Raw genomic sequence first — 57,671 nt, 5'->3', positions numbered from 1 at the left:
GTGGCTGCTGACGACACGTGCAAGAATATAGGCAATGATCACCAGGGCTGCCGAGCCGTAGATCATCCAGGCAAAGGTGCCGAAATCCGTGATGCGCGCATTAAAGGCGACGAAGGGTTCCGGCAGCGCTTGAGCATATTGCGAAAGGTGCGGATCGAACGGCACAAGGGCAGCGACAAGAAGGACGGCGCTTAACAGCAGCCACACTGAGGAGGAAATCGGCCTGTTCATGGTGATCCTTTCGGTTTCGCTTCATGTGTTTTCGCTTCTGCTGAAGTCAACCTCAGGACATGAAAAAGCCCCGGTTCCTGACAGGTACCGAGGCTTTTGGCGTTTCTATTTAGGGGTATCAGGCGGCAAGCGCTTTGAATTCGGCAAGGATGGCATCACCCATGTCGGCGGTGCCGACCTGGCGAGCGCCCGGCGCCATGATGTCGCCGGTCCGGATTCCTTGATCAAGGACGTTGGCGATCGCCTTTTCCAGGCGGTCGGCTTCGGAAATCATGTTGAACGAGTAGCGCAGGCACATCGCGAAGGATGCGATCATGGCAATCGGATTGGCAATGCCACGACCGGCAATGTCGGGCGCCGAGCCGTGGACAGGCTCATACATGGCCTTGCGCTTCCCGGTCACGCCATCCGGAGCTCCCAGGGAAGCGGAGGGCAGCATGCCGAGCGAACCGGTGAGCATCGAGGCCACGTCCGACAGCATGTCGCCGAACAGGTTGTCGGTGACGATGACGTCGAACTGCTTGGGCTGACGCACGAGCTGCATGCCGCCGGCATCCGCCAGCATGTGGTCCAGCTGGACGTCCGCATATTTCTCCTTGTGTGTCGCGGTGACGACCTGGTTCCAGAGGACACCGGACTTCATCACGTTGCGCTTCTCCATGGAGCACACGCGGTTCGAGCGCGTCCGGGCGAGTTCGAAAGCGACGCCCGCGATGCGCTCGATCTCGTAGGTGTCATAGACCTGCGTATCGATGCCGCGCTTCTGGCCGTTGCCCAGATCGATGATCTCTTTCGGCTCGCCGAAGTACACGCCGCCCGTCAATTCGCGCACGATGAGGATGTCGAGACCTTCGACCAGTTCGGGCTTCAGCGAGGACGCGGCCGATAGCGCGGGATAGCAAATGGCGGGGCGCAGATTGGCGAACAGCTGCATGTCCTTGCGCAGGCGCAGGAGGCCCGCTTCCGGACGAGCCTCATAGGGCACATTGTCCCACTTCGGGCCGCCGACGGCGCCGAAGAGCACGGCATCCGCGGCCATGGCCTTCGCCATATCGGCGTCCGAGATGGCAGCACCATGGGCATCGTAGGCCGAGCCGCCGACAAGACCCGTATCGGTGACAAAGCCTGCACCCGCTTCCGTGTTCATATGCTCGATGATCTTGACGACCTCGGTCATGGCTTCCGGACCGATGCCGTCACCCGGCAGAAGGAAAAGTGTGCGCGTGGACAAGGAGGCCTCCCAATGACGTTGTCTGTGGCTTTGACGGAAACGAACCCGATTGCGGGATCGCGCGACAGGCCGGTTCCTTAACGCATGTCGCCTGGCAGGAAAATGGCACTTTGCCAAGAATAAGACCTGTCCTGTCAGGTTTTGGCAGGCGCCGCCGTAGCGAGACCTCCAAGCCAGTCCAGATAGCGCGCATAGGCGAAGTGCAGTCCGATGCCGACAAGAACGAACAGGGTGCCGAGAAGCGGATTCTTCCCGGTCACGAACAGGAGCACCTGGCCGATCATGGCAAGGATCGTCCCGAAGATGAAGATCGGAAGAGAGTGCCGGCCAATCAGGACCAGGGGGTGATCGAGGCGGAGGCGTGACAGACGATTGAAGATGGGCGAGATCGCAAGAAGATACCCTAGCGCGAGGACGTGGAGTAGCCGGGTCAGCGACAGGAAGGTCTTGTCGAACCCCGTGAGAACAGCGGGCAGGCCGAAGGAAAAGTCAATCGACCACCAGGACAACAGAACCCAGGCGCCGGATATCCCGACATAAAGGGCCGCAATCGAGACGAGTGCCGGATGGCGCGGCAGGGATCGGCCGGCGCGGCTGCGCATCATGGCGACGAGGCCGATGGCAAACAGAAGCTGCCAGGAAAGCGGGTTCAAAAACCAGTAGTTATGGTCGAGGAAGTTGATCGGAACGATGTGGAAGACGCCCGCAACGAGCCAGAGAAGCGAGGACAGCCCAAGAAGAAGAGCACGGCTCATGTTTTGCAGCAGCAGCATGCCCGGAAGCATGAGAAAGACAACGGCATACATGGACAGGATGTTGTTGTAGCCGAACTGGTGGCCGAGCAGCACCATGGCAACCACGCCCTGCTCCGTATTGTCGACCAACGGGCGAATGTTGATCTCGCCGATCAAATCCTGCCTTTGAAAGTAGAGTGCGCCGCCAGCGAAGATCGCGAGCGTGATGATGCTCGACATGATGTGGGCGATATAGAGCGTGAACGCGCGGCGCCAGATGCGCAGGCTGAGGGCCAGCCGGTTGCCAGGTCGAAACTTGCGTCCATAGGCAAGGCCGGCCGAAAGTCCCGAAATCAGGACAAAGGCCTCGGCCGAATCCGAAAAGCCGAAGTTCTTGCTCGTGATATATTCGAGATACTGACCCGGCACATGGTTGATGAAGATCATCAACAGACAGATAGCCCGATATGTATCCAGTCGCGTGTCGCGCTCGGCCGGCACGGGAATCCCGCTTGCCGTCCGATTGGTAAGCGGCGATGGCATCGGCTGCAGCAAGGGTTGCAACAGGGCAGAAGGTGCGGTGCGCAGCACCGGTGGCGTGTCTTGAAGCATATGAAGGTCTCATGCGGATTTTGGCGCCCCAGCCCCTCAACCTCGCCGATATCATTCAGGCTTCTCTGGAAGCCGGCCTTGGTTCCGCCAGGGCCGGCTTACCTTGAATGGCTAGAGCAAAACGCCATCATGCGCGTTTTTTGTGACAGTCGTATCAACCGTAACCTCAAACGCACCACTATCATTCTGGCTTCTTGCCACAGCAACCTCGTGGACCTTGCCGTCGATCGTCAACCGAGCCTTGAAGCCTGGCCAATCCGAGGGAAGGGCAGGGTCAACGATCAGGCGATCGCCTTCCTTGCGAAGGCCGAGGATGCCTTCCACCGCCACACGATAGAGCCACGCAGCCGAACCGGTATACCAGGTCCATCCGCCGCGACCGGTCAGGTCCCCGTGACCGTAAACGTCGGCTGCCACGACATAGGGCTCGACGCGGTAGACATCGGCGTCTTCCCGGGTCAGTGCGTGGGTCACCGGGTTCAGCATCTGGAAGGCTTTCCAGGCGTCGTCGCCTCTTTTAAGGCGCGCAAGCGCCAGCACCACCCACGTCGCGGCATGGGTGTACTGCCCACCGTTTTCGCGAACACCGGGCGGATAGGCCTTGATGTAGCCCGGATCCTGCTCCGTGCCGGACAGCGGCGGCGTGAACAGACGGATCAGGCGATGTTCGTCGTCCGCAAGTTCGGCAAGGACTGCATCCATAGCCTGGGTCGCGCGCTCCGGATTTCCTTCGCCCGAAAGCACGCTCCAGGACTGGGCAATCGAGTCGATCCGGCATTCGTCCGACGTGGCCGAGCCGAGCGGCGTACCGTCGTCATAGTAACCACGGCGGTAATGCGTGCCGTCCCATCCGGCCGTTTCCAGCGCCTGCTTCAAACGGTCGAGATGTGCGGTCCAAGCCGTGACGCGGGCGTTGTCGTTGCGTGTCTGCGCGATGGCCGTGAAGTCGCGCAGGGTGGCGGCGAGGAACCAGCCGAGCCAAACGCTGGTGCCGCGACCCTCGATGCCGACGCGGTTCATACCGTCGTTCCAATCCCCTCCGAGGATGAGCGGAAGACCGTTCTCGCCTGTGCGCTTGATGGCGAGGTCCAGGGCCCTGGCGCAGTGCTCGTAAAGGCTTGCGGTGGTTTCCGAGACCTTCGGCTGGAAGAAGCTGTCATGCTGACCTGGCTCGAGCGCTGCCCCTTCGATGAAAGGGATGGTTTCGTCGAGAATATCGCTTGTACCGGTCACCTCGCAGTAATGCTGTGTGGCATGGCCAAGCCAGACGACGTCGTCCGAGATCAGCGTGCGGACGCCGGCGCCTGAGCCGGGTAGCCACCAATGGAGGACATCACCCTCCGCAAACTGGCGGGCAGCTGCGTTCAAGATCTGCGTCCGGGCGAGATCCGGCCGGTGCACGATGAAGGCGAGGGTATCCTGCAACTGGTCGCGGAAGCCGAAGGCACCGCTTGCCTGATAGAAGGCCGAGCGAGCGAGGATCCGGCAGCCGAGACTCTGATAGGGAAGCCAGCGATTGACAAGGTTGTTAAATGCCTTGTCGGGCGTTTCGATCTCCACGACACCCGTGAAGTCTTCCCAGAACGCAGTCGATGCCTCGAGGACCGCTTCGAACGTGTCAGCCTTGGCGGCTTCCAGATGCTCGAGAGCCTGCGCCCGGTTGTCACTATCGCCCATGTAGAGGACGAGGTCGCGCGTTTCGCCAGGCTTCAGCGTGATGTCGAGGGAGAGCGCCGCGCAGGCATCGCCATCGATGTCGGAGCTGCCGGCCAGCATGGCGCCGTCGATCACGGCCTGCGGAGCAAGGATGCCTCCCGTGCGCCCGAGGAACTCGCGACGGCTTGCGGTGAAGCTGGTCGGCGTCTCGCTGAGCGCAAGGTAGGCCGTCCGCCCGGCGTAGTCGATGCTGTAGGGATTGGTCGCCGACATCATCTCCGCAACCTCGTCGTAATGGCTGACGACGAACGGTGCGGTCCGGGCCCGGTTGTTGCCGAGAACCCATTCGACATAGCCGTAGAGGCGCAGGCGACGGGCTTCGCCGGCGCCGTTGGTCAGGCGCAGGCGGGTGTACTTGACGGGCAGAGTGCGATGCACTGTCTGCGTGGCTTCCACCGTCAGACCATCCTGGACGCTCGAGAAGGTCGAGATACCGAGACCATGGCGGGTCTCGAAGGTCACGTCCTTGCGGCGCGAGAGCGCACCATAGGGTGTGACAACCGAGCCACTGGTCATGTCCTTGATGAAGATGGCTTCACCAGGACGGTTACCGATGGGATCGTTGGTCCAGGACGTCAGCTGGTAGTCGCGTGAATTGCGGCTCCAGGTAAAGGCCGAACCTTCGGCGGAGACATGGAAGCCAAAAATGTCGTTGGAGATGACATTGATCCACGGATGCGGCGTCGCTTCTCCGCCTCGCAGACGCGTGACGTATTCGCGACCATCGGGGGAGAACCCGCCATAGCCGTTCCAGAAGTCGAGGCCGTCGCCGGAAATCGCGGCGGGCGCCGCGTCCGTCGCGGGCGGTGCGGCCAGAAGCGGCACGCTACCCACGGCCGGCTTGTCCTTCTTGATGCTCGGCGTCGAATAGAGCGCTTCGGCACGGGCCATCTGATCGGAGATCTTGCCGTTACGGGCGTGGAAGACAGCGCGGGAGGCCGACAGCAAGGCTGCCCAAGTCTCGGCTTCCATGATGTCGCGGCGAACGGCGAAGACGTGCTGACGGGCGCCATCGGACTGGCTGCGCAGGCGCAAGTTCTCGCACATGCTGTCGATCGCGTGCTGCATGTCCTGAGCATAGGAGGCGGCACGTTCGTTGATGATCACCAGATCCGCAGTGACGCCGCGGGCACGCATGTATTCCTGCGCACGCAGGGCCTCACGCGCGATCCCCATGTCCACATCATCGTTGATGCGGACGGTGAAGATCGGAAAGTCGCCGGAAATCGAGAGGGGCCACAGGGCCGATTGCGGCCCGAGACCGGCACGGACGGCTGCCGTGTCCGCGCGCAGCTGCATGTCGGGATAGATGAGGTATCGGCCCAGGATCTGGAAGCTTGCGGCCTCCTGCGATGTCACGCCGACATGGCGCATCTGTACCTGGCTTCGCGTCCACGCATGGATCATCTCATGGCTGAAACTGTCGGGGTGGCGATACCGCTCGACGGCGCGGTCGATATCGGACCTGTTCGGTGCCGCGATCGTCCAGAAGATGACGCTGACCTTCTTGCCCGCGGGGACGCGGACGGTGCGGCGCAGCGACATCACGGGATCGAGGGTGAATCCCGATGTGCCAGAGAGGCCGCCGTCGCCGTCGAAAGCGCGAGCCTCCGCCAGCGTACGGCCTTCGCCGATGAAGCGACGGCGGTCGGTTTCCACCTCAGTCAATCGGTCAATGCCGGCATTGTCGACGATCAGGTGTGCGACCTGCATGTCGGGCTCGCTCGGCGTGCGCTTGTTGCGCGTCACGCGGATGAGATCGCCGCGCGCATCGATTTCCGTTTTCAGGAACATCTTGGCAAACAGCGGATGGGCGTTGTCGGTGTCGTCCGTCGTCAGGACCGGTTCGGCGTAGGAGGTCACTTCGATGAAGCGGTCCTCCGAGCCGGTGTTGACGAGCGTGACGCGTCGGCCTTCAGCGTCGTGCTCGGTCGCGACGATGACCTCGACTTCGCTGGTGAGATCGCCGACGATCTTGATGAACTCGGCCTTGTCGTCGCCGAACCGGGTCGTCGCCTTCTCGCCTTCCGCACGACGCGGCTCGGCGGTCGCCGACCACCATTCGCCTGTCGTGGTGTCGCGCAGGAAGATGAACGTTCCGGTCCGGTCCTCGACCGGGTCCGGCTTCCAGCGAACGACACTCTGGCCGTTCCAACGAGAATAGCCGGAGCCGACCGCGGTCAGCATGATCGCATAATGACCGTTCGACAGGAACACGGTCTCGCGGTCCTTGGCGATCGGATTGGTGACCACGCGGACCTCGGGACGGAGGAGGTCTTCCTGCCCCTTGCCCAATGCTTCAGGCTCGCGCTTGGCATTCATGATCGGAATGTCTCGCGGCGCCTTCTCCTGCAGCAGGAGTTCTGCGGCTTCGATGACGGGATCGGCGTGGAACCACTCGCGCAGGCGGCCATTGAAGACCACATTGGCGACGGCTGCGATCGACATGCCATGGTGGTGGGCATAGTAGTTGCGCACGACCGCGCAGGTCTTGCCCTCGGGAACCCGGGTCGGCGTAAAATCGACCGAGTCGTAGAAGCCGTACATCCCCAGGGCGCCGAAGCCGCGCAGACGGTCGAGGTTGGAGAGTGCGGCCTTGGGATCGTACATGCTTGCAAGGATCGAGGCGTAGGGTGCAATGACGGCGTTCTGACCGAGGCCGCGCTTCAAGCCGAGCGAGGGCACACCGAAGTTGGTGTACTGATAGGTCAGCTCATGGTCGCGGGCATTGAACGCCGCTTCCGAAATGCCCCAGGGTGTGCCGAGGCGACGACCGTGGTTCATCTGTTCGCGCACGATCAGATTGTTCGTCTGGTTGAGGATGCCGCCTTGACGCTCCTGCATCACGAGCGGCGGCATCAGATATTCGAACATCGAGCCGGACCAGGAAACGAGCGCGCCGCGCGCGCCGATCGGGACGACCGGCCGTCCGAGCTTGTACCAGTGCTCCGTCGGAAGATCGCCCTTGGCGATCGCGAACAGGCTGGTCAAGCGGCATTCCGAAGCCAGAAGGTCGTAGCAGGCTTCGTCGAGCTCGCCGCTGTTGACGCGATAGCCGATCGAGAGCAGGCGCCGTTCCTTGCGGAACAGGAACGTGAAGTCCATCGAGAAGGCGATATCGCGGCTGCGGTCGCGCAGCACGATGAGGCGCTGGCGCAAGGCGTCTATGGCGCCGAGGTCGAAGACGCTGTCGGCGATATGCGCTTCGCAGGTCTGAACGAGGAGGCTTGCCCATTTGACGACTTCGCCGCTTGCGCCGCTCTTGACCTCATGGTCGAGGTTCAGCGACAGCTTCTGGATATCGCGGGCGAGAACCGACAGATTGATGACGCGGATCGACGCAAACTCATGCTCGCGCTTGACCGCCTGCAACGCGCTCTGGAAGCCGATCAGGCGTTCCTCGATGCGGCGGCGCAGCGGACGGACTGTCTTTCGGTCGTCCGGCAGGGCGGCCAGCATTTCCGCCAGGATCGAAACCACATCGCCGATACCGTCGAGGCTACCCTGCACATGGGCCGAAGGGGCTTCCGCCCATTCGCGGCACATGGAAGAGACGGCAACAAGGTGGCCGGCAAGGTTGCCGCTATCGACCGCCGAGATGTATTTCGGCTCCATCGTTTCCAGTCGGTTGGTCGTGTACCAGTTGAACAGGTGGCCGCGATACTTCGGCAAGCCATCCACGGTTGCGATGGTTTCCTCGAGCCGGCGGATGGTCTCCTCGAAACCGATCCAGCCGAAGTCGCGCGCCGACATCACCGACAACAGGTAGACGCCGATATTGGTCGGCGACGTCCGCTCCGCCAGGATGGGATGGGGAATCTCCTGGAAATTGTCCGGCGGCAGGAAGTGCTGCTCGGCGGTTACGAAATCCTCGTAAAAGCGCCAGGTGCGACGCGCGATCTTGCGGAATTCGGCTTTCACGTCATCGGAAACGTCGAGCTGGTCCTCGGTTTCGGCCGATTGGCTGACGAGCCATGCAATGGCCGGGGACAGCGCCCAGAGAACAGCGAAGGGAATGCCGATAAAGGGCAGGCCAGTGGCGGAAACGGCAGCCAGACCCAGGGATACGACCGCGATCACAGGCGCGATCCACATGGCACGGTAATAGTCGAGCACGGAACCGGTCGCCGTGCTCTGGACCTGTGCCGCGGTGCGCCATTCCAGCATCAACTTGCCGCTGACGAAGGTCCGGTAGACGGCGCGCACGATCGCATCTGCCATCATGCCGGCGGAGTGCGCGATGAAAACGATGCGCAGGGCAACTTGGGCATTGGCGGCGCTGATTTCGGACAGCACCGCGTGGAAATGCGCGCGTGCGACGATATCATTCCGTCGCGGCATGAGGCCGGAGATCAGCGAAAGCGTGGGGGCGACGAAGAGCGAGAAGATCAACACGACCTGCCAGATCAGGGCTTCCGTCGGCTCCATGTAGTACCAGCCGAGCACGGACGCGATCAGCCAGGCAACGGGGATCAGCGAGCGGCGCAAATTGTCGTACATCTTCCAGCGGCCAAGCATGGACAGTCCGTTCGACGGGCTAACGATGTAGGGAAGGAGCTGCCAGTCACCACGGGCCCAGCGATGCTGACGTGACGTCTCGACTTCGTAGCGGGTCGGGAAATCCTCGACGAGTTCGACATCCGTCACCAGCGCACAGCGTGCAAACGATCCTTCGAGAAGGTCGTGGCTGAGAACCGCGTTCTCGTCGATACGCCCCTTGATCGCCGCCTCGAAGGCATCGACGTGGTAGAGGCCCTTGCCGGTGAACGTGCCTTCCGAAACGATGTCCTGATAGACGTCAGAGACCGTGAACACATAGGGGTCGATGCCGCGATTGGCCGAGAAGATGCGCTGGAAGGACGAGGCTTCGCTGCCGGTCGTCAGTGACGGGGTCACGCGCGGCTGCAGGATCGAGTAGCCCGACAGGATCTTCTGGTTCTTGGCGTCGATCACCGGCCGGTTGATGGGATGGTAGAGCTTGCCGACGAGCTTGGTGACGGCGTCGCGCATCAGGCGCGTATCGCTGTCGAGCGTCATGACATACTGGACGTTCTCGGGCACCTTGTCGGCACCGGCGATGAAGGTCGTATCGCGGTCGCCGCGCAGGAGAAGGTTGAGTTCGTGCAGCTTGCCGCGCTTGCGCTCCCAGCCCATCCAAGCGCCCTCGCCCTCGTTGTAGAGGCGGCGGCGGTGGAGCAGATAAAAGCGGGTGCGGCCGTCATGCGCGTAGCGCTTGGAAAGCGTCGCGATTTCGCCCTTGGCATATTCCAGGACGTCGAGGTCTGCGGCCGTCTCCTCCGTCTGACTGTCGGCCCAGTCGCTGACCAGCGCGAAATAGATTTCGCCCTTGGGATTGGCGAGGTAGTGGACCTCGATATTGCGTACCAGTTCGTCGACGTGATCACGCTTGGAGATCAGGCAGGGGACCACGACGAGCGTGCGCGCATCCTCGGGAACGCCGGAGAGGAACTCGTATCCGACAAGTCGCGACGGTGTCAGGAAGAACGTCACCACCGTGTTGAACAGTCCGGCGGCGCCCTCCGATGCGGGGAGGGCGAAAAGAAGCAGGATGATCAGCTTTGCGCCGGTCGGCATGTCCATCGGGCTGATGAAGTCATAGACGAGCACGATGGCAAGAATCGTCAGAAGGATGTTGGGCAGGGCGATGGCGAGCCAACCCATGCGGCGTGCGATGCGCACGATCGATTGGACGAGCGTCGGCCGGTAGCCGATCACCTCCTCGAAGGCATCCGTCCGGTTTCCGACCAGGAAATCGCCGACGTTGCTGGCATGGACCGGGAGATCGGCATCGCCCGCAACAGGCTCCGTGCCCGCCTCGCCTTCTATCGTGTTTCCCGGAGCCACAGCGTCTGACGCCGCGCGGATCGGCACGACATTCGTTTCGCCAACAGCTGTCGCAGCGTGCCCGCCGACTGGCCCACCAGCTACTCCGCCGGTTGCTCCGCCGACGGCGCCGTTGGCCGCCATTGCGATCGCGCGCTGGGTGACCTCCAGTTCGGTCAGCCCAGAGCGCTTGGCCAGTCGTTCGATTGTCGTGCGGTACTTGTTGCGAGAGCCGAAATCGAGCGACATGTAGTCGGAATGCGTGCGCAATTCGGCATCAAGCTTGCTGACGCTTTCGAACCAAACAGCCCAGTCATTGTCATCGATTTCGCGCAGCGACCGGATGATATTGCTCATCGTCGCATTGCCGGACGACAGGCGGTTCTGTTCGGCGACCAGTGCTGACTCGACATCGCTGCCGCGCTTTTCGAGCTGTTCCTCGAGCCAGGCGATGACGACGCGGCCGCTCTGCGATCCGTCGCGCAAGCGGTAGAGAAGCTGAGCGACAAAGGAGTTGTCGACGGCCAGATTTTCATAATCTTTCAGAAACGTCGCGGCTTTCTCCGGATCGCTCAGGCGAACGATCTGGTCGGCGACGTCATTTGCCTTGTTGCGCATGGCGCGCGAGCGCTCGACACGGATGGCGATGCGACGCAAGTTCTCGATCAGGATGAAGCGCAGGATGGAGGGGAGGGCCCAGAGCTCCCCGATCTTGAAGGTCGCATGCTCATGAAAGCCCTCGACCATGGCGGTCAGGCTTTCGCGCGATACCGTCGAATGCGTATGGGCCGTATAAAGCCAGGCCAAGGCCATGGTGCGGGGAAGAGAGGTGCCTGCAACGGGTATCGTCGGCAGTTGGCGATAGAATTTGCGAGGAAAGTCGCGCCGTACCTCCTGGATCGCTTCTTCCACCACATAATGGTTATCGAGCAGCCATTCCGCCGCCGGCGTAATGGTGGCCCCGGCTTCCACGTCGGCGGCCGTGATCTTGTAGACCCGGAAAATCTCACCTTCGTTTTCGCGATGACGCTGGTGAAATTCGAACGGGAAGAAGCTCGGCAGGCTCGTGGCGCCCTCCCGTGCCAAGGCTGCCCCTGCGGCCCGAAGTTCGTCATTCGTCAGATATGTCGAACGGATCGAATCATTGGTGTCGAGAAGGGCGGGCTGGGCTTCGCGCGGCGGGGTCGTGTGTGTGTCTTGCAGGGCCATGGAGAGGGTTCTGGATCCAACCGTTGAGTTAAGATAGGGCGACTGCACAAGGCGCAGTCGGTCGGCGTGAGGCGTGGCCTCTCATTCGGGCGCTTTCACGGCGCCGGCATCGGTTGCCATCGTCCGCCGCCGGACAGTACCGGCTGTGGAACGCGCACGACCCGGAACGCCGATCTGCGGGACAAGGTTTGCAGAGACGATCCCCGCATCCGGTCAGCATAGGTCTGATCGAATGTGCGGAAATTGAATTTAAGGCTTTGTTTTCTAGCGGTATGCCCGTGCGCTTGCAAGGTAAAGCGCTGCTTCACCCCGTCCTGACAAAGAGGAGCACCCCGAAACGGAAACGGCGCGGTCGACGATTTTTTCAAATGAAATTCGATGACCGCCACCTCCTGGGCTCGAAGCGAAAGCATGGCAGTTCTTTCGGCGCCGAAACGCAGCAGCGACCCGTTTGTTCCACCTGCCGGCTCATGATCGGATCCAGACGCGCTCCATCAGGTCACCTGTCCCATGATCCAGTCTCGAAAGGCAAGACTTGCTTCGTTTTCCATCTTTCCTTCGGGAACAACAAGGTAATAACTGTTCTCGGTCTTCATCGGTCGGTCAAAGACGACAACGAGACGTCCGGTGGCCAGTTCGTGCTCGACAAGGTAGTACGGCAGAAGCGCAAAGCCGAGGCCGGCAACGGCGGCTTCGATCACCATGGCGAATTGGTCGAAGCGACTGCCGCGATAGGCACTGCGCGCCGTCGTTCCGGTTGCCTCGAACCATTCCGCCCACATTTTCGGTCGTGTCGCGAGATGCAGCAGGGGCGCGCCGTCGAGATCGATCGGTTCGCCGGCCGGATTCTGCGCAAGAAGCGCGGTGCTTGCCACGGGCACGATGACTTCGCTGCAGAGATAGTGGCAGATCGCATGCGCCCAGACGGGTTGTCCGTAATGGATGGCGAGGTCGAAGTTCTCCTCGCCGAAATCGAATGGCTGGGATCGTGCCGCGATGTTCAGGATCGTATCGGGATGCAGGCGCAGAAAGTCGGAAAGGCGGGGCGTGAGCCACCGGCTTCCGAATGTCGGCAGCGTCGCGATCGACAGGGCATTGTCGGATCGTGCCGCGCCCATGGCGCGCACCATCAGCTCTTCCGACTGGCGCAGCAGCCGCCGAACTTCGGGCAGAAACGTCTGCCCTGCATCCGAAAGGACGACGCGCTGGCGAATCCGTTCGAAGAGGAGGACCCCCAGCTGGCCTTCAAGATCCTTGATCTGACGGCTGACGGCGCTCTGGGTGAGGTTGAGTTCTGCGGCGGCCTGCGTAAAGCTGCCATGGCGCGCGGCGCATTCGAACGCCTGCAGCGTGGCGATGTCGGGCACCAGTCGTCGGCTCAACTTCATTCCGCCCCCGCATGATCATAGTCAAAACCGTCGCAATCAAAGCACATTTCGGGGTAGTATCATACGAAACCAGAATGATCAGCGCGACGCATTCTATCGTGACGCCATATCGTGAGGCAAGCTGCCATGACCGAGAAGACCTTCGTTCCCAATGACGACATTCGCTCTGCCTTTTCGGCCGCCATGTCGGCCATGTATCGGACGGAAGTGCCTGCCTATGGAACGCTGATGGACCTCGTCGCCGAGGTGAACGGTGAGGTCCTCTCCCGCGACCCGGATTTTGCCGAGCGGCTTGCCGAGATCGATGCGCTGGACCGGATTTCGGAAGAGCGCCATGGCGCCATTCGGCTGGGGACGCCTTCGGAATTGTCGATGATGCGCCGCGTTTTTGCCGTCATGGGCATGTTCCCGGTCGGCTATTATGACCTCAGTACAGCCGGCGTGCCCGTTCATTCCACGGCATTTCGTCCGGTCGGCGCCGGAGCCCTCAGCCGCAATCCATTTCGCGTCTTCACATCGCTGCTCCGGCTCGACCTGATCGACGACGCCGATCTGCGCGCCGAAGCCGAGCGTGTGCTGGCAAGCCGCCAGATCTTCACGCCGCGTGCCATCGCGCTCACGGAAAAGGCGGAGGCCGAGGGTGGGCTCGACGTCGAGGACGCTGCCGCCTTCGTCGAAGCGGTCATCGAGACGTTCCGCTGGCATGACAAGGCGATCGTTCATGCCGAGCTCTACAAGCGCTTGCATGACGCGCACCGTCTGATTGCCGACGTCGTCTCGTTCAAGGGGCCGCACATCAACCATCTGACGCCGCGGACGCTTGACATCGATGCGGTGCAGGCCCGCATGCCGCAAAAAGGGATCGCGCCCAAAGCCGTCATCGAAGGTCCGCCGACGCGCACCTGTCCGATCCTTCTCCGGCAGACATCCTTCAAGGCCCTGGACGAGCCGGTCTCTTTCCAGGACGAGACCGGTGCCTGGGTTGCCGGCTCGCATACCGCCCGTTTTGGCGAGATCGAGCAGCGTGGCATCGCGCTCACGCCGAAGGGACGGGCTTTGTACGACACTCTGCTTGAGCGATCGCGCAAACATGTGCGGCCGGTCGCGGACGGTTCGAATGCTGCCGCCTACGAGCAGGCGCTGGCGGATGCCTTCAAAGATTTTCCCGATACGTGGGACGGTATCCAAAAGGCAGGTCTCGGGTACTTTACGTACAGCCTGACCGATGCAGGCCGGGGTGCGGATCTCTCCGGCGATCTCGAGGCGCTTCTTGCGCGTGGGCTGGTCCGGTTCGACCCTATCGTCTACGAAGACTTCCTGCCGGTGAGTGCGGCCGGAATCTTCCAGTCCAACCTTGGCGATGCCGTCGCGCAGGATTTCTCCGCAAGCCCCAGCCAGCAGCAGTTCGAGGCGGATCTCGGCCAGGTCGTGCTGAACGAATTCGATCATTATGCCGAGATGGAAGCGGCGTCCATCGCAGCCTGCCTGTCTGGTGCCAAGCACAGCGCCCTCTTGCGTCCCGAGGCTGCCGAGTGACCGTTCGCGCTGTCATCGCCGATGAGCATGCCCATGCGCTGACGGCGCTGGTGGGCGAGCGCGGCTTCGTGTCGGACGCCGGAGACATGGCGGCCTACGAAACCGGTGCGCGCTACGACGCGGGCCGCGCGCTGGCCGTCGTTCGGCCGCGAACGACGGAAGAGGTTTCCGCCGTGCTTTCCTATTGCGTGCGACATGGCCTTCCGGTTGTGCCGCAATCGGGCAATACGGGGCTTGTCTCCGGTTCGACGCCGGATGGGGCGGGCGGGCAGGTGGTGCTCAGCCTCGACCGGATGACCGGGCACTTTGTGCTCGATCCGGACAATCGCTCTCTCGACGTTGATGCGGGCCTGCTGCTCTCGGAGGTCAACCGCCGGCTGGAGACGGCCGGTCTGTTCTTTCCGATCGACCTTGGCGCCGACCCGCGTCTTGGCGGCATGATCGCCACGAACACGGGTGGCAGCCGTTTCCTGAAATATGGGGACGTCCGGCGCAATGTGCTTGGATTAACCGTCGTTCTGGCCGATGCCGAAGGGACCATTCTCGAATTTGGGCAGGCGCTGCGCAAGAACAATACCGGCGTGGACTGGAAGCAGCTCTTCATCGGTACGTCCGGTGTGTTCGGCGTCGTGACCCGCTGCGTGCTCAACCTTGAACGCCTGCCGTTGCAGACTGCGACGGCCTATCTGGTCCCGGCAGGACCCGAGGCGGTGATGCCGCTCCTGCGAATGATGGAGGAAAGGCTCGGCACGACCTTGTCCGCCTTCGAAGGCATGTCGCGAAACGCCATTGCAGCAGCGCTCGATCATGTGCTGTCGCTGCGCAATCCCTTCCAGAACGGCGAAATTCCCGATTACGTGATCCTCGCTGAAGTCAGCCGGACCTGGCCAATGCGCGAAAGCGAGGAGCCGCTGGGCGACATGCTCGAATCGGTGCTTGCCGAGATCTTCGAAACGGACGCGGCGCCGCTTGCCGACGCTTTCATCGGCCCGGCCCAGGAAATGTGGTCCCTGCGGCATGCTCTGTCGGAAGGCGTCAAGCAGTCCGGCCGTCTGATCGCCTTCGACGTTGCCTTTCGTCGCGGCGATATCATGACGTTCTGCGAGCGGATGAAGCATGATATGCCCGCCCGTTTTCCGCAGGCGCGGATCTGCGACTTCGGACATATCGGCGATGGCGGCGTCCACCTTAACATTGTCTTCCCGCGGGATGCCGAAGGGCTTTCCGACGGTTCGCTCGAAACGGCCCTTCGTGACTGGGTCTATTCCGTAACGGTCGAGGATTTCGCCGGCAGCTTCAGCGCCGAACACGCCATCGGTCGCAAGAACCAGCATTATTACGATCTCTATACGCCGCAGAAGATCAAGGACATGGCCTGCGGCCTTCTTCCACTGACGTCGCCCGGCGGGCTCGGAACCGTCCGCTTCGGCTAACATCCTTCAGGAGTCAACACCATGAACATCGCCCATAAGCCGCTCGATGTGGTCGCAGAAACCGCTCGCCTGCTCGGACTTCTCGGCGTCGATACCGCCCTTCACACGGGAGGCAACATGGCATCCTTCTCGCCGGTGACAGGCCAGGAGATTGCGCGCCTGAAGACCATCTCTGCGGACGACGCCATGACGCGTATCGACGCAGCGCACGACGCATTCAAGGCGTGGCGCCTGATCCCCGCGCCGCGCCGCGGCGAGCTCGTGCGCCTGCTCGGCGAGGAGCTCCGTGCGCACAAGGCCGACCTTGGCCGTCTCGTCTCGCTCGAAGCTGGCAAGATCCCGTCGGAGGGTCTCGGCGAAGTGCAGGAGATGATCGACATCTGCGATTTCGCGGTCGGCCTTTCGCGCCAGCTCTACGGCTTGACGATCGCCACCGAGCGCCCCGGCCACCGGATGATGGAAACCTGGCATCCGCTCGGCGTCATCGGCGTGATCTCCGCCTTCAACTTTCCGGTCGCCGTCTGGGCCTGGAATGCGGCGCTCGCCTTCGTCTGCGGCAATGCCGTTGTCTGGAAGCCCTCGGAAAAGACGCCGCTGACGGCGCTTGCCTGCCAGGCCGTCCTCGAAAAGGCCATCAAGCGGTTTGGCGACGACGCACCGTCCGGCCTGTCGTCCGTGCTCATCGGCGACCGCGAGATCGGTGAAGTCCTGGTCGATCATCCCAAGGTTCCGCTGGTTTCCGCGACCGGTTCCACCCGCATGGGCCGCGATGTCGGCCCGCGGCTGGCCAAGCGCTTCGCCCGCGGCATTCTTGAACTTGGCGGCAACAATGGCGGCATCGTCTGCCCCTCCGCGGATCTCGACATGGCCCTGCGTGCCATTGCTTTCGGCGCCATGGGCACGGCCGGCCAGCGCTGCACGACATTGCGGCGCCTGTTCGTCCATGAAAGCGTCTATGACGCGTTGCTGCCGCGGCTGAAAAAGGCCTATGGCAGCGTGTCCGTCGGCAATCCGCTCGAGAGCACCGCTCTCGTCGGTCCGCTGGTTGACCGCCCCGCCTATGAGGGCATGCAAAAGGCGCTGGAAGACGCCAGAGCACATGGCGGAAGCGTAACGGGCGGCGAGCGTGTGGATCTCGGCCATGCCGACGCCTATTACGTCAAGCCGGCTCTGGTCGAAATGCCCGAACAGACAGGACCGGTGCTCGAGGAAACCTTCGCGCCAATCCTCTACGTCATGAAGTACAGCGACTTCGACGCCGCGATTGCGGCCCACAATGCCGTCGCTGCGGGCCTGTCCTCATCGATCTTCACCCGCGACCTGCAGGAGTCCGAGCGGTTCCTGTCAGCCGACGGTTCGGATTGCGGTATTGCGAACGTCAATATCGGCACGTCGGGTGCAGAGATCGGCGGCGCGTTCGGCGGCGAAAAGGAAACAGGCGGCGGGCGGGAGTCCGGTTCGGATGCCTGGAAAGCCTATATGCGTCGTGCGACCAACACGGTGAACTACTCGAAAGCGCTGCCGCTCGCCCAAGGCGTGTCGTTCGACATCGAGTAAAACCCGGGTACCCGATCGAGCCTCGCATTCCGGAGCATGAGGCAGACCGAGAGCGTATCGCCGTTCTCGGTTTGCTCTCAGCTGCCCTCGGCTTTTGCCAAGGACAGCACGAATGCCGCAAACCGCTCGCCAGCCTCGTCGAGCGGACCGCTGTTATCGATCGTGGTCAGATGCGGATCTCCCTCGATATCCGGCACCTGGCGGGCAAGTCGCTGGCGGATTTCGGCCTCGCTTTCCCGCGCGCGGGCGATCAGGCGTGCGGCGATGACCTCAGGCGACGCCACGATATTGACGACTGCCACACGCGGAAACGCATCTCGAAACGTCTCGAGCACCGCGCGACTGCCGTTGGCAACGAGTGTCCGTCCCGTTTGAAGCTTGGCATGACAGGCTGAGGGAATGCCATAGCGAAGGCCATGGGCCTCCCAGTGGACGGCAAAACCACCCTGTTCGACGCAGGCCTGAAACTCCTCCGGTGATACCGCCTCGTGATCTTCGCCGCCGGCATCTTGTGCGCGCGTGATCACACGACGGACCAGTTCGATATCGGCCGATCTCGCCTTTAGCCGGCTCATGGCGTAATCGATGACGCTGTCCTTGCCGGCGCCGCTTGGGCCGACGACGACGATCATGGCGCCAGCGCCGCCTGTCGGATGATCCGGCGTCATGCGACACGTCGACCGTTGCGCCAGACCGAACGGACGATCGGTACGCCATGGGGGCGTTCGACGCGGACGAGGTCCGCACGGCGGCCGATCGCGATACGCCCCCGATCTTTAAGGCCGACCGTGCGGGCCGGATTGTCGCTGACGAGCGCAATGGCCTTTTCCAGCCCGAAGCCCTCGATCGCATCGGCGAGCAGGAACGGAGCGTGAATGAGGCTGAAGGGCACATAGTCCGACGAGAGGACATCAAGAACGCCCCGCTCCGCCAGGTCGCGCGCAGCGATATTGCCGGAATGCGAGCCGCCGCGAACGACGTTCGGCGCGCCCATGAGAACGCTCAGCCCGGCCTCATGCGACAGGTCGGCCGCCTCCAGGCTGGTCGGGAACTCCGCCAGCTTGACGCCAAGGTCGATCGATTCGCCGACATGGGCGGCGGTCGCGTCGTCGTGGCTGGCGATCGGAATGCCCCGAGCTGCGCAGAGCTCTGCCAAGGCGATACGATGGCGGGCAGAATTGCGCTCCGACAGCGCCAGCTGCTTCTCGACGTAGATCGCGAAGGCTTCGTCCGAGAGGCCACGTTTGGTCTTGTAGTAGAAGATGTACTGATCCATCGTCTGGAACTGCCGCTGACCCGGCGCATGGTCCATCAACGAAACGAGGCCGACCTTCGGATCGTCACGGAATGCATCGAACTGGTCGAGCACGTTGTCGGTCGAAACCTCGCAGCGCAAATGGATGCGGTGGTCGGCGCGCAACCGGTTGTCTCGCTCAGCCTCGGCCAAGGCATCGGCCATGGCCCGCATTTCGCCGGTCGCAAAGCCATCGTCCCCCTCGGCCGATCCCATCCGCAAACAATCGAAAACGGTGGTGATACCGGAGGTGACGATCTGTGCATCATGTGCCTGGATCGCCGCCATCTTCATCCAGCGCAGGCCCGGGCGCGGGGAGTAGTGTGTTTCCAGGTGGTCGGTATGCAGTTCGACGAGACCGGGAATCAGGTAATCCCCTTCGAAGTCCTCGCCCGTCTGAACCGCACCGTCGGAGATGTCGGCGATCTGCCCGTCCCTCACGACGACGGACCCCTTCACGATCTGGTCCGGCAGGACGATGCTGGCATTTGTGAAGACCTGCTCGACGGCCATCATTTCTCTCCTTCGGTCGCGGCATCGCCCAGCGGCATCAGCGAATGGACGGTAAAGGGGCTGCCGCGCTTCGGCTCGACGAAAAGCGCAAGCGCGCTGACCGGTAGCGGTTTTCCGAGAAAGCCGGCAAAGGCCTCTTCCAGCGCGACGCGCATGGCGGGGCGCCGATCCTCAGGAACCTTGCCGGTCAGGGTCATGTGAAAGCGGAATTCTTCGAAGACATAGGGATAGCCCCAGGTTTCCAGGTTTTGTCGCTCGGCCGGCGGCAGCGAAGCCGGCTTGCGGCGCTCCATGTCCTCGGGAGACAAGGCAGCTCGGAAGGGCTCGAACCGCCGCACGGTCTCGGCGGCGAAGCTCGAAAGTGCGTCCGAAGCGGCACCGGGGACGAGTGCAAAGAAGGGACCGAGTTCGCCCAAGCTCAGAGACGGTATTTCGAAGGGTTCGCTCTCGGCGCAGAATTCGTCCAGGGCGGCCAGCAGTTCGGCCTCCGTACGGCCGGGGGCCAGCTCGAAAGGTGCCTTCAGCGTGGCATGAAAGCCGTAGCGCCGGGGTTCCGCGGTCAGCGCGCCGAGCTCTTCCGTGGTGAAACCGGAAACGTCCGGCGTTGGTACGCGACCGTCGAGAAAGGCATCGCGCGAAAGCCATGCTGCTGCGGCCAGGGTCAGAGCGTCGTCTTTTGGGGGCGTGAAATAAAGGGCGTAGCGCATTGCATCCTCGTCATGTCGCCAACGGTCTCTGCGGATCCCGGTAAAGCCGTGGCCGTCTTTCTGTTCCACATCATCCGACCATGGTGGAAAGTGAGTCGGAGCGGATATGGACCCGTGCCGTCGTTGCGGCACGCGTGTCATCCTGATGTGACGACGTCATGACATCCAACAATGTTCCCGCGCTTCCGCTGTGCGCCATCTCCCGCCAGCACATGCTCGGAGACTTGCGGACCGACCGTTCCTCCATGCCGTAACGGCCTGCCGATCGGAGAGGCCAAGCACGCCTGACAGGCATGGCACCGATCGGTATCGTTGCCCGGTCGAGGAAGTGGCGAAGGTGGCTGTCATTCGGTTTTGAGATCACCCAGACCGTCGATCGCGGCCAAAACGACCGCTTCGAGCGGGCGGTCGATATCGACGGTGACCACAAGGTCTTCGCCCGTCGGTGGTTCGAGCGTCGCCAACTGGCTTTCCAAGAGCGTCGTCGGCATGAAATGCCCCGTGCGGTGGCCCATGCGGGACTCCAAAACGGCTCTGGTGCCCGTGAGATATACGAAAGCAAGCCGTCCACCAGCGGCTTGGCGCAGGTGATCGCGATATGTCCTCTTCAAAGCGGAGCAGGACACCACAACCGCATGGCCGCCATCCGAGCCCTCGTGCAGGGCCTTGCCCACGGCATCGAGCCACGGCCAACGATCTTCGTCGGTCAGCGGCGTACCGGCGGACATTTTGGCAATGTTTTCTGCCGGATGCAGCGCATCTCCCTCGATGAAATCCGTCGCGAAAGCCTCGGCAATGGCCGCGCCGACGGAGCTCTTTCCGCAACCGCTCACCCCCATGACCACCACAGGCACGGACAGATGAGACGCCGTCACGTCATCGAGAGAGTGATGGGAGGCCGAGGCCCCCCGGGTTTCGGGTCTGCTGTCTTCTTGCACTGTTCAGGCCATCTTTGCGTAGGTTGCGGCCATTTCGGCCAGTCGCTTGATGCGGATCGACGGTGCCTTGCCGGCAGTGCGGAAGGCTTCGAAACGCTCCAGGCAAACATCGGTCATCAGAGCCGTTGCTGGTTTCAGGTATCCGCGCGGATCGAAATTCTCGGGCTTCTCCTGGAAGGATTTTCGAATCGTGCCCGTCATTGCAAGACGCAGGTCCGTGTCGATGTTGACCTTGCGGACACCGAAGGGAATGCCGCGCTGAATTTCCGACAACGGCACGCCCCACGTCTGCGTCATCTCTCCGCCATAGGCGGTGAAAAGGTCCTGCAGATCCTGCGGCACTGTAGAGGAGCCGTGCATCACGAGGTGTGTGTTCGGAAGGGCCCGGTGGATCTTTTCGATCGTCTCGATCGACAGGATGTCGCCATCCGGCGCGCGTGTGAACTTGTAGGCTCCATGGCTGGTGCCGATCGCAACCGCGAGTGCATCGACCCCCGTCTTGGCCACGAAATCAAGGGCCTGGTCCGGGTCCGTCAGCAGCTCTTCGCGCGTCAGCTTGCCCTCGAAGCCGTGTCCATCCTCTTTTTCGCCCGCGCCCGATTCCAGGTTGCCGAGGCAGCCGAGCTCGCCTTCGACGGATACGCCGGCCGCATGGGCAATCCTCACGACGTCCGCGGTCACCCCGACGTTGTATTCATAGCTGGCCACCGTCTTGCCGTCGGCGAGCAGCGAGCCGTCCATCATGACGGAGGTAAAGCCGTTGGTGATGGCCGAGATGCACGTCGACGGCTGGTCGCCGTGATCGAGATGGAGGCAGATCGGAATATGCGGATATTCCTCGGCGGCGCCGAGGATCAGGTGCCGCAGAAAGCCATCACCGGCATAGGCGCGGGCGCCGCGGCTTGCCTGAAGGATAACGGGACTATCCGTCTTGTCGGCCGCGCGCATGACGGCCTGCACATATTCCAGATTGTTGACGTTGAAGGCCGGCACCGCATAGTCGTTTTCGGCCGCATGATCCAGCAATTGCCGAAGGCTGATCAGTCCCATTCCGCTCTCCCTAGTGTACCGGCCGCTCTCTCCGCCGCCGTGATTTCTCCAGGTGGCGCCCCGTCGCGGCGCCAACCTGTACGGTCGCTGCCGCACACCCCTGTTGCTCGACAGCATAAGGATCAAGACCGCTTTGGCAACGCTGAACGATCAATCCGGCCGCTGTTCGTCGCGAGAACGGCCTTTCTTGATCTTCTGCTCCCGGAAGAGGATGAAGAGACCCGAGGCAACGATCAGTGCCGCGCCGATGATGACGGAAAGGCGCGGGACATCGCCGAAGAAGATCCAGCCGAAGACGACGGCCCAGAAAAGAAGTGTGTATTGAAGCGGCACGACCGTCGCGGCGTCCGCGAGCTTCAGGGACCGGCTGACAAGCACGTGCGCGCTCATGGCGACCACGCCGAGAAGGGCGGGGAGCAGAATGGTTTCGGGATCGAGCGCTTTCCAGCTGCCGGGAACAACAGCAATGCCGATCAGGGAAAAGACGAAGGAGCCGACGAACTGCCAGACGACGAGGGTCATATCCGGAGTGGTGCGCAAGGTGCGGCCGAGGATGATGGCAATGGCAAAGCACGCGCTGCCGAAGAATGCGACGAGAGCCGGGAGAGACAGGCTTTCGCGCGAGGGCTCAAGCGCAACGAGCACGCCGGCAAAGCCGATCAGGATCGCCGTCCAACGTCGCCATCCGACCTTTTCCCCAAGGAGAAACGGTGACAGCGCTGCAACATAGATGGGGACGGCAAGCCAGTAGATCATCGCGTCGGCAAGCGGCATGAACCTGACGGCAAAGTAGAATGCCGTCGCATCGATAGCAAAGAGCAGCGATCGCAGGGCCTGAAGCCCGGGACGCTCGACGCGGATCACGTTCGACAAGCCGCGGCTGAGAACAAGGGGCAGCAGCACGAGGAGCGCGGCGACACTGCGGATCGCCATCAACTGCAAGACCGGATAGGTCTCGACAAGCCATTTCCCCATCGTGTCGTTGAGCGAAAACAGAAGCATGCCGAGAAGCATGAAAGCAATCCCGAGGCCGACTGGTCTTGGCCGGGCGACAGGCGGGTCTAGAGGCACGGTGGACGACATGGCGGCTTGCTCGGCGTGATCGAGGGAGGGGGGGACGGGATGCGCGTCACGGCAGGGGGGTAAGGCGCGGAGTGCTCGCGCGTGATCAGACGCTGTTTGCGGTCCTCTCTGTTGCCATAAAGTGTTGGCGCGAACCAATGCGGCTTTGCCATGGTTTCATGACAAAAGGAAATGAGTTTACCCGTCGCGCGTGTCCTGACTTGACGTCGAGGACGAGATGGCTAGATAGTTCAGCAATTCCGCGCATACGATATCGACACTCGTGCGGAATGAACTTGGTGCCGGGCCCCTCTGGCGAGAGTTTTAACGGCGCTCTCGCGATGTCGGTACCGCCAGCATACTCAGCCGGCGGATGTAGAAATTCCCATGACAAAGAACGTCTTTACGACGATGCGTGCCCGTGCGGGTACGGCATCGCCTCTTGCCCATGCCCATTCCGCTTGTGGACCTCTTTCGGTCTGCTCCGGAGCGGACATCGCTTCGACAGGGAGGGTTGGTTCATGAACGCCTCCTCCCAGACCTCAACCCTCAGCTATTTCACCTGGGCTTTCATCGTGACCGGCATCGGTCTCGCGCTGGGTGCCTGGCTCGGCTGGAACGAGACCGGCACGATCGGCGGCATGGCCACCGTCTTCTTCATTTGCACGGTCCTTGCTGTGCTGGAAATCTCGCTGTCCTTCGACAATGCCATCGTCAATGCCAACAAGCTCGAGGACATGACGCCGGTCTGGCAACAACGGTTCCTGACCTGGGGCATCCTGATTGCCGTCTTCGGCATGCGGATCGTCTTTCCGCTCCTGATCGTCGTCATCGCGGCCGGGATCGGCCCGATCGATGCCGTCATCCTCGCTGCCGCCCGACCGGACGAGTATGCCCGCATCATGAACGACGCCCACTTGCCGATCGCGGCCTTCGGCGGCACCTTCCTGATGATGGTCGGCCTCTCCTATTTCTTCGACCATGACAAGAAGATCCACTGGATCTCCTTCATCGAAAAACGTCTTTCAGCAGCGGCCAGCATCAAGGGCGTCGAGATCGCCTTTGTCCTGATCCTGATCCTCGCCTTTTCCGCACTGATCCCCGACGATGCGGCAACACCGGATGTCGAAAGCACCACGTTCGTCTTCTCCGCCATCTACGGTCTCGTCACCTTCCTGGTCGTCGAAGTCATCGGTGGTCTGCTCGATGCCTCGCAAAAGACGATGAGCGAAGCTGCAAAGGGTGGTCTTGGCGCGTTCATCTACCTGGAAGTGCTCGATGCCAGCTTCTCCTTCGATGGCGTCATTGGCGCTTTTGCGCTGACGCAGAACCTGTTCGTCATCGCCATCGGTCTCGGCATCGGCGCCATGTATGTGCGCTCTATGACGATCATGCTGGTGGAAAAGGGAACGCTCGCGGAATATCGCTACCTGGAACACGGTGCGTTCTACGCGATCCTTATTCTTTCGGTGATCATGTATGTGCAGACGCTTGTGCATATCCCCGAAGTGATCACCGGTCTTGGCGGCGCGACGCTCATCGGTATCGCGCTCTGGTCGTCCATCCGGTATAATCGCAGACATCAACCCGTTGGCGCGGACGCCGTGGCCCAGCATTGAACGCCTGGTGGGGTGGCAGCAACCGCTGTCACTCCCGGCTGCCGTGACCTGGTGATTTCCATGAAATGGCAGGTCTCGGCCGGTCACATGGGGGCCGACGTTACCGGATCTCAAAAAGCAAAGCCCGCCGGTCCGTCATGGACCTGCGGGCTTTTTGCGGCCCGGGATAGGGATCCCAGGCAAAACGTCTGATGCCACGTTCCCTCGACCTCACTGTCGAGAGCTATCAGCCGCGGCGATAGGGTGCCGGAAAGCTGGCCGGGTCGATGCCGAGCGTATTGAGATCACGGGCCTGCGGGCGACGGCCACCTTCGATGGCTGCGGCAGCGGCGGATGCGGCGCCGATAACGGCAAAGGCTCGGCCAAAAATGTTACGCTTCGTGGTCACTGTCTTTATCTCCTGTTCTCATCTTCACTGAACACAAGATGGGCTCTCGACGCCGCATTGACAACGTACAAGTGCTCATTGCAGCCATGCGCGGCAAGCAAGACGGATGTCCTAACAGAGTGTTACTTTGGACGACGCTTCAGAAGCACGGATGTTTACATGCTTTAATTCCGTCGTTAAATCGATTATATTCAGGATTGTACGCTCAACAAAAAATGGCCGGATGCCTCACAGAAGCATCCGGCCATCGATCCCAGGACTTTCGATCTGATCAGTCTTCGCTGGCTGCGAGTTGCGACAGCACCTGTCCGCGTCCCCGCGCGCGCAGGATCAAGGGGACAATCAGTGCGAGCGCGGCGATGGTCAGCAGCACCGCGGCGATCGGCGAGGTAAACAACACGCTCGGATCGCCTTGACTGATGGCCAGGGCGCGCCGCAGTTGCTGCTCGGCAAGCGGACCGAGAATGAGACCGACGACGACAGGTGCGATGGGATAGCCGAGGATGCGCATGATGTAGCCGAGAAGGCCGAACGCAAGCAGCATGCCGAGCTCGAAGACCGATGGATTGGCGCCGATGGTGCCGAGCGTCGCGAACAGCAGAATGCCTGCATAGAGCCAGGGTTTGGGGATCGTCAGCAGCTTGACCCAAAGTCCGACCAGCGGAAGATTGAGCACCAGCAGCATGAAATTGGCGATCAAAAGGGACGCGATAAGGCCCCAGACGAGCTGCGGATTGGTTGCAAACAGCAGCGGACCCGGCTGCAGACCGTATTGCTGAAAGCCGGCGAGCATGATCGCCGCGGTTGCCGTCGTCGGCAGGCCGAGCGTGAGAAGCGGCACGAGTGTGCCGGCAGCCGACGCGTTGTTGGCCGCCTCCGGACCGGCGACGCCTTCAATCGCCCCTTCGCCGAATTCCTCGGGATACTTCGTCAGTCGCTTTTCGGTGGCATAGGAAAGGAAAGTGCCGATTTCGGCACCGCCGGCGGGCATCGCACCGATCGGAAAGCCGATGAGCGTGCCGCGCAGCCAAGGCTTCCAGGAACGGGCCCAATCCTGCTTGGTCATCCAGACCGAGCCCTTGACCGCCTCGACCTTGTCGGGCCCCGTCGCGCCCTGTGCTGCGATGTAGAGCGTTTCACCGATCGCGAACATGGCGACGGCCAGCGTCGTCACCTCGATGCCGTCCAGCAGGTCGGGAACACCAAAGCTCATACGCGCCTGGCCTGTCAGCTGGTCAATGCCGACGATGGCAAGCGCAAAGCCAATGAAGAGCGAGGTAAGCCCGCGCAGCGTCGAGTCGCCAAATGCCGAGGAGACGGTCACGAAGGCGAGGACCATGAGTGCGAAATATTCGCGCGGGCCGAACACGAGCGCCACCTTGACCACGAAGGGCGCGATGAAGGCGAGACCGATGGTGGCGATGAGGCCGGCCACGAACGAGCCAATGGCAGCGGTGGCAAGAGCCGGGCCGCCTCGGCCCTTTCGGGCCATCTTGTTGCCTTCCAGCGCGGTGACGATGGACGCACTTTCACCGGGCGTGTTCAGAAGGATCGACGTGGTCGAGCCGCCATACATGCCGCCGTAGTAGATGCCTGCGAACATGATCAGCGACCCCGCGGGATCGAGCCGATAGGTCACGGGCAGCAGGAGCGCCACTGTCAGCGCCGGACCGATGCCGGGCAGAACGCCGACAGCGGTGCCCAGCGTCACCCCGACGAGCGCGTAAAGTAGGTTCATCGGCTGCATGGCAATCGCGATGCCCTGGAGCAGGAATTCGAATGTCGACATGACGCTCTCTTAAAAGAAGAGGTGTTCGAGCGGCCCTGCCGGCAGCGACAGCTGCAGGAGACCGGCGAAGATAAGCCAGACGGCGAGACAGAGAAGGATGCCGACGGGAATGGTGATCCACAGCTTGCGACGACCGAAGCCCGCCGCCGTGAACGCGAAGAGGAGGCCCGTGGCAACGGAGAAGCCGACCGTGCGCAGGAAGAGCATCTGGAGAACGAGACCGGCGACGATCCAGGCAACCGGCGGGATCTCCTGGCGCTCACGCGCCGGGAACTCGTTGCGAAATGCCGCAACGGCTGTCCAGATCGCAAGGCCGAGAAGACACCATGCGATGACGAAGGGGACGGTGGCAGGGCCGATCTTGGAATAGTTGGCCATGGCCGAAAGGCGCGAGCTATCCCAGAAGATCAGGCCGGCCAAGGCTCCCAGGAAGACGGCAACGGCAAGCGCCGCCCTGTCGGGGCGGCGCGAGGTTGCGCTTGGTGTGCGCGAGACGTCGCTCATTGAACGAGACCAATTTCTTTAAGGATCGTTTCCGTTGCAGAAACGTCCTTGGCGAGCTGTTCCTTGAAGGCGTCTCCTGAGAGATACGTGTCCTGCCAGCCCTTGGTCTTCAGCGTTTCCTGCCAGGAGGCGGACTTTACCATCTTTTCGATATCGGCTGTGACAGCGGCCTTCTGTTCGGCGGAAAGACCGGGAGCCGCGGCAACCATGCGCCAGTTCTGCACGACCACGTCAAGGCCGCCTTCCTTCAAGGTCGGAGCCTCGACGCCTGCAATCTTTTCGGCGCTGGAGACAGCGAGGAGGCGCAGCGTGCCGGACTTGACCTGCGACTCGAACTCGCCGTAGCCGGAGATACCGGCTGTGACCTGGTTGCCGAGGATGGCAGCCAGAGCTTCGCCGCCGCCCGAGAAGGCGATGTAGTTGATCTTGGTCGGATCGACGCCGGCTGCCTTGGCAATGAGACCCACCGCGATATGGTCGGTGCCGCCGGCCGAGCCGCCGGCCCAGGATACCGAACCCGGATCCTTCTTCAACGCGTCTACGAGGTCGCCCATGGTCTTCAGCGGCGATTCGGCTGGCACAACGATCGCTTCATATTCTCCGGTCAAACGGGCGATCGGCTCGACCTCGTTCAGCGAAACAGGCGATTTGTTCGTCAGGATCGCGCCGACCATCACATAGCCGCCAACCAGCAGTGCATTGGGGTTGCCAGCCGACTGGCTGGCGAACTGGGCGAGACCGATGGTGCCGCCGGCGCCCGGTACGTTCTGGACCTGAACGTTGCCGGCAATCTTTTCCTGCTGCAGAGCCGTCTGCATGGAGCGCGCCGTCTGGTCCCAGCCGCCGCCCGGATTGGCAGGAGCAATGATGGTGTAGTCGGCCGCGGCCGCCGGAAGCGCCATGGCACCGGCGATCAGGGATGCAATGAGAAACTGTTTCAAGGTGACGTCCTCCGTCAGCGCGTATACGCGCTTTGTTTCGATTGTTGACGCGAGGAGCTTTGACGACAGGCGCGCAGCCAAGATCGATACGATCTTCGCTCGGGCTGTTTTGGTGAGACACTCCTCCGCACCGCTTCGTCACCGCCTCCACGCTGACGAACATCAGTAAGCCACCATAGTAAGCTGACATCAACCTGACATTCATGCATCCAGCGCATGACGCACGATCGATCGCACCCGTTGCAGGGTAGCAAGCAGCGAACTATCCGCGATCCCGAGAGATCCCTACGGGAGGTCGAGAACATCCTTCCAGCGGGTGATCAGGCGGGCGCGTTTCACCTGGTCGAGGTAGACCATCAGACCGGGGCTGACGGGAACGGGCCTCAACTGCGCGCCGAGAATATCCTGAAGCGTGCTGGCCGTGTTGTTGCCGGCCACATCCGGATTGACAGCGGCGATATGTAGCTCGCGCGCCATGATCGACTGACCCTCGGCGGACATGAAAAAGGCGAGATAGCGGCGTCCAAGCTCGGGTGCCGCTGCGGCTTCCGGCACAAGACCGATCCGTGAAATCACGACCGTGTAGTCGGTCGGCAGGATGATGCCGAGATCGGGATGATGTTCGGCCCAATCGGCTGCATACGATCCGACAATGTTGTAGCCGAGCAGGAAGCGGCCGTCGGCCACCCGCTCCAGAATGTCGGAGCTCGTCGCGTAAAGCTTGACCCCGGCCTCACCCATCGCGCGGATCACCGACCAGATGTCGCTGAACTGCTCCTGGTCGCGGGCCATGAACAGGAAGCCGACGCCTGAGCGCGCGATGTCATAGGTGCCGATACGGCCATAGGCCGAACGTCCTGCTTCCTGCAGGAAGCGCACGAACTCAGCTCGCGTGGAGGGCGGTTTGCGTCCGACAAAGCTTGGCTTGTGATAGACGAACACGGCCGGCTCGAAGGTCAGGGCATAAGCCGTGTCGCGCCAGTTCGCCCAAGAGGGCCAGGAGCGCGACAGAGGCAGATGGCTCGGCCGGGCGTAGCCGTCATTGGTCAGCTTGACCTGCAGATCCATCGCCGACGAGAACGCAAAATCCGCCGTCTTCTGCCCGGCATCCGTTTCCCGGACGATCCGGTCATAGATCTCGCCGGTCAGCATGTTTTCATGACGAACGGCAATGTCGGGATTGGCAGCCTGGAATCCCCGTATCAGCGGTTGCGCCAGGGGATCGTCGAGCGACGAGTAGACATCGAGCACGGGAGCATCCGCCCGGCCGGACCGGGCGGGGAAGAAATCAGGCGCAGCAGTCGCCTCGATCGCACCTGCGAGAAGCAAAAGGATGGCTGCGACGAGACTGGACATAGGCGGACTTTGCGCCAGCGATCGCCGCCACACAAGTGCTGGAACAGCCTGACGCGCTGCCACATCGATCATCGGACGCAATATCGATTTGCCTCTGCCCGGACTTATCCTAGGATCGGCCAGGGTGAGGAGCTGCCGCGTTGTGAGAATTCTTCTGGTTGAGGACAACAAGGTGTTGTCGGAGGGACTTGCCGCCATTTTGCGGGGCAGCGGCTATGCCGTCGACGTGGTGCGCGACGGAGCCTCGGCAGACGCGGCCGCGGCGACGGAGCGGTTCGACCTCGTGATCCTCGATCTGACCTTGCCGGAGATGGACGGGCTCGACGTGCTGCGCTCCATGCGGGCGCGGCAGAACCGGTCGGCCGTGTTGATCCTGACGGCGCGCGGGAGCGCGGAGGAGAAAGTGCGAGGCCTCGATCTGGGGGCTGACGACTACATGATCAAACCGTTTGACATCGGCGAGTTCGAAGCGCGCGTGCGCGTCCTTTTGCGGCGCCAGGCCGGCCTTCGCTCCTCGATGGTCAGCTTCGGCTCCGTTTCGCTCGATCTCACGTCGCGGACGTTCTCTTCCGATGGCGTCCCCATCGATATCCCGTTGCGCGAAACCGGGCTTCTGGAAATCCTGTTCATGCGCGCCGGCAAAGTGGTGGCAAAGGATGCCATCATGCAGTCCCTCACGGCGTTTGACGATGATCTCAGCCCCAATGCCATCGAGCAATATGTCAGCCGCCTGCGCAAGCGGCTGTCATCCTACGGACTGACCGTTCGCACAGCGCGCGGCATCGGATACTATCTCGACAAGGCGAAAGCGCCGGCTGACACCGGACCGGAGACGCGATGAGCGGCGTGCGTGCGGCACATTCGCTTCGCAGACGGCTGCTTGCCTGGCTGCTGGCGGCCACCGCGGTCATCGGCGTCGTCGCGCTCGGGGACACGTATCGGGAAGCCGTGAAGACGGCAAACAGCGTGTCGGACCGCGTCTTGGCGGGGTCCGCGCTCGCGATCGCCGATCGCGTCGTTGTGGGCGAGGACGGCACGCTTGAGGTGGACATGCCCTATGTCGCCCTGGAAATGCTCACCTCGGCAGCACAGGACAGGGTCTTCTATCGCGTCGATGGGCCGCCCGGCCATTTCATCACGGGCTATCGTACCCTGCCCGGCATTGCCGAAATGCAGGGACGGCAGGCTGTCTATCTCGATTCCGACTACCGCGGCGAGCCGATCCGGATTGCTGCGCTCGAGCGGTCCGCCTCGACCGGGATCAACTCCCTGCCGTTTGTCGTGACGGTGGCGGAAACCACGGTGGCGCGCCAGCAGCTCGCCCGCGCGCTCCTGTTTCGCTCGGCATTGCGGCTGTTTCTGCTGATCTTTGGTGCAGCGGCCATTGTCTGGATCGCCGTCACGCTCTCGCTTCGTCCGCTTTACCGGCTAGGGGATGCGATCGCAGAGCGCAGTCCCGACGATCTTCGGCCGATCCGGCAGTCCGTGCCGCAGGAAGTGGAGGGGCTGGTCGAGACGGTCAATTCCTTCATGGTGCGGCTGCAATCGGCGCTGGATGCCATGCGGCATTTCTCGGGCAATGCGGGTCATCAGTTGCGCACGCCGCTGGCCGTCGTGCGCACCCAGCTTGCACTTGCGGCCCGCTCCGAAAAGCCGGAGGACATCAAGGGCTTCATCGCGCGTGGTGATGAAGCGGTCGGTCACGCGGAGCGCATCCTCGCGCAATTGCTGCTGCTTGCAAAGATCGACGCGACGGGATCGGGATCCTCGACGGCGCTCTTGCCGATGGACTTGACCGCGTTGGCACGGGAGGTCACGGCAGAATACGTGCCCCGTGCGGCGGATGCCGGCATTGATCTCGGTTTCGCGGGCGAGGGGGCGTTGTCGATCGCGGCAGAACCGCTGCTCATCGGCGAGCTCCTGCGCAATCTCGTGGAAAACGCACTTGCCTACGCTGGACAGGGTGCCGAGGTAACGGTGCGGGTCGATCACGCGCCGGGCATCGTTCTGCTCGATGTCGAGGACAACGGTCCCGGCATTCCGCCGGAAAGACTGGCGGGCGTGCGCCAGCGCTTTGCCCGGGGCGAGAGCGAGGCTCCGGGTCTCGGCCTGGGATTGCCGATCATCGAGGAGATTGCTGTTCGTTTCGAGGGCAGCCTCTCGCTCGGTCCAGCGGTTCCGGATGAGGGGACGTCCGGTCGCGGCCTCCGGGCGAGGGTGGCGTTTCCCGCGGTCGCCCGCGGCGACTGAAGCCGCGTTTGCAGAGGCGGTCATTCCAGGACGTGGTGGTCTGATCAGCGGATTTCATTGGTCATGTCGGGGCAATCGCGGCAAGGTCCTGAGCCAACTCCTAAAGCTGCCGATGCTGTCTGACGCGCGCGGGAGACATGCCTTGATCCGGGAGCTTTTCATGCGTGTCACATCCGACCTTACCCGTCACCTTCGGGATCCGCAGATCCTTGCCGGTGCGGAGGTGACAGGGGCGGCGTTCGAGGTGCGAAATCCCTCGTCCGGCGTTCTCCTGGCAACCCTGCCGGATATGGGGGTGCCCGAGACACGGGCAGCGATCGAGCGGGCAGGATCTGTGCAGCCGATGTGGGCTGGACTTCCGGCCAAGGATCGCAGCCAGTTTCTCCGGCGCTGGCATGATCTCGTTCTCGTGCATATCGACGACCTCGCCGCGATCCTGACCGCGGAGATGGGCAAGCCGCTTGCCGAAGCGCGATCGGAGGTGCAGCACGCCGCAGCCTATATCGAGTGGTATGCGGAAGAAGCCAAGCGCGTCTATGGCGAGACGTTTCCGGCCCCGTCCACCGATAGGCGGATGTTCGTCATCAAACAGCCGGTCGGCATCGTTGGCACGATCACGCCGTGGAATTTTCCGGCCTCCATGGTTGCGCGGAAGGTTGCGCCAGCGCTGGCCGTCGGCTGCCCGGTGATCCTGAAGCCGGCGGAGCAGACGCCGCTTGTCGCTGTCGCGCTTCATCGGCTTGCGCTTGATGCCGGTTTCCCCGAGGGCGTTTTCCAGCTTATTCTTGCAAGCGAAGGTCAGGCGGTTGGCTATGAACTGTGCACGCATCCGAAAGTGCGCAAGATCAGCTTTACCGGTTCGACCGAGGTCGGACGACTGCTGATGCGGCAATGCGCAGATCAGATCAAGAAGCTCAGCCTGGAACTCGGCGGAAGCGCACCCTTCATCGTCTTTGACGATGCAGACATCGATGCAGCGGTAGACGGCGCCCTGCAGGCGAAGTTTCGCAATGCCGGGCAGACCTGCACCTCCGCCAACCGGATCTATGTCCAGTCGAGCGTCTATGACGTCTTTGCGGAAAAACTCGCAGCGCATGTTGCCGATCTCAAGGTCGGAGATGGTTTCGAGCCTTCCGTCTCGGTTGGCCCGCTGATCGACGAGGCGGCCCTGCGCAAGGTGGCGTATCATGTGGAGGATGCGACACTGCGCGGCGCGCAGGTGCTGTGCGGCGGCGGTCGCGTGGGGGAAACCGGCACTTTCTTCGCACCGACGGTGCTCACCGATGTCGATCACGGCATGCTTGTGGCCTTCGATGAAACCTTCGGTCCTGTTGCGCCTGTCATCCGGTTCGAGACGGTCGAGGATGTGATCCATCAGGCAAACGACACGATCTATGGCCTCGCCGCCTATTTCTATGCCACTGAGCTGCGCAAGGTCTGGCACGTGGCTGAGGCTCTCGAATACGGCATGATCGGGATCAACACCGGCCGCATGTCGTCCGAGGCGGCACCTTTCGGTGGGTTGAAGCAGTCGGGGATCGGCCGCGAAGGGTCGCGTCACGGCATGGAGGACTATCTCGACATGAAATATCTCTGCATGGGCAATATTTGACCGGCATCGATCGCGCAGGCCGATATCTGCCGAGGGAGAACGAACATGGCGTATCTGGATAGAGACCGGGCAGCACGGCTTATGGCGGAGGCGGGTCTTGATGCGCTTCTTTTGCTGACGCCGGAAAGCTTTACCTATGCGACAGGCGCCAGTCCGGGGGTGGGCGCGATGTGGCGACGAGCGGGCGCCGTCGCGGCGCTCGTGCCTGCAGATCCTTCTCTCGCCATCGGAGCCGTGGTCAGCGATCTCCATGCGGAAAGCTTCCGCGCATCGAGCGACGTGACGGATCTTCGCATCCATCCGCTCTGGGTCGAAACCGCGGATCTCCGCCCCTACGATCTGACCCAACCCGTGCCCGAACTCGTGGCTGCGGCTTGGGCCGGCGCCGGCCGAAAGGCGGGCTTCGCGCGGCCCGAGACCTTTGATGCGTCCCACGGCTTTCGGCTTGCCGGTGACCTCCTGGCCTCGCGGACGTTGTCCGCAGCGCGGGTCGGTATCGAGCTCGACAGTCTTTCGGTGTCGGATTTCGCCCTGCTGACGGACGTCCTGCCCGGCTGCCGGCTGATCGATGGCAGCGATGTGCTTCGACGGTTGAAGATGGTGAAGTCCGTGCAGGAGATCGATCACCTGCGGACGGCCGTCAGATTGTCGGAGGTCGGCATCGAAGCTCTGGCGGAAGCGATCGCGCCCGGGCAGACGCGTGACGCGCTGGCGGCCGTGTGGACGTCGGCCGTCCAGACGGCGGCGCGCGCAGAGAATATCCGCCATCTCACCGGACATTGGGAGTACGTTTCCGTTGGGGATAATCCTTGGTCGCGCGGCGGTGTGGTGGAGGCAGGCTCCTTGATCAAGGTCGATGTCGGTTGCCTGGTTCAGGGTTACACATCGGACACGGGCCGGACCTTTGTCTGCGGTGAACCGAACGCCGTGCAGAGCAGGCTTTTCAGCGCGCTGTCGCATGCGTTCGAGGCCGGTCTTGCGCAGATCCGGCCGGGCAATGAGATGCGAAGGGTTCATGAGGCCGCGACGGCGGCGATGACGGAAGCCGGGTTTCCCGGCTATTCACGAGGCCATTTCGGCCATGGTCTCGGCGCCGGGCTCGGTAGCGAGGAATGGCCGTTCTTCTCTGCGACCAGCAGGGTCGTGCTGGAGCCGGGTATGGTCGTTGCCTTCGAGACGCCTTGGTATGTGGATGGCGTCGGTGGGATGATCATCGAGAACCAGCTGCTGATTACCCCGGATGGTCACGAGACCATGAACCGCCTGCCCACGGGTCTGGTTGCGATCCGATAACCTCTTCCGCACCGTGCAGCCGCTCATCCATAGTCGGCTTTACAGGTGGTCGCTCAGGCGCTTGATGGCGTGCAGATCTTCGCGGAACCGATCGATTTCCTCGCGCTTGCGCCCCTCGTCGGGAATGCGAAGGAGGTAGGACGGATGAACGGTGGTGTAGAGGGCGCGGCCGTCATCGAGATCGACCTTGCGGCTCCGATAGTCCCCGAGTTTCTCGGCATGGTTCATGACGGAGGTCAGCGCCGTTGCGCCCATGGCGACCACCAGCTTTGGCCGGATCAACTCAAGTTCCAGCTTGAGCCACCAGCGGCAGGCCCGGATTTCGCCCATGTTGGGCTTCTGGTGGATTCGCCGCTTGCCGCGCGGCTCGTACTTGAAATGCTTCACAGCGTTGGTGACGTAAGCCTGTTTGCGATCGAGATCGACCTCACCTGCGATGGTGTTGAACATCTTCCCGGCAGGTCCGACAAAGGGTTTTCCTGCAAGGTCCTCCTGATCGCCCGGCTGTTCGCCGACGAACATGAGCTTCGCGTCGTCAGGACCTTCGCCGAACACGGTTTGCGTCGCCTTGCAGTATAAGGGGCAGCGGGTGCAATCGCGGGCCTCGGCGCGTGCGGCGTCGAGGGTTCCGGGAAGAGCGGTGCTTTCCTCGGTCTTCGGCATGGCGGCTTCCCGTACTCTGGTGTGAAAGGCCGGTGGGTCTTTCATGGCCTGTTTCGCCATTTCGCGCACCCGTTCCTCCGCGCCGGCGATCAGGCCGGGAATGAGGTCTGCTTCCGGAAGGTTCTTCCAGTACTTCTTCGGCATTTCCGACTGCATGGCCTTCACCTTCAGCCGGGCCGGATTGAAGATGTTGCTGTAGTAGGTGCGCCACAGTGTGTCCGCATCATCGGTCAGCTTGGGGTCGTCCGCCGGCTCGGACGTCACGGTCAGTGTCGTTCCATCCCAGACAGCGGATCCTTTCGGCGTGGCGATGATCCAGTCCATATCCGTGAAACGCCGCTGGAAGAAAGGCGCAACGCGAGCAACGATGAAATGATCCGGCTCGAACCAGGCAAAAAATCGCCTGCGGCCGATCGCAATGCTGCCGGTTTCCAGGGAGACGGGATGGACGATGACGTCCATGATATCCGTCGTCGATGTGCCGGCACCGATCTCCTTGAAGCGGACGAAAGCCTTCATCTTGTGGCTATCGCGCCGAACGGACTTTTCCATCGCCTGCAAACGCACGACATCGGCGTCGGAAACGATGTCCAGCAGATTGCGCTCTGACTGCAGACGCCAGAGCGTGCGATAGAGAAGACCAAAGCGGCCGGGATCAGAATGGCAGATCACCGTTTCGGCAAGCGTCATGAAGGCGCGGGGAACGGTGATCTGCACCGGTGATGCCGATCGGGCGCCCTCCCGTTCTTCGTCAAGGTTCGCGGGCACCGGCGTGACCTCGGCAAACAGGTCTGCGGCGACACCCTGCCTTTCGCGCCAGTCCACGGCGGTCGGCAACGTTCCCGCCATCAGGAGACGGCGTGCAGCATCCCGCCATTCACCAAAGTCGCCTTTGCCATCGAGCATGACGGCTTGCCTCTCGATGAGCGGCGGCATCAGAGCAGGACCAGTTGTTCCGGTTTGGGCTCGAACATCGTGCGCAGATCTGGACGATCGATGAGCCGGGATGGCGTCCAGCCTTCTGCAACGATAAAGGCTTGGACCTTCTTCAGCGACACCTTGAGGCGTGCAAGATCTTCCAATCGCAAGGTGCGATGCCGGCGTGCGGACAGGATGGCGCGAACGATCTTGGTACCGAAGCCGGGAACGCGGAGCAGCATCTCGCGATCCGCCTTGTTGATGTCGACGGGAAAACGCTGCCGGTTGGCCAGAGCCCAGGCAAGCTTTGGATCGAGATCGAGATCCAGCATGCCGTCGGGCTGGTCGCGCGTGATCTCTTCGATGCCGAAGCCGTAGAAGCGGTAGAGCCAGTCGGCCTGGTAGAGCCGGTGCTCGCGCATCAGAGGTGGCTTGACAAGGGGCAGGTTGCGCGAGGCATCGGGGATCGGGCTGAAGGCGGAGTAGTAGACGCGACGCAGTCCATAGCTGCCGTAAAGCCGGGCGCTGGTCCCCAGGATGACGCTGTCGTTCGCCTGGTCGGCCCCGACAATCATCTGCGTGCTCTGGCCGGCGGGAGCGAAGCGCCGGGTCCGCTTGGTCTGCAGCGTGGGATCACGCATCTCCTCGATCTTCAGGCGAAGATCGCCCATCGATTTGCGGATGCCGTCCGGTCGTTTCTCCGGCGCATAGCGCGTGAGGCCCGCATCGGTCGGCAGTTCGATGTTGATCGACAGACGGTCGGCATAGAGCCCGGCCTCCTCGATCAGCGCGGGCGACGCTTCCGGGATCGACTTCAGATGAATGTATCCGCGGAAGTTATGAGTCACGCGGAGCTCGCGAGCGATGCGCACCATTTCCTCCATCGTATGATCCGACGAGCGGATGATGCCGGACGAGAGAAACAGGCCTTCGATGTAATTTCGCCGATAGAATTCGAGCGTCAGCCAGATCACTTCCTCAACCGAAAAACGCGCCCGCTCGACATTGCTGGACGAACGGTTGATGCAGTAGGCGCAGTCGTAGATGCAAAAATTCGTCATCAGGATCTTGAGCAGCGAAATGCATCGCCCATCTGGCGCATAGGCGTGACAGATGCCGGATCCCTCGGTGGAGCCGAGGCCGCCGCTTGCCGACGAATTGCGTTTCGTCGTGCCGCTGGAGGCGCAGGATGCATCGTATTTGGCGGCATCCGAGAGGATGGCCAAACGCTCTTTCAGCGATTTTTTCATAGTGTTCTACATATGTTCTTTTGGTGCAAACGTCAATGTTACGTGCGTTGACGCTTTCATTTTCGGAACGATCGGCGGCGCGCTTCGTTAACAGGTCGAACCCGTCGTGACATTCGCATGCGGGGTCACCGGCCAACGCGCCGTGACCGGACGCAACGTGACAAACAACAAGGAGCAGGCTCATGCCTTCCATCAAGGACTCTAAAATTCTCATTCTCGCCACCGATGGTTATGAACGGTCGGAACTGCGTGTTCCCTATGACGGCTTGAAAAAGCAGGGTGCAACCGTGAAGATCGCCTCGATTGGCAAGACCAGCATCAAGAGCTGGGACGAAAAGGATTGGGGCGACAGCATGGATGTCGATCTCGAAGCCAAGGATGTGAACATCGCAGATTTCGACGCATTGGTTCTGCCGGGCGGCCAGATCAACCCGGACAAGCTGCGCGTCGAAGACGAAGCCTTGCGGATCGTGCGTGAGTTCGTCTCCTCCGGTAAGGTCGTCGCTGCCATCTGTCATGCGCCGTGGCTTCTGGTCGAGGCCGGGGCCGTCAAGGGCCGCAAGGTTACCTCGTACGCGTCGATCAAGACCGATGTGGTCAACGCCGGTGGCTTGTGGTCAGACGAGGCCGTGGTGACCGACAAGGGCATTATCACCTCCCGGAATCCCGGCGATCTCGATGCCTTCGTGGCAAAGATCGTCGAGGAAGTCGAAGAAGGTCTTCATGACCGCAAGGCAGCCTAAAGTCTGTCCCTGAACGATCTGACCGGCTCCATTTCAGAATGGGGCCGGTTTTTTTATGCCTGGTTGTCTGCTGACCCGGAGCGGGATGGCTCTGCGATTATCCTATGCCGAACTGAGGCCATCCGACGCTGAACGGAGGCGGTAGCGGGAGCATCTCCGGTGCACGACGCTTGCGAAGCCGAAACGAGACAGGCAAAAGGGTGCATGATGTCTTTGTCCGACCGCCACCCCCATCGCCTGCGCCGCTCCGTGCTCTGTGTTCCGGCCGACAATGATCGTGCGCTTGCAAAGGTGGCAAGCCTCTCGCCCGATGCGGTTATCTACGATCTGGAAGATGCCGTGCTTCCGGAGCACAAGTTGGAGGCCCGCCAAGCGCTGGTGCGCCATCTTGGGCAGTCAACGCAGACCATGCCGGGCGTCGAACAGATCGTCCGGATCAACAGTCTGGCCTCGGGTTTCGGCGAAGCGGATCTTCAAGCTCTTTCCGTCTGCCGGTTTGATGCGGTTCTTGTGCCCAAGGTGGAGGGGCCACGGGATATTCTCGACATTGCCGAAAGCTGGGACGAGGGTGATGCGCCCGATGATCTGCGGCTTTGGGCAATGATCGAGACGCCAAGGGGCGTTCTCAATGTGGCGGCGATCGCGGAAACAGGGCGCACGCGCGGCGGGCGGCTCGATTGCTTGATCCCCGGCCTCAACGATCTGCGCAAGGAGACGGGCGTCGCGGCTCTTTCCGGACGCATCTATCTCGTACCCTGGCTCATGCAGATCCTTCTCGCGGCGCGGGGAAGCGGGCTCGATGCTCTCGACGCCGTCTTCAACGATATTGCCGATGCGGAAGGCTTTGCCCGGGAGTGTGCGGCAGGTCGTGATATGGGGTTTGACGGCAAGATGCTGATCCATCCGCAGCAGATCGCGCCGGCGAACACCGCTTTCGGACCTTCCGCTGCCGAAGAGGCGGAAGCCCGAGAGATCGTCATGGCCTTCGATCATCCGGACAATGCCGGCAGATCGGTCATCGTGCACAAGGGCAAAATGGTCGAACCACTGCATCTCGACCAAGCGCTTGCCTGCCTTGCCAAGGTCGAGGCCATCAAACGAAGAGGGAAACCCACATGAAACTCTACCGCTTTCTCACGGGTCCAGACGATGCGAGCTTCTGCCACAAGGTGACGGCCGCTCTCAACAAGGGCTGGGATCTGCACGGCTCACCGACGTACACCTTCAACGCAGACGCGCAGATCATGCAGTGTGGCCAGGCAGTGGTGAAAGATGTCGACGGCAAGGATTACGTGCCCGACATGAAGCTGTCCGAGCAATAGGCAGACGCACGATTTACATGGCATGCGGCGGGTTCATTACCCGCCGACATGCTCCACGCTTGCCTCGATCCGCTCCATATCGTCGTCAGACAAACCGAAATGATGGCCGATCTCATGGATGAGGACATGGGTGATGATATCGCCCAGCGTCTCGTCGTTTTCGGCCCAGTAGTCGAGGATCGGCCGGCGATACAGCGTGATCCGGTTCGGCATCGTACCGGTTTCCATGGTGAAACGCTCGCCGATACCGCGCCCCTCAAACAGCCCCAGCAGATCGAAGGGCGTTTCCAGCGCCATGTCTTCGAAGACATCGTCATCCGGAAAGTCTTCGATCTCGATGATGAGATCAGTGGCCAGCAGCCGGAATTCCTCCGGCAGGTGCCCATAGGCTTCCAGCGTCAGGGACTCGAACGTGCTGATGGTCGGCGCATGGCGCTCACGCCAATCGTCGCTTTGGTCAATCCGGGCCATGGATACTCCTTGTCCGTTTATATAGCCATTTCCTCGGTCATTTCGAGAAGCAATTCATACCGTCAGGCGATTGTGCAGAATCTGCGGAATCTTTTCCCAGCTGCGTTGACTCTTTTTTGAAGCTCTGGAATCAATAAGAACATAACAGGAACGTATAGGAGCTGACTGCCATGGCTGAAAACGCTGTGCCGCGGGAGACGGTGCTCGCCCTGCGCGACGCCATTGCCCGCTTGGAACGAGACAGGCCCTCCGGTTCCTGTCTTGCCACTACAAGGACGGAGGGCGAAAAAGCCGGGTTTTCCGCGTCCGGCCTTTCTCCGACCGCGCACGAAGAAACGCTGCCGCTTGGCGTTCCCACGCTTGATCATGCCATGTCCGGCGGGCTTCCGCTCAAGGGTCTGAGCGAGATCCGCGTGGCGGAAACGCGTGATGCCGGTGCCGCTACCGGCTTCACGCTTGGACTTGCCGCCCTTTGCCAGGCACGGCGCAAGGCGCGGGGTGAACTTGGGCCTATTCTCTGGATTTCCGAAACGATGGCGGAAAAAGAGGCCGGCGAGCCTTACGGGGTCGGCCTGTCGCTTCTCGGCATCGATCTGCGCGCCGCACTGTTCTCAAGGCCGCGCAATCTCCAGCAGGCCTTGTGGATTGCCGAGGCAGCGCTTGGATTTTCCGTCTTCTCCGCCGTCATTCTGGAGATCCGCGGCAATCCGGCGCGTCTCGGACTTCAGGAGAGCCGACGGCTGCAGTTGCGATCGATGGGCAGCGGCGTGCCGATTTTTCTGCTGCGCCAAGCCGGGGAGGAGGAGGCAAGTAGCGCGCATCTCCGCCTTCTCGTACGTCCTGCCCCTGCATCCCTGTTCATGCTGCCGGATGGAACGATGCTTTCGACCGGCATCGGGCATCCCGCCTTTCACGTGATTGCCGAGAAGACGCGGGCCTTTTCCCCTGTTGATGCCTACCTTGAATGGAGTTCCCATGCGCGCCGGTTCTACCCTCTCGACCCCGTCGCCGTCTCTCTTCCGGCACACGCAGCGGATCCTGTCGCTGTCCTTCCCGCATCTGTCGGCCGACCGGGTGGCGCGCCGGCGCTGGGGCGCGTCATGGCTTTCAAACGGGCGTCCTGATCATCCGCCGGTGGTGTTCTCGGACAAGGTCGAAAATGCCATGCGGATCGTGGCGCTTGACAGTCTGGCCGAGCGCCTGCGGTTGAAGCGGGGGCAAGGTGTCGCCGAAGCCCGCGCCATGCATCCGCGTCTTGATGTGCTGCCGGCCGATCCTGCCGCTGACCAGAGCTTTCTCTCAGGCTTGGCCGACTGGTGCGATCGCTATACGCCGCTGGTTGCCTATGCCGGTGCCGACGGTCTGGCGCTCGACATCACCGGCTGCACCAAACTGCATGGTGGAGAGAAAGCGCTGCTCGACGATGTCTTGTCGCGCCTTTTCCAGCTTGGCGTTGAGGCGCGGGGGGCGATTGCGGCCTCTCCCGGCCTGTCTTGGGCTCTGGCTCGATTTTCCGGCAATGATGTCATCGAAGCAGGAGAGGAGGCCGTCGCGCTCGGGCCTTTGCCCGTGACGGCGCTTCGACTGCCGCAGGCCCTCACAGATACGCTGATCAGACTGGGGCTGACGCAGGTTGGAGATCTCATGGAGGCGCCGAGAGCGGCCCTTGCCCGACGCTTCGGACCGCTCGTCTTTCTTCGGCTCGACCAGGCGCTCGGGCATGATGACGAACCGCTGTCTCCGCGCCGGCCTGTGGCCGAGCTTTCGGTCGAACGCAGGCTGATATCGCCGGTTTCGGGCGAAGACGACATCCTCGGGCTGGCGCTGCAGCTTGCCGATGGCCTGAAGGGACGCCTCGAGGAGCGGGGAGAGGGCGGGCGCCAGTTCGAACTTCTGCTTTTCCGCGTCGACGGCAAGGTATTCCGGTTGCTCGCCGGCACATCGTCTCCGTTGCGGGATCCAAAGCGCATCGCTGCGCTCTATCGGGAACGGCTTGCCGCCGTGCATGATGATCTGGATGCCGGTTATGGTTTCGAGATCTTGCGGCTCTGCGTGCTCAAGGCCGAGCCGATCTCCTCCGTTCAGGATGATTTTTCGGGGCGACCCGACCAAAGCCGTGCCCTTGCCGACTTCACGGACCGCGTCGTCGCTCGTTTTGGAGACGAGGTGCTGTCGGTTGCCGTTCTCGCGGCAAGCCATATTCCCGAGCGGGCGGCAAGCCTTCGGCCCGCCCGCGATGCTGCGTCTCCGGCAGCCAAAGGGCTTCAAGCCGAGGAATGGCCGGTTGTGCCGGTGCGGCCCCTGCGTCTTCTGACGCATCCCGAGCGCGTGGAGGTGCCCGTCGCCGATGTTCCGGACGGTGCACCGGAACGGTTTTTCTGGCGGCGGACCGCGTATCGGGTTACCCGGGCGGAAGGCCCGGAGCGCATTGCTGCGGAATGGTGGATCGACGGCGAAGACGCGCCGACGCGCGATTATTTTCGCATCGAGGACGAGACGGGGCGCCGGTTCTGGATGTTCCGCAATGGATTGTTCCAGCGCGAGCGAATGCATCCCGACTGGTTCATGCACGGCATTTTCGCATGACCCGCGCCGCTCCCCGAAAGGGGCGGGACGGCAGCGACGGCGTGACGAACAACACGCCGCCTGTCTTCTACGAATGGGGCGCCTGTACCAATTTTTCCTTTCTGCGTGGCGCTTCGGGTGCCAAGGAAATGGTGGTCACGGCCAAGCGCATCGGCCTGAAGGGCTTGGGGATCGCCGATCGCAACACGGTTTCGGGTGTCGTTCGGGCTCATGCAGAGGCCCGAGAGGAAAAATTTCCTTTCCAGCCTGGGGCGCGCCTCGTCTTTGCCGATGGCTCCCCGGATATGCTCGCCTATCCGCGCAACCGGAAGGGATGGGCGCACCTCTGCCGTCTTCTGAGCGCGGGCAATCTGCGTGCCGACGACAAGGGCAACTGCACGCTCTTTCTGCCTGATCTCCTTGCATGGCAGGAGCATCTGCAGGTGATCGTGATGAAGGGCCGCGCCGGATGGAGCGCTCCCGGAGAAGCCTCTGGCGGCTTGCCGCTCGCCCGCGGAAAAGCGACCGACGCGTCCGCGGGAGCGGTCGCAGACGTTCGGACCGACGGTGCATCTTGCGGAAACGATGACTGGGCGGTGCTCAGTCATACCCTAAGAACGCTACAGCCCCTCATGAAGGGCCGGCTGTTCCTCGGCATGACGCCGCGCTATGATGGGTTCGACGCGCAGGATTTCGCGGCTCTTGCAGCCCTTGCCGACAGCACGGATGTGCGCCTCATCGCCACGAACGACGTGCTCTACCACGCTCCCGACAGCCGACCGCTGGCCGACGTCATGACGGCCATCCGCGAGCATGTGACGATTGCTGAGGCCGGCTTCCGACTGCAGGCCAATGCCGAGCGGTTTCTCAAGGCACCCGGCGAGATGGTCCGTATCTTCCGCGACTATCCCCAGGCCGTTGCCAACACGGAGCGGTTCTTCAAGACGCTCGATTTCACGCTTGATGAACTGAAGCACAATTATCCGGACGAGGCCGGTCCGGGCGAGACATCGTCGCAGGCGCTCGAGCGGCTGGTGCGGGAAGGCGCGGCGCGGCGATATCCTCAGGGCGTGTCGGAGGCCGTGGAAACCAAGATCGCCTATGAACTCGATCTCATTCGCAAGAAGCAATACGAGCCTTATTTTCTCACCGTCCATCGCCTGGTGACCTTTGCGCGATCGAAAGGCATTCTTTGCCAGGGGCGCGGATCCGCGGCCAATTCGTCCGTCTGCTACTGTCTTCACGTGACGGAGGTCGATCCAGTCAAGTTCACCCTCCTCTTCGACCGCTTTCTCTCCGTGGATCGCGACGAGCCGCCCGATATCGATATCGACTTCGAGCATGCACGGCGCGAAGAGGTGATCCAGTTCATCTACGATACCTACACCAAGGAGCATGCCGGCATCGCCGCTGCTGCCATCAGTTACCGCGCGCGCTCGGCTGGGCGCGAGGTGGCCAAGGTGTTCGGTTTTTCCGAGGATGTGCAGACGGCGCTTGCGGCCTCCATCTGGGGCTGGTGGACATCGTCGTTCACGGACGAACAGGCCAAGGCGGCCGGGCTCGACCTGTCGGATCCCACCGTGATGCGCATGTTCACCTATGCCGGACGGCTAATGGACATGCCGCGGCACCTGTCCCAGCATGTCGGCGGTTTCGTCATCACGCATGACCGGCTCGACGAGGTCGTGCCGATCATGCCGACGGCCATGCCCGGCCGCTACATGATCGAGTGGAACAAGGACGATCTCGACACGCTCAAGATCCTCAAGGTCGACGTTCTCGCACTCGGGATGCTCACCTGTCTCGCCAAGGCCTTCCGCATGCTGGAGACCCATTATGGCAAGCAGATGCTGCTGTCTCAGGTCTACGACACCGAGCTCGACTATGTAAAAGACGACAACCCGGTCTACGACATGATCTGTCGTGCCGATACGGTGGGGGTTTTCCAGATCGAGAGCCGGGCGCAGATGAGCATGCTGCCGCGGCTTCGACCGCGGGAATTCTACGATCTGGTGATCGAGGTGGCGATTGTCCGGCCGGGTCCCATTCAGGGTGACATGGTGCACCCCTACCTCAAGCGCCGTGAGGCAAAGCTGCGAGGCGAGGCGATCCCCTATGAGAGCCTGGAGCTGAAGACCGTGCTGAAGCGGACGCTGGGTGTGCCGCTGTTCCAGGAGCAGGCCATGCAGATCGCGATGACGGCGGCCAAGTTCACCGCGGCGGAAGCGGATCAGTTGCGCCGCGCCATGGCCACCTTTCGCCGATCGGGGCTGGTCGCGAATTTCGAGACCAAGATGATCGAAGGCATGGTCAAGAACGGTTACAATCGCGAGTTCGCCGTCCGCTGCTTCAACCAGATCAAGGGATTTGGAGAATACGGATTTCCCGAAAGCCATGCCGCTTCCTTTGCGCTCCTTGTCTATGCCTCCTGCTGGTTCAAGACGTTCTATCCCGATATCTTCTGCGCGGCCCTGCTCAACGCCCAACCGATGGGGTTCTATGCGCCGGCCCAGCTCGTGCGCGACGCCCGCGAGCACGGCGTCCAGATCCGTGCCGTCGATATCAATCTGTCCGACTGGGAAACGATCCTGGAGGGAAACGAACTGCAGGACAGCAATGATGGAAGCGTTGCCCGACCCGATTTCGACCCCCGAGCGATCGATCCCCGCCACCGCGATATGCGCAACGTCATCCTGACGCAATACGCCGTCCGCCTCGGCTTTCGGCTGGTGAAGGGATTGAGAGAAGACGACATGGCACCTCTGGTGGCCCATCGCGGCGCGGGATATGTCTCGATCTACGATCTCTGGCTGCGGTCAGGATTGACGCGCAGCGTGCTCGAACGACTGGCGGATGCCGATGCGTTCGGATCGCTCGGGATCGATCGTCGCCGCGCGCTCTGGGACATCAAGGCGCTCGATGAAAAGGCGCCCGCCGAACGCTTGCCGCTCTTTGCCGCGGCGGGAGAGGCAGACTTGAGAGGGGATCCTGCCATGCGTCTTCCGATCATGCCGGCCGGCGAAGAGGTGGTGAACGACTACAGGGCCCTGTCGCTTTCGCTGAAGGCGCATCCGGTCTCCTTCATGCGGGAAGCATTCGCACGGGATAGCGTGGTGGCATGCCGGAGCCTTGCGACCACGCGTCCGGGGCGTCGCGTCACGGTGGCCGGCCTTGTTCTGGTGCGGCAGCGGCCGGGATCTGCGAAAGGCGTGATCTTCATGACACTGGAAGACGAGACGGGTGTCGCCAATATCATCGTCTGGAAAGCTGTCTTCGAAACGTTCCGTGCCGTCGTCATGGGCGCGCGGCTCGTCAAGGTCACCGGGCGTCTGCAGAGCCAGAACGGGGTCATCCATGTCGTTGCGGAAAGCCTGGACGACATGACCGAGGCACTGGGTCTGCTGAAGAGCGAGGCACGCCGCTTTGCCGTCAACGAAAGAGCGGACGAGGTACTGCGCCCTACGGCAGATCAAAGGCAGAAGGGCGATGCGCGGGAACAGGCCCTGCGCGAGCGCGCCCGTCGTGAGGCGCGACGGAAGTCCGGCCTGATGGAAACGGCGCAGGTGATGCCCAAGGGCCGCAACTTCCATTAAACCTGCGCGCGGTGTCTTTTCTGTCGGCCACCGATACATGCGTGCGACCGGCCGGGTGCTCGCCGTGCCGCCGAGATCAAGCTGCTTCTGCGCGAGCGGGAGCACTTGGTGATCATCCTTCGACCGCGTTATCTCCTTGGAATTGTTCTAAACTAAGGCTTGCGCGATCACGGGGTTTTTTCTTGACACCAATTATCTTGTTTGTTTACTGCTGCCTCAGCGAGGATGCGAAGACAGGCAAGACGTCATGCTGGTTTGCAGTTGCAATTTCATCTCCGAAAAGGAGATAGAGGATACGATCACCGCCCTCCTCGATGAGGATTGTTGGCAGCTGATCGTGCCTGCAAAAGTCTATCACGCGATGGAAAAGCGCGGGCGCTGCTGCGGCTGCTTCCCCAATGTGGTCGACCTGATTATCCGGACCACGGAACGCTATCACGCCGTGCGGCACTCGACGGATGACCAGATATTTGATTTCATGACCCGTCTCAAAAAATTTCACGAGGAAAACAGGAGAGCGGATCTTGAAAGGCGACACAAGGGTCATCGAGCGGCTTAACGAAGCCCTCTATCTCGAGCTGGGGGCGGTCAATCAGTACTGGCTGCACTTCCGGCTGCTCGAGGACTGGGGTTACACGCTCCTGGCAAAGAAGGAGCGTGCCGAGTCCATCGAGGAAATGCACCACGCCGATAAGCTGATCGCGCGCATTATCTTTCTCGACGGTCATCCCAATCTGCAGACCGTCGGCCCGCTCCGCATCGGGCAAAACGTCAAGGAAGTCCTTGAAGCTGATCTTGCCGGTGAATACGACGCTCGCAATGCCTACAAGGAGTCGCGCGACATCTGTCATGCGGCGGGCGACTATGTCTCCATGAAGCTTTTCGAAGAATTGCTGATGGACGAGGAAGGCCATATCGACTTCCTCGAAACACAGCTTCAACTGTTCAATTCGATCGGTGCCGAGAAATACGGACAGCTGAATGCGACCTCCGCCGACAAGGCCGAGGTCGGCAGCGAAGACGCCTGAGACAGGAGGTCGGGAGGTGCGGCGTTCCACGACGCCGTACCTCTTACCTACAGCGGAAAGCGCCGGTTCCGATCCTCTTCGCCGCCTTAAAGCTTTCCCGTCGTCTCCGTCGCCAGATGCGCGAAGGTGGAAACAACAGTGTCATACACAGCGCGCTTGAAAGGCACGATAAGCCCGGGAAGGTCTGTCATCGGCTTCCAGGCCCATTCCTCGAATTCGGCTTCGTGTCCACCGGGCGGTGGGTTGATGGCAATCTCGCTGTCGTCGCCGTGGAAACGGAAGGCAAACCAGCGCTGGGTCTGACCCCGGAATTTCCCCTTCAGCCCGATTCCGATCAGGTGGGTCGGTAGGTCATAGTTGATCCAGTCCGGCGCTTCCATCAGCAGCGACACGCTGCGCATGCCTGTCTCCTCATAGAGCTCACGCTTTGCCGCTTCCAGCGGATCTTCTCCCTTGTCGATGCCGCCCTGCGGCATCTGCCAGAGTTGTCCCGATCCGTCATATTCGGAGTTGCCCAAGGGAATACGCCGACCGGCCCAGACGAGGCCCTGGTCGTTCAGCACCATGATCCCGACGCAAGGCCGATATGGGAGATCTTCGGCGCGGAGAGGCGGGGTCTTGCCGGTCTTGCTCATCATCTATCCTCAGGGCATGTGGCGGCTGTCTGACAGCACGCGCGGAATTCCGTTCAGTTTCGCTTCGTGTCCTTGACCAGCGCAGAGACGCCGACGAATTCGATGCCACGCTTTTCCGCCTCATCCATCCATTGCGCAATAGCCGAAACGCTTTCGTCGAAGGCCGATGCCGTGCCGATGGCGGTGCCGTTGCGTCTCGCGATTCGCTCGAGGTCGTCGAGCTTGCGCAGAATGGCGGTCCGGTCGAGCTGTGTATCCACCACAACGTCGCCGAACGCATAGGGCACATTCAGGGCGTCGCCGAGCGTCGATGTCAACGATTGCGCCGAGGTGCCGTCGTCGAGGAACAGCAGACCGCGTTGCCCGATCTCGCGCATCACGGGTTCGAGCGCCTCCGCGTTCGACAGAAAGCGGCCACCGAGAAAATTCATGATGCCGGTATAGTTGGTGATCTTGCCGAGCGCGTCGTGCAGCTGTGCGAGATTCTGCCGTGCGCCGTCGCCAACCAGCAGGGTCTGCGGCCCGGGGTTGTTCGTGGGATAGTCGAAGGGCTCCAGCGGCACTTGCAAAAGGATTTCGTGGCCTGTCCGGCGCGCCTCCTGCATCCAGCGTTGCAGGCTGTTGCCGGATGCGGCAAAAGCCAAGGTCGCCGCCGGTGGGAGCGTGCGAATGGCACTCTGCGTGCCCGTCTGGCTCAATCCCATGCCGCCGATCACAAGCGCGATTCGCGTTCCGCGCGCACCCGACCAGGGGCGAGCATATTGATCCATCGGCCGCAGCCCGTCGGGTCCAATCACGGGCAGCCGGCCCTCCGGAGCGTCCTCGAGAAGCAATTCGTTCGGCTGTGCTGCCATGCGCGGATCCTGTCCCCGCACGGGCCCGACCTCGATGATGGCAGGACCGTTCTTGCCACGCTGACCCGGGGAATAGGTCGTCACCACATTGCCGTTGTCCAGGAGCGTGCGGTTGATGCTCGCACCCGATGATGCCGCTTCGCCCGTGGATCGGGATCCGGCCTTTACTGGAGCCTTTGGGCTATCTTCGGTTTGCCCGGCAGACGGCGCCGCGGCGATCTCGGTCGAGGCAGGCAGCGGCGCTGGCGGGAGCAGGCCGAGGGGGGTCATCCATGCAAAGACGGTCACGCCGGCAATGGCCGTCGCGAACAGGCCAAGCGCCACCCGCCCCATGCGCAGCCGCGTCCTGGTCTTTGCCGGGCGCCTGTTCTGCCCGAGCGGTGCATTGAGATCCGTGCCCAAAATTGTCCTCTACTTTTGATGCATGTCGCCCGAAAACGCTGCACGCTTTCGGGCGACATGCATCAGCGAACGTGATACCGCGCCAAGCTTGCGCGTCGCCGGACATGCAAAACGCCGCCCGGGGCCGGACGGCGTTTCACGCATTTGCGACGGTCTCTTCGGCTTCAGGGTGCGAGTTCGGCCTTCTGCGGATTCGCCGGGAAGCTCGGATCGCTCTTCTTGCCGCGCAGCAGGTCCAGCGCGTAGTTTAGCTGTATATCGTCCTTGGGTTCCGGCGGAACATAAGCAACGGAGCCGGAGCCCTCCTGCGTCTCGTTCTGGCCCTGGATATGGCCGCGCAGACTCGACTCGCTGGTGTTTTCGACCTTGCCGAGAAGCTCTGGCGGAAGCGGCTGCTCCACCTTGATATCAGGCGAGATGCCTGTGCCCTGGATCGATTTGCCCGATGGCGTGTAATAGAGCGCCGTCGTCAGGCGAAGCGCCCCGGCCTCGCCGAGCGGGATGATCGTCTGGACGGAACCCTTGCCGAAAGACCGCGTGCCGAGAACGGTTGCGCGCTTCAGATCCTGAAGGGCACCGGCGACAATTTCCGATGCGGACGCCGAACCGCCGTTGACGAGAACGATGACCGGCTTGCCGTCGGTCAGGTCGCCCGGCGTCGCATTGAAGCGACGGGTTTCGTCGGCGTTGCGGCCGCGCGTGGAGACGACTTCGCCACGCTCGAGGAAGGCGTCGGAAACATTGATCGCCTGATCGAGCAGGCCGCCCGGGTTCAGGCGAAGGTCGAGCACATAGCCTTTCAGCTTGTCGGCAGGCACGTCCTTCTTGATTTTCTCGATCGCGTTCTTCAGGTCGTCATAGGTTTTTTCGGTGAACGAAATGACGCGGACGTAGCCGACATCGCCTTCGACACGCGACTTGACCGCACGGACCGCGATGACATCGCGAACGATCGTCAGTTCGATCGGCTTGTCGGCGCCCTTGCGCAGGATGGTCAGCTTGATCGGCTTGCCGACCGCGCCGCGCATCTTGTCGACCGCCTCTTCGAGCTTCAGGCCGCGAACATCCTGGCCATCGATCTTGGAAATGAAGTCGCCGGCGAGAACACCGGCCTTGGCGGCAGGCGTATCGTCGATCGGGCTCGTGACCTTGACCAGCTCGTCTTCCATCGTGACTTCGATGCCGAGACCGCCGAATTCACCCTTGGTCTGGGTGCGCATGTCTTCTGCGTCGGTGGCATTCATGTAGCTCGAATGCGGATCAAGGGACGAGAGCATGCCGTTGATGGCGTTCTCGATCAGCTTGTCGTCCTGCGGCGGCGTCACATATTGGGCCCGCACGCGCTCGAAGACGTCGCCGAAGATCGACAGTTCGCGATACGTCGACGGATTGGCCGCAACGGCCGGAACGACCGCAGAGTAGACGACGCTCATTGCCGTCGCGCCCATCAACGCCCCGACCAGAACTAGTGAAGCCCTACGAATCATTTCGTACCTTTCCGGTGTCTGAGGCGGTCCACCATGGTCGAGAATCAACCGGTTTACCGTCTTTTCTGAATTCAATGTAAAGCGTTGGTCGATCTGTTTCCAGCGCCAAAGCCGCAGCACTCGCCACTCTTTTCGTTCCCATCTGACCGAGCGGCTCGCCGGCAACGACGAACTGGCCAGGCTGGACGGCAACCGTCTCCATTCCAGACAAAACAACAAGATAGCCATCGCCCGGATTGAGGATGATCATCTGCCCGTAGCTGCGGAATGCGCCGGAGAACATGACCCATCCATCTGTCGGTGCGGTAACCAGCGCGCCGGCTTCGGTTCGCAGCATCATGCCTTGCGAGGAATGCCCGGTTCCATCGTCGTCGCCGTATCGGCGCAGGACGGAGCCGGCGACGGGAAAGGCGAGTTTCTTCTGCAACTCGGAAAATTCATATGCCGGGGCAATGCGGTTTTTGTCGGGCACCGCATTGCGCGCCAGCGCGCGCGCTGCCTCGCGATCCGCCTCCGACAGCCGCGCCCGTGCTTCTTCGTCCGCACGGGCCGCTTCGGCCGCGGCCCGAACAGAGCCGATTTCGCTTTCGAGCGAGCCGATCAGGCCCTGAAGGCTTGTTGCCTGCGAGGCCAGTTGCTCTGCCTTGCGACGTTCGGCAGCCAGTTCCGTGGCGTTGCTGCTTTTGAGCTTTTCCTTCTCGGCGACCAGCATGTTCATCCGCCGCTCTTCCTCCAGCCGCGCGGTCATGTCGTTTCCAAGCGCCTGCTTCTGGGTGACGATGTCTGAGCGCAGGCCGGCAAGGGCCTGAAGATCGGCAGCAAGATTTTCCGTTTCGTGGCGGATACCCGGCACGACGGCGCCGAGCAGGATGGCACTCCGGACAGAGCCAAGGGCATCTTCCGGCGTAACAAGAAGGGCAGGCGGCGGGTTGCGGCCCATCCGCTGCAGCGCGGCGAGAACCTCGGCCAGCACGCCACGCCGCGCCTTCAGCGACTGGTGAACGGTGTCTTCGCGCACGCGCAGGTCCGCCAGCTTCGTCTCGCCATCGGCGATCTGCTGTTCGAGCGTCTGGCGCTTGCCCGCAGACTCCACCAGGGCTTGGCGAAGGGCCGCATTGGTCTTCTCGATATCTGCGATCTCGGACTGAAGCGCGAGCGCTCGCTCTTGCGATAGACTGATGGTCTTTGAGAGGGCGTCGAGTTCGATGCGGGTATTGTTGCGCCTCTGGGACAAGGCAGCCACAGGATCCTCCGGTGCGGCGACGGCGGGACGATCGCCACGCTCGGCATCCTGCGCCTGCGCCGGACTATCGATCCCGATAAGCGCGACGAGGACCGCCGCCAGACGAAGCACATGGCCGGGGCGATCAATCGGCAGACTCATCCGATCGCCCGAATTGCCCTTCCCACGTCTCTTCTGCCGGTTCCAGATCATCCCGCCATCTGCCGTCTTCCGCCTTGTCCGAAGCTTGTCAGTGCGCATGGTCAAAGCCATTTGCCAAAAATGCGGCGCACGCATGGCCGGAAGACCGATGACGCATGCCTGATAGCCGTGCGAACTGGTGTTTAGACGCGGTGGTAAGGGTGTCCGGACAGAATGGTGACAGCGCGATAGAGCTGCTCGGCAATGAGGATGCGAACAAGCTGGTGCGGCCATGTCAGACGGCCGAGACAAATGACGGCGTCCGCCCGGGCGTGGAGGTCAGGGTCGAGCCCGTCCGCCCCTCCGATTGCGATCGTTATGTCGCGTTTTCCCTGATCACGGAACCCGCCGACAAGCTCTGCAAAGGCGGGGGAGTCGAGGTGTTTGCCGCGTTCGTCCAAGAGAATGAGAAGACCCGCTTCAGGCAGAGATTTCAGCAGCTGAGCAGCTTCCTCTCGCTTGCGCGTCTCACTGGAGGAGGCCCGACTTTCCGCGATTTCCGTCATTCGCCCTGCTTCGAGCCCGATGGCCGGACCGGCTTTGGCGAAGCGGTCGAGATAGCGCGCCGCAAGATCCTTCTCCGGGCCGGCTTTCAGGCGCCCGACAGCAAAAAGTCCAATTTTCAACCCTCTGGCCTCCGGCACAGCATTTGCGGGCCGACACCGGGATGTCGGCTTTGGTCCGGACGCTGGACATCCGCCGCATGCAACGATCGCTGTGCAGGCTGCAACAGCTCTCGACGCACGTTTACAGGCAACGCCGACGACGTGGCGTCAAGATACTGACGTCAAGGATCAGTGGCGTGTGCCGTCGTCCATTTCAGGGGCCGCCCACATCCGCTCGATGTTGTAGAACTCGCGGATTTCAGGACGGAACACGTGAATGATGATATCGCCAGCATCGATCAGAACCCAATCCGCTGTTTCCAGGCCTTCAACCCGGGGAGCGCCCAAGCCGTCGTCCTTCATGTCGGAAACCAAGTGATCGGAGATGGCTGCAACATGACGGCTCGATCGCCCGGAGACCACAACCATGTAGTCGCCCAGCGCCGATTTTCCGGCAATGTTGATCGTGACAATATCTTCTGCCTTTGAGTCCTCGAGGCTGGCGAGAACCAGTTGAAGCGCGCGGTCGGCGGCATCGTCGCCACGTTCCGTGCTTTTCGGGAAGATGCGGGTGACATTTCCCTTGGCGTGTACTGTTGTCAGAGTATTTCCTTTCCCAATGACCAGAACATGCACGTTCGGCACATCTTGCGCCGGGCAACCGCTTGTCGGACAGTCACCTTGATAAATGTAGTCATCAAAGCCTTAAGGTTTCAAGACGCAGGCAAAAAGATCGTCAGCCCCGCACAGGCTTGGCCGCCCGCAAGGCCGTCGAGCTCAGCGGAGAACGTGGACCATGAAGGAACGTCCAGGCTGGCGCAGCGCGTCGGGCCAGAAGAGCGGCATCTTCCTCATCGACGCGGGCATAGTCGAAGGTTCGCGCCATCTTCGAGGAGAGGTAGGCCAGGGTCGCGCCGGGCCGATCGACGACAGCGATGGGGACGCTGCGGGCGATCTCCTGCCAGCGCTGCCAGCGATCGAATGTCTTCAGATTGTCAGCGCCCATAACCCAAACGAAATGAATGGCCGGATTGCGGGCACGGATCTTTTCGAGTGTTCGCGCAGTGTAGCTTTGCCCGAGTGTATGCTCAAAGGCCGTCACCTTGATGCGCGGACTTTCCGTGATGGCTTCGCTCATGGCGATACGATCGGAAAGCGGCGCAAGTTCGCGTCGGCTTTTCAGGGGGTTGCCCGGTGTCACCATCCACCAGAGCTGGTCGAGCCGCAGCCGCCGCAAGGCGATGTCGGCCACCAGCACATGCCCGTCATGCGGCGGGTTGAACGAGCCGCCGAAAAGGCCGACCGTCATCCCCGGCTCGACATGCGGCATCCGCAGATAACGATCGGCGAGACCCGCATTTTCCGTCACTTACGGTCGAACCTGGCCGGTGCCGTGCACCCGATACTGGAAGGAGGTCAATTGTTCGACGCCGACGGGACCGCGTGCGTGCATCTTGCCGGTGGATATGCCGATCTCGCCGCCCATGCCGAATTCGCCGCCATCGGCAAACTGGGTCGAGGCATTGTGAAGGAGAATGGCGCTGTCGATCTCCGTGAAGAAGCGATGGACGACTCCGGCGTCCTCGGCGATGACGGCTTCCGTGTGGGACGATGACCAGAGCCCGATATGCTCGATCGCACCGGCAACGCCGTCGACCATCCGCACCGCGATGATGGCATCGAGATATTCCGTCGCCCAGTCTTCTTCCGTGGCCGCGATCAGGCCGGGGACAATGGCCCGAACCGCGTTGTCGCCGCGCACTTCGCAGCCGGCGGTCTGCAGCGCGGCAATCAGCGGCACGACGAAGCGTTCTGCGCCGGCCGTGTCGATCAGCAGGGTTTCCGCCGAGCCGCAAACGCCGGTGCGACGCATCTTGGCATTGACGATGATGGCGCGCGCCATGTCGAGATCGGCCGAAGCATCGACATAGACGTGGCATAGGCCTTCGAGATGCGCGAACACCGGGACACGTGCCTCGTTCTGAACGCGCGCAACGAGGCTCTTGCCGCCGCGGGGCACGATCACATCGATCGCCCCGTTCAGACCGGTCAGCATGGCGCCGACGGCCGACCGGTCGGCGACCGGAACCATCTGGATCGCATGCTCTGGAAGGCCGGCCGAGACCAGGCCCTCCAGCAGGCAGGCATGGATCGCCTGCGAGGAGTGGAGGCTGTCGGAGCCGCCGCGCAGGATTACCGGATTGCCGGCCTTCAGGCACAGGGCACCCGCATCGGCGGTCACGTTCGGCCGGCTTTCATAGATGACTCCGATGACGCCGAGCGGCGTCCGGACGCGCTGGATGCGCAGGCCGTTCGGCCTTTCCCACTCGGCGATGACGTCGCCGACCGGATCGGGCAGAGCAGCGATATCGCGGATGGCGTTGGCCATGCTCGACACGCGCTCTTCATTCAGCGTCAGCCTGTCGATGAAGGCGGCGGCCACGCCGGTCGCCCGTGCATTTTCAAGATCGAGCGCATTGGCAGCCAGAATATCTGCGCTTCGCTTCAAAATCGCATCGGCCATGGCCATGAGGGCTGCCGTCTTCTGCGTCGGCGATGCTGTTGCCAGTGGCCGGGCCGAAGCCTTGGCCTGACGGCCGATGGCGGCCATCAGATCCTGGATTTCGCGCTTGCGGGGATCGTCAAGCATCGATGTCGTTCCTCTCCGTCTCACACGTCGCGCGCTTCGTCGCCTGCGCGTCCGGCAGTGTGCCTGTCATGACCAGATCGTCACGATGCACCATGGCGGCGCGGCCGGCATAGCCAAGGATCTCCGAGATGTCTCCCGATTTCCGCCCCGCAATCTGCCGCGTCTCGTCAGCGTCGTAGCTCGCAAGTCCCCGGGCGATTTCTCGTCCGTCCGCGCTCACGATGGCGATCGTGTCGCCGCGGCTGAACGTCCCGGTCACGTCGCGCACGCCGGCCGGCAAAAGACTCTTGCCGGAACGCAATGCCGTTTCGGCGCCCGCATCGATGGCAAGGGTGCCCGAGGGCAACAATTGTCCGGCGATCCATGTCTTGCGCGCCGTGACAGGCGTAGTGGACGGGGCAAACCAGGAGGATCGGGCGCCTTCGGCCAGCGCCGCCAGAGGGTGATCGACCTTGCCCGAAGCAATGATCATCGCGCAACCGGCGCTGGTCGCCATCTTGCCGGCGTCGATCTTCGTGCGCATCCCGCCGCGCGACAGTTCCGATGCTGCGCCACCCGCCATCGCCTCGATCTCGGGCGTGATGGACGGAATGATCTCGATGAATTTGGCTTCCGGATCCAGATGCGGCGGTGCCGTGTACAGTCCGTCGATATCGGAAAGCAGCACGAGCAGGTCCGCACCGATCATGGTGGCGACGCGCGCGGCCAGCCTGTCGTTGTCGCCGTAGCGGATTTCGCTCGTGGCGACGGTGTCGTTCTCGTTGATGATCGGGATCGCGCCCATCCTCAGGAGCTGGGTCATCGTCGCGCGCGCATTGAGGTAGCGCCTTCGCTCCTCCGTGTCGCCGAGCGTAAGCAGAACCTGTCCGGCAATGATGGCGTCCCGGGACAGACTTTCCGACCAGGCCCGCGCCAGGGAAATCTGCCCGACGGCTGCTGCGGCCTGGCTTTCCTCCAGCTTGAGCGCGCCCGCCGGCAGCTTCAACACAGAACGGCCGAGGGCAATGGCGCCCGACGAGACGACGAGGACATCGACGCCCTGCGATTTCAGCGCCGCAATGTCGGCGCAGATGGCGTCAAGCCATGTCGTCTTCAGCCCGCGCGCCCGATCGACCAGCAGGGCCGATCCGATCTTGATGACGACCCGCCGATAGGTCGAAAGCGGCTTGCGGGCCGAGCGCATCAGTCGGCGCTCCCCGCGTCGTCGCTGCCCGCCGTCTGGGCCGTCACGATGATATCCCGCAGGGCACGCAAGGTTTCCGTCATGCCCGTGCCAACAATGGCCGAGAGAAGGAAGGGGGTCGTCCCCGATGCTTTCGCCAGCGCTTTCTGTTTCTTCTTCAGCTCAGTAGGATCGAGCGTATCGACCTGCGACAGCGCCACGATCTCCGGTTTGTCCGTCAACTCGCCACCATAGGCTTCCAGCTCGTGCTTTACGGTCTTGTAGGCCTTGGCCACATCCTCCTCCTGTCCCGAGACAAGGTGAAGCAGGACACGTGTGCGCTCGACATGACCGAGGAAGCGGTCCCCGAGGCCGACGCCCTCATGTGCGCCTTCGATCAAGCCGGGAATATCCGCCAGAATGAACTCACGCCCGTCGATGGTGGCGACGCCCAGGTTCGGATGCAGCGTGGTGAAGGGGTAGTTCGCGATCTTCGGCCGCGCCCTCGTGCAGGTGGCAAGAAAGGTGGACTTGCCGGCGTTGGGCAGCCCCACGAGTCCGGCATCGGCGATCAGCTTCAGCCGCAGCCAGATGGTCTTTTCCTCGCCCTCGAGCCCGGGATTGGCCCAGCTCGGTGCCTGATTGGTGGCTGACTTGAAGTGGGCATTGCCGAAACCACCATTGCCGCCGGCCGCGATCCGGAAGCGCTGGCCCTCGGTGATCATGTCGATGATCAGCGTTTCCCCGTCTTCTTCGAAGATCTGCGTGCCGACCGGCACTTTCAGCGTCACGTGATCGCCGCCTGCGCCCGTGCGGTTACGGCCCATGCCGTGGATCCCGGTGCCGGCCTTGAAGTGCTGCTGGAAGCGGAAATCGATCAGCGTGTTGAGACCATTGAGGGCCTCCACCCAGACGTCACCGCCGCGCCCGCCGTCACCGCCGTCGGGTCCACCGAACTCGATGAACTTCTCGCGCCGGAAGGATACAGCACCGGCCCCCCCGTCGCCGGAGCGGATATAGACCTTGGCCTCGTCAAGAAATTTCATCGTCGTACCGTTCGTGCTACCTGCCGGAATTGCCGCCATCGATATAG

General features: G+C 62.2%; 46 protein-coding genes (1 of these 46 running past the window's edge). 16 read left to right on the top strand and 30 right to left on the bottom strand.

Annotated elements, in window-relative coordinates; translation table 11 throughout:
* From ASG03_RS01295 to ASG03_RS01275, 6 genes are all read right to left on the bottom strand, one after another.
* A protein-coding gene (locus ASG03_RS01295; RefSeq protein ID WP_062691624.1) for a phosphatase PAP2 family protein crosses the window boundary here: on the bottom strand, positions 1-231 show its start. The gene continues 468 nt to the left of window position 1, outside the view; the window shows 231 of its 699 coding nt (coding positions 1-231); the start codon lies at positions 229-231; its stop codon lies beyond the left edge, outside the window.
* A 118-nt stretch (positions 232-349) separates the two neighbouring features.
* Positions 350-1,462 (bottom strand): 3-isopropylmalate dehydrogenase, encoded by a 1,113-nt coding sequence (gene leuB / locus ASG03_RS01290; RefSeq protein WP_062691623.1) that lies wholly within the window; start codon positions 1,460-1,462, stop codon positions 350-352.
* Positions 1,463-1,596: 134 nt separating this feature from the next.
* Positions 1,597-2,739: an OpgC family protein gene (locus ASG03_RS01285; RefSeq protein WP_062691793.1), complete on the bottom strand. Its 1,143-nt coding sequence runs from the start codon at positions 2,737-2,739 to the stop codon at positions 1,597-1,599.
* A gap of 180 nt (positions 2,740-2,919) precedes the next feature.
* Positions 2,920-11,577: a GH36-type glycosyl hydrolase domain-containing protein gene (locus ASG03_RS01280; protein ID WP_062691621.1), complete on the bottom strand. Its 8,658-nt coding sequence runs from the start codon at positions 11,575-11,577 to the stop codon at positions 2,920-2,922.
* Between the two features lie 95 nt (positions 11,578-11,672).
* The gene (locus ASG03_RS21260) at positions 11,673-11,990 is read right to left on the bottom strand and encodes a hypothetical protein (protein ID WP_156381686.1); all 318 of its coding nucleotides are present in this window, start codon (positions 11,988-11,990) and stop codon (positions 11,673-11,675) included.
* An 81-nt stretch (positions 11,991-12,071) separates the two neighbouring features.
* A complete protein-coding gene (locus tag ASG03_RS01275; RefSeq protein ID WP_062691619.1) occupies positions 12,072-12,965 on the bottom strand; it encodes a LysR family transcriptional regulator in 894 nt (297 codons plus the stop codon).
* A 126-nt stretch (positions 12,966-13,091) separates the two neighbouring features.
* On the opposite strand from ASG03_RS01275, the gene hglS reads away from it, so the two are divergent.
* Genes hglS through amaB form a run of 3 tightly spaced genes read left to right on the top strand, consistent with a single transcriptional unit; the run spans position 13,092 to position 17,491 of the window.
* A complete protein-coding gene (gene hglS, locus ASG03_RS01270) occupies positions 13,092-14,501 on the top strand; it encodes a 2-oxoadipate dioxygenase/decarboxylase HglS (protein WP_062691618.1) in 1,410 nt (469 codons plus the stop codon).
* A gap of 14 nt (positions 14,502-14,515) precedes the next feature.
* On the top strand, positions 14,516-15,934 hold the full coding sequence (locus ASG03_RS01265) for an FAD-binding oxidoreductase (protein ID WP_443216573.1): 1,419 nt from the start codon (positions 14,516-14,518) through the stop codon (positions 15,932-15,934).
* A gap of 21 nt (positions 15,935-15,955) precedes the next feature.
* Positions 15,956-17,491, top strand: coding sequence for an L-piperidine-6-carboxylate dehydrogenase (gene amaB, locus ASG03_RS01260; RefSeq protein WP_062691614.1), 1,536 nt, complete (start codon positions 15,956-15,958; stop codon positions 17,489-17,491).
* A gap of 77 nt (positions 17,492-17,568) precedes the next feature.
* Here amaB and phnN read toward each other — a convergent pair whose 3' ends face one another.
* From phnN to ASG03_RS01230, 6 genes are all read right to left on the bottom strand, one after another.
* Positions 17,569-18,159, bottom strand: coding sequence for a phosphonate metabolism protein/1,5-bisphosphokinase (PRPP-forming) PhnN (gene phnN / locus ASG03_RS01255; protein WP_062477465.1), 591 nt, complete (start codon positions 18,157-18,159; stop codon positions 17,569-17,571).
* Positions 18,156-19,298: an alpha-D-ribose 1-methylphosphonate 5-triphosphate diphosphatase gene (locus ASG03_RS01250; protein WP_062477467.1), complete on the bottom strand. Its 1,143-nt coding sequence runs from the start codon at positions 19,296-19,298 to the stop codon at positions 18,156-18,158. The genes phnN and ASG03_RS01250 overlap by 4 nt, the downstream gene beginning before the upstream one ends.
* Positions 19,298-20,005: a DUF1045 domain-containing protein gene (locus tag ASG03_RS01245; protein WP_062691612.1), complete on the bottom strand. Its 708-nt coding sequence runs from the start codon at positions 20,003-20,005 to the stop codon at positions 19,298-19,300. Before ASG03_RS01245 ends, ASG03_RS01250 begins: the two co-directional genes overlap by 1 nt.
* Positions 20,006-20,349: 344 nt before the next feature.
* A complete protein-coding gene (locus ASG03_RS01240) occupies positions 20,350-20,844 on the bottom strand; it encodes a gluconokinase (protein ID WP_062477473.1) in 495 nt (164 codons plus the stop codon).
* Positions 20,845-20,946: 102 nt separating this feature from the next.
* Positions 20,947-21,993 carry a class II fructose-bisphosphate aldolase gene (gene fba / locus ASG03_RS01235; RefSeq protein WP_062477476.1) on the bottom strand — a complete coding sequence of 349 codons (1,047 nt, stop codon included), beginning with the start codon at positions 21,991-21,993 and terminating at the stop codon, positions 20,947-20,949.
* A 150-nt stretch (positions 21,994-22,143) separates the two neighbouring features.
* Positions 22,144-23,076: a DMT family transporter gene (locus ASG03_RS01230; RefSeq protein ID WP_062691610.1), complete on the bottom strand. Its 933-nt coding sequence runs from the start codon at positions 23,074-23,076 to the stop codon at positions 22,144-22,146.
* A gap of 500 nt (positions 23,077-23,576) precedes the next feature.
* On the opposite strand from ASG03_RS01230, the gene ASG03_RS01225 reads away from it, so the two are divergent.
* Complete coding sequence (locus tag ASG03_RS01225; protein WP_062691609.1) at positions 23,577-24,674, top strand: DUF475 domain-containing protein; 1,098 nt, start codon at positions 23,577-23,579, stop codon at positions 24,672-24,674.
* 226 nt (positions 24,675-24,900) lie between these two features.
* Here ASG03_RS01225 and ASG03_RS21640 read toward each other — a convergent pair whose 3' ends face one another.
* From ASG03_RS21640 to ASG03_RS01205, 5 genes are all read right to left on the bottom strand, one after another.
* A complete protein-coding gene (locus ASG03_RS21640; RefSeq protein ID WP_162241351.1) occupies positions 24,901-25,062 on the bottom strand; it encodes a hypothetical protein in 162 nt (53 codons plus the stop codon).
* A gap of 271 nt (positions 25,063-25,333) precedes the next feature.
* Positions 25,334-26,851 carry a tripartite tricarboxylate transporter permease gene (locus ASG03_RS01220; protein WP_062477485.1) on the bottom strand — a complete coding sequence of 506 codons (1,518 nt, stop codon included), beginning with the start codon at positions 26,849-26,851 and terminating at the stop codon, positions 25,334-25,336.
* Positions 26,852-26,860: 9 nt separating this feature from the next.
* A complete protein-coding gene (locus ASG03_RS01215; protein ID WP_062477488.1) occupies positions 26,861-27,355 on the bottom strand; it encodes a tripartite tricarboxylate transporter TctB family protein in 495 nt (164 codons plus the stop codon).
* Complete coding sequence (locus ASG03_RS01210) at positions 27,352-28,296, bottom strand: Bug family tripartite tricarboxylate transporter substrate binding protein (RefSeq protein ID WP_062478042.1); 945 nt, start codon at positions 28,294-28,296, stop codon at positions 27,352-27,354. Before ASG03_RS01210 ends, ASG03_RS01215 begins: the two co-directional genes overlap by 4 nt.
* A 285-nt stretch (positions 28,297-28,581) precedes the next feature.
* Positions 28,582-29,652 carry an ABC transporter substrate-binding protein gene (locus ASG03_RS01205; RefSeq protein ID WP_082475480.1) on the bottom strand — a complete coding sequence of 357 codons (1,071 nt, stop codon included), beginning with the start codon at positions 29,650-29,652 and terminating at the stop codon, positions 28,582-28,584.
* Positions 29,653-29,794: 142 nt separating this feature from the next.
* Here ASG03_RS01205 and ASG03_RS01200 point away from each other — a divergent pair, with 142 nt between their 5' ends.
* From ASG03_RS01200 to ASG03_RS01185, 4 genes are all read left to right on the top strand, one after another.
* Entirely contained in the window at positions 29,795-30,493 is a 699-nt protein-coding gene (locus ASG03_RS01200; protein ID WP_062691607.1) for a response regulator, read from the top strand.
* Positions 30,494-30,498: 5 nt separating this feature from the next.
* The gene (locus ASG03_RS01195) at positions 30,499-31,902 is read left to right on the top strand and encodes a sensor histidine kinase (protein WP_062691789.1); all 1,404 of its coding nucleotides are present in this window, start codon (positions 30,499-30,501) and stop codon (positions 31,900-31,902) included.
* 160 nt (positions 31,903-32,062) lie between these two features.
* A complete protein-coding gene (locus ASG03_RS01190) occupies positions 32,063-33,514 on the top strand; it encodes an NAD-dependent succinate-semialdehyde dehydrogenase (RefSeq protein WP_062691786.1) in 1,452 nt (483 codons plus the stop codon).
* Positions 33,515-33,559: 45 nt separating this feature from the next.
* Entirely contained in the window at positions 33,560-34,807 is a 1,248-nt protein-coding gene (locus ASG03_RS01185; protein WP_062691605.1) for a M24 family metallopeptidase, read from the top strand.
* A 39-nt stretch (positions 34,808-34,846) separates the two neighbouring features.
* On the opposite strand, the gene ASG03_RS01180 is transcribed toward ASG03_RS01185, so the two are convergent.
* Together ASG03_RS01180 and ASG03_RS01175 are read right to left on the bottom strand one after the other, a co-directional pair.
* Positions 34,847-36,376, bottom strand: a complete 1,530-nt coding sequence (locus ASG03_RS01180; protein ID WP_244475123.1) for a UdgX family uracil-DNA binding protein — start codon at positions 36,374-36,376, stop codon at positions 34,847-34,849.
* 29 nt (positions 36,377-36,405) lie between these two features.
* Complete coding sequence (locus tag ASG03_RS01175; protein ID WP_062477498.1) at positions 36,406-37,638, bottom strand: putative DNA modification/repair radical SAM protein; 1,233 nt, start codon at positions 37,636-37,638, stop codon at positions 36,406-36,408.
* Between the two features lie 182 nt (positions 37,639-37,820).
* Here ASG03_RS01175 and ASG03_RS01170 point away from each other — a divergent pair, with 182 nt between their 5' ends.
* From ASG03_RS01170 to ASG03_RS01160, 3 genes are all read left to right on the top strand, one after another.
* Positions 37,821-38,381, top strand: coding sequence for a type 1 glutamine amidotransferase domain-containing protein (locus ASG03_RS01170; protein ID WP_062691601.1), 561 nt, complete (start codon positions 37,821-37,823; stop codon positions 38,379-38,381).
* A gap of 207 nt (positions 38,382-38,588) precedes the next feature.
* Positions 38,589-39,500 carry an HpcH/HpaI aldolase/citrate lyase family protein gene (locus ASG03_RS01165; protein WP_062691784.1) on the top strand — a complete coding sequence of 304 codons (912 nt, stop codon included), beginning with the start codon at positions 38,589-38,591 and terminating at the stop codon, positions 39,498-39,500.
* Positions 39,497-39,703 (top strand): DUF1737 domain-containing protein, encoded by a 207-nt coding sequence (locus tag ASG03_RS01160; protein WP_062477504.1) that lies wholly within the window; start codon positions 39,497-39,499, stop codon positions 39,701-39,703. Before ASG03_RS01165 ends, ASG03_RS01160 begins: the two co-directional genes overlap by 4 nt.
* A gap of 36 nt (positions 39,704-39,739) precedes the next feature.
* Here the strand turns inward: ASG03_RS01160 and ASG03_RS01155 are convergent, their stop codons facing one another.
* Positions 39,740-40,174 carry a metallopeptidase family protein gene (locus ASG03_RS01155; RefSeq protein ID WP_062477507.1) on the bottom strand — a complete coding sequence of 145 codons (435 nt, stop codon included), beginning with the start codon at positions 40,172-40,174 and terminating at the stop codon, positions 39,740-39,742.
* 170 nt (positions 40,175-40,344) lie between these two features.
* Between ASG03_RS01155 and ASG03_RS21915 the strand changes: the two genes are divergently transcribed.
* From ASG03_RS21915 to bfr, 5 genes are all read left to right on the top strand, one after another.
* The gene (locus tag ASG03_RS21915) at positions 40,345-41,298 is read left to right on the top strand and encodes an ImuA family protein (protein WP_062691598.1); all 954 of its coding nucleotides are present in this window, start codon (positions 40,345-40,347) and stop codon (positions 41,296-41,298) included.
* Positions 41,249-42,760, top strand: coding sequence for a Y-family DNA polymerase (locus tag ASG03_RS01145; RefSeq protein ID WP_274533630.1), 1,512 nt, complete (start codon positions 41,249-41,251; stop codon positions 42,758-42,760). The genes ASG03_RS21915 and ASG03_RS01145 overlap by 50 nt, the downstream gene beginning before the upstream one ends.
* Positions 42,757-46,332 carry an error-prone DNA polymerase gene (locus tag ASG03_RS01140; RefSeq protein ID WP_082475478.1) on the top strand — a complete coding sequence of 1,192 codons (3,576 nt, stop codon included), beginning with the start codon at positions 42,757-42,759 and terminating at the stop codon, positions 46,330-46,332. Before ASG03_RS01145 ends, ASG03_RS01140 begins: the two co-directional genes overlap by 4 nt.
* A gap of 247 nt (positions 46,333-46,579) precedes the next feature.
* Complete coding sequence (locus tag ASG03_RS20895) at positions 46,580-46,891, top strand: (2Fe-2S)-binding protein (RefSeq protein WP_062477511.1); 312 nt, start codon at positions 46,580-46,582, stop codon at positions 46,889-46,891.
* Complete coding sequence (gene bfr, locus ASG03_RS01130; protein ID WP_062477514.1) at positions 46,857-47,360, top strand: bacterioferritin; 504 nt, start codon at positions 46,857-46,859, stop codon at positions 47,358-47,360. The genes ASG03_RS20895 and bfr overlap by 35 nt, the downstream gene beginning before the upstream one ends.
* Before the next feature lie 86 nt (positions 47,361-47,446).
* Here the strand turns inward: bfr and ASG03_RS01125 are convergent, their stop codons facing one another.
* The 10 genes from ASG03_RS01125 to obgE all read right to left on the bottom strand — a co-directional run bounded on the left by ASG03_RS01125 (position 47,447) and on the right by obgE (position 57,624).
* On the bottom strand, positions 47,447-47,995 hold the full coding sequence (locus ASG03_RS01125; RefSeq protein WP_062691594.1) for an RNA pyrophosphohydrolase: 549 nt from the start codon (positions 47,993-47,995) through the stop codon (positions 47,447-47,449).
* Positions 47,996-48,048: 53 nt separating this feature from the next.
* Positions 48,049-49,251 (bottom strand): divergent polysaccharide deacetylase family protein, encoded by a 1,203-nt coding sequence (locus ASG03_RS01120; RefSeq protein ID WP_062691592.1) that lies wholly within the window; start codon positions 49,249-49,251, stop codon positions 48,049-48,051.
* A 164-nt stretch (positions 49,252-49,415) separates the two neighbouring features.
* Positions 49,416-50,738, bottom strand: coding sequence for a S41 family peptidase (locus ASG03_RS01115; protein ID WP_062477523.1), 1,323 nt, complete (start codon positions 50,736-50,738; stop codon positions 49,416-49,418).
* Positions 50,728-52,122, bottom strand: coding sequence for a murein hydrolase activator EnvC family protein (locus ASG03_RS01110; protein ID WP_062691778.1), 1,395 nt, complete (start codon positions 52,120-52,122; stop codon positions 50,728-50,730). The genes ASG03_RS01115 and ASG03_RS01110 overlap by 11 nt, the downstream gene beginning before the upstream one ends.
* Before the next feature lie 182 nt (positions 52,123-52,304).
* Positions 52,305-52,787, bottom strand: coding sequence for a 23S rRNA (pseudouridine(1915)-N(3))-methyltransferase RlmH (gene rlmH, locus ASG03_RS01105; RefSeq protein WP_062691590.1), 483 nt, complete (start codon positions 52,785-52,787; stop codon positions 52,305-52,307).
* 168 nt (positions 52,788-52,955) lie between these two features.
* Positions 52,956-53,402 (bottom strand): ribosome silencing factor, encoded by a 447-nt coding sequence (gene rsfS, locus ASG03_RS01100; protein WP_062478062.1) that lies wholly within the window; start codon positions 53,400-53,402, stop codon positions 52,956-52,958.
* A 100-nt stretch (positions 53,403-53,502) separates the two neighbouring features.
* Positions 53,503-54,096 carry a nicotinate-nucleotide adenylyltransferase gene (locus ASG03_RS01095; RefSeq protein ID WP_062691775.1) on the bottom strand — a complete coding sequence of 198 codons (594 nt, stop codon included), beginning with the start codon at positions 54,094-54,096 and terminating at the stop codon, positions 53,503-53,505.
* Positions 54,097-54,135: 39 nt separating this feature from the next.
* Positions 54,136-55,416 (bottom strand): glutamate-5-semialdehyde dehydrogenase, encoded by a 1,281-nt coding sequence (locus tag ASG03_RS01090; RefSeq protein ID WP_062691588.1) that lies wholly within the window; start codon positions 55,414-55,416, stop codon positions 54,136-54,138.
* Complete coding sequence (gene proB, locus ASG03_RS01085; RefSeq protein ID WP_062691586.1) at positions 55,409-56,599, bottom strand: glutamate 5-kinase; 1,191 nt, start codon at positions 56,597-56,599, stop codon at positions 55,409-55,411. The genes ASG03_RS01090 and proB overlap by 8 nt, the downstream gene beginning before the upstream one ends.
* Positions 56,599-57,624 carry a GTPase ObgE gene (gene obgE / locus ASG03_RS01080; RefSeq protein ID WP_062691584.1) on the bottom strand — a complete coding sequence of 342 codons (1,026 nt, stop codon included), beginning with the start codon at positions 57,622-57,624 and terminating at the stop codon, positions 56,599-56,601. Before obgE ends, proB begins: the two co-directional genes overlap by 1 nt.
* Between the last annotated feature and the right edge of the window lie 47 nt (positions 57,625-57,671).

This window comes from Rhizobium sp. Leaf341, from assembly GCF_001424325.1.
Taxonomy (GTDB): Bacteria; Pseudomonadota; Alphaproteobacteria; order Rhizobiales; family Rhizobiaceae; genus Ferranicluibacter.
This window is presented reverse-complemented; position numbering and strand designations above follow the sequence as displayed.

Bases quoted from the DNA above. Each gene is read 5' to 3' on its own strand.
- ASG03_RS01220 (WP_062477485.1), bottom strand. From the start codon at position 26,851: ATGTCGACATTCGAATTCCTGCTCCAGGGCATCGCGATTGCCATGCAG.
- ASG03_RS21915 (WP_062691598.1), top strand. From the start codon at position 40,345: ATGGCTGAAAACGCTGTGCCGCGGGAGACGGTGCTCGCCCTGCGCGAC.
- ASG03_RS01110 (WP_062691778.1), bottom strand. From the start codon at position 52,122: ATGAGTCTGCCGATTGATCGCCCCGGCCATGTGCTTCGTCTGGCGGCG.
- ASG03_RS01160 (WP_062477504.1), top strand. From the start codon at position 39,497: ATGAAACTCTACCGCTTTCTCACGGGTCCAGACGATGCGAGCTTCTGC.
- hglS (WP_062691618.1), top strand. From the start codon at position 13,092: ATGACCGAGAAGACCTTCGTTCCCAATGACGACATTCGCTCTGCCTTT.
- ASG03_RS01125 (WP_062691594.1), bottom strand. From the start codon at position 47,995: ATGAGCAAGACCGGCAAGACCCCGCCTCTCCGCGCCGAAGATCTCCCA.
- ASG03_RS01165 (WP_062691784.1), top strand. From the start codon at position 38,589: ATGTCTTTGTCCGACCGCCACCCCCATCGCCTGCGCCGCTCCGTGCTC.
- ASG03_RS01275 (WP_062691619.1), bottom strand. From the start codon at position 12,965: ATGAAGTTGAGCCGACGACTGGTGCCCGACATCGCCACGCTGCAGGCG.
- ASG03_RS01285 (WP_062691793.1), bottom strand. From the start codon at position 2,739: ATGCCATCGCCGCTTACCAATCGGACGGCAAGCGGGATTCCCGTGCCG.
- ASG03_RS01140 (WP_082475478.1), top strand. From the start codon at position 42,757: ATGACCCGCGCCGCTCCCCGAAAGGGGCGGGACGGCAGCGACGGCGTG.
- ASG03_RS01225 (WP_062691609.1), top strand. From the start codon at position 23,577: ATGAACGCCTCCTCCCAGACCTCAACCCTCAGCTATTTCACCTGGGCT.
- obgE (WP_062691584.1), bottom strand. From the start codon at position 57,624: ATGAAATTTCTTGACGAGGCCAAGGTCTATATCCGCTCCGGCGACGGG.
- ASG03_RS01240 (WP_062477473.1), bottom strand. From the start codon at position 20,844: ATGGGGGTGAGCGGTTGCGGAAAGAGCTCCGTCGGCGCGGCCATTGCC.
- ASG03_RS01185 (WP_062691605.1), top strand. From the start codon at position 33,560: ATGGCGTATCTGGATAGAGACCGGGCAGCACGGCTTATGGCGGAGGCG.
- fba (WP_062477476.1), bottom strand. From the start codon at position 21,993: ATGGGACTGATCAGCCTTCGGCAATTGCTGGATCATGCGGCCGAAAAC.
- ASG03_RS01175 (WP_062477498.1), bottom strand. From the start codon at position 37,638: ATGAAAAAATCGCTGAAAGAGCGTTTGGCCATCCTCTCGGATGCCGCC.
- ASG03_RS01170 (WP_062691601.1), top strand. From the start codon at position 37,821: ATGCCTTCCATCAAGGACTCTAAAATTCTCATTCTCGCCACCGATGGT.
- ASG03_RS21260 (WP_156381686.1), bottom strand. From the start codon at position 11,990: ATGCTTTCGCTTCGAGCCCAGGAGGTGGCGGTCATCGAATTTCATTTG.
- ASG03_RS01250 (WP_062477467.1), bottom strand. From the start codon at position 19,298: ATGGCCGTCGAGCAGGTCTTCACAAATGCCAGCATCGTCCTGCCGGAC.
- ASG03_RS01190 (WP_062691786.1), top strand. From the start codon at position 32,063: ATGCGTGTCACATCCGACCTTACCCGTCACCTTCGGGATCCGCAGATC.
- ASG03_RS20895 (WP_062477511.1), top strand. From the start codon at position 46,580: ATGCTGGTTTGCAGTTGCAATTTCATCTCCGAAAAGGAGATAGAGGAT.
- ASG03_RS01180 (WP_244475123.1), bottom strand. From the start codon at position 36,376: ATGCTCGATGGCAAAGGCGACTTTGGTGAATGGCGGGATGCTGCACGC.
- ASG03_RS01205 (WP_082475480.1), bottom strand. From the start codon at position 29,652: ATGTCCAGTCTCGTCGCAGCCATCCTTTTGCTTCTCGCAGGTGCGATC.
- phnN (WP_062477465.1), bottom strand. From the start codon at position 18,159: ATGACGCCGGATCATCCGACAGGCGGCGCTGGCGCCATGATCGTCGTC.
- ASG03_RS01280 (WP_062691621.1), bottom strand. From the start codon at position 11,577: ATGGCCCTGCAAGACACACACACGACCCCGCCGCGCGAAGCCCAGCCC.
- ASG03_RS01155 (WP_062477507.1), bottom strand. From the start codon at position 40,174: ATGGCCCGGATTGACCAAAGCGACGATTGGCGTGAGCGCCATGCGCCG.
- ASG03_RS01230 (WP_062691610.1), bottom strand. From the start codon at position 23,076: ATGTCGTCCACCGTGCCTCTAGACCCGCCTGTCGCCCGGCCAAGACCA.
- proB (WP_062691586.1), bottom strand. From the start codon at position 56,599: ATGCGCTCGGCCCGCAAGCCGCTTTCGACCTATCGGCGGGTCGTCATC.
- amaB (WP_062691614.1), top strand. From the start codon at position 15,956: ATGAACATCGCCCATAAGCCGCTCGATGTGGTCGCAGAAACCGCTCGC.
- ASG03_RS01245 (WP_062691612.1), bottom strand. From the start codon at position 20,005: ATGCGCTACGCCCTTTATTTCACGCCCCCAAAAGACGACGCTCTGACC.
- ASG03_RS01090 (WP_062691588.1), bottom strand. From the start codon at position 55,416: ATGCTTGACGATCCCCGCAAGCGCGAAATCCAGGATCTGATGGCCGCC.
- ASG03_RS01095 (WP_062691775.1), bottom strand. From the start codon at position 54,096: ATGCCGCATGTCGAGCCGGGGATGACGGTCGGCCTTTTCGGCGGCTCG.
- ASG03_RS01115 (WP_062477523.1), bottom strand. From the start codon at position 50,738: ATGATTCGTAGGGCTTCACTAGTTCTGGTCGGGGCGTTGATGGGCGCG.
- ASG03_RS01215 (WP_062477488.1), bottom strand. From the start codon at position 27,355: ATGAGCGACGTCTCGCGCACACCAAGCGCAACCTCGCGCCGCCCCGAC.